This is a genomic window from Kitasatospora sp. NPDC004669 (assembly GCF_040609455.1).
Classification (GTDB): Bacteria; Actinomycetota; Actinomycetes; order Streptomycetales; family Streptomycetaceae; genus Kitasatospora.
This window is the reverse complement of the sequence record NZ_JBEXKB010000026.1, coordinates 56,823-114,493: the sequence shown is the minus strand read 5'-3', so window position 1 is coordinate 114,493 and position 57,671 is coordinate 56,823. Positions and strand designations below refer to the sequence as shown.

Here is a 57,671-nt window from a genome sequence, read left to right as displayed (position 1 = left end):
GGCGACGTCGGCGGCGCGTTCGACGAGGAGGCCCAGGCGCGGGCGCAGGGCGGCGACGATGCCGATCGCGGTGGCGGCCGTGGTGACCACGAGCGCGACGGCCAGGGCGGTGGCGATCAGCGGCGCGCCGCCGTACAGGAGCCGGCTGAGGACGTCGCGGCCGAGCTGGTCGCTGCCGAGCACGGCCGCCTGGTCGGGAGCGCCGTACGGGGCGGTGACCGGCTGGTCGATCGGGTGGGGAGCGACCAACGGGCCCGTGAGCGCGAGCAGGACGAGTACGAGTGCGGGCAGGACACGCACCAGGGCGCGGCGGCGCCGTGGGGACGAGAGGGCGTCGGTGGCGGTCATGGGCGTTCTCCCAGGACGCGTTCGCGGATCAGGTCGGCGCACAGGAGCAGGGTGCTGATGGCGGCTCCGGTGGCGGCGACGACTCCGGCGACGAGCGGGGTGTCGCGGTCGGCGATGGCTCCGGCGAGGACGTTGCCGATGCCGGGGTAGTTGAAGAGGGTCTCGACGACGACGGCGCCGCCGAGGAGCATGCCCGCGCTGGTGGCGGTGGCGATGGCGACGGCCGGGAGCGCGCCGGGGAGCATGTGGTGGGTCAGGATCCGGTACCGGGGCAGGCCGTCCAGGACGGCGGCCCGCACGTGGGGGAGGGCGGCCTGGTCGGCGAGGGCCGCGCGCGCGATGCGGGTGTTCCAGCCGATCTGGGGCAGGGCGAGGGCGAGGGCGGGCAGCGCGAGCATGTCCCAGGAGGCGGGTGCGCCGTCGGCGCCGGTCAGGGTGACCGCGGGCAGCCAGCCGGTCCACAGCGAGAAGACCAGCAACAGGCCGATGGAGAGCACGAATTCGGGCAGCGCGAAAGCGGCGGTGGCGAGCACCGCGATGGTCCGGTCGAGCCGGCCGCCGGGGCGCAGCGCGGCCCAGCCGCCGAGGGCGAGGGCGCCGAGGAGGCTGGCGGCGAGGGCGAGTCCGCCGAGCAGCAAGGTGTTGGGCAGGGGGCCGGCGAGGACGGAGGTGACGGGCTGTCCGTGGGCGGTGGTGCCGAGGTCGCCGGTGGGCAGGCCGGTCATCCAGTCCCAGAACCGCTCGGCGAGCGGCCGGTCGAGGCCGAGGGCGGCGCGGCGGGCGGCCGTGTCGGTGGTGGTCTCGCCGCGTTCGGAGGTGGCGTTGGCGGCGTCGCCGGGCAGCAGGGCGACGGCGGCGAAGGCGGCGGCGAGCAGGGTGACGAGCAGGCCCAGCCGCCGGACGGCGAGCACGCCGGCCCGGCCGAGTGCGGGGAGAAGCCGATGCAGACGGCCGGCCGGGGGAGCGGTGGCACCTCCGGCCGGCGTGGGGGTGGGTGTCACCGTGCCAGCCAGGCCTTTTCGAGCTGGACACGGCCGTAGCCGGGGAGCTTGGGTAGCCCGCGCACGGCGGAGCCGGCGAGGTCGATGCCGTCGGCCATGCCCCAGAGCAGGTAGCCGGACTTGGCGTACTCGATCTCCTGGAGCTGGTGCAGCAGCTTGGCGCGCTCGGTGGTGTCGGAGGTGGCCATGGCCTTGCGGTAGGTCTCGTCGAAGGCGGGTTCGTTCCACCCGGTCTCGTTCATACCGGAGTCGGAGACCATGGTCTTGGAGGAGAGGAAGACGACCGAGTCGTTGGTGCCCCAGTAGCTGGTGTAGAGCGGGGCCTTGAGCCAGGTGGCGTCCCAGAACACCTTGGATTCCTGCTTGACCACGTTGATCTTCACGCCGGCCTCGCGGGCTTGGGTGGCGAAGAGCGTCGCGGACTCGGCGAGTCCGGCGATGTCCTCGGTGGTGATCAGGTCGTAGGTCTTGCCGGTGTCGAACCCGGCGTCGGCGAGCAGTTGCCTGGCCTTGTCGAGGTCGCGCTTACGCTGCGGGATGTCCCTGGCGAAGGCGGGGTCGCCGGTGCCGAGGATGTCGTTGGCGACGCTGCCGTAGCCGGAGAGGACCTGCTTGACCATGGCGTCGCGGTCGACGGCGAGCTTGAGCGCCTCGCGCACCCGGGCGTCGGCGAACGGGCCGTCGGCGGTGCGCATGACGATGGGCATCGCCATGTCGTTGGGGCGGCGCAGGATCTGGACGTCCTTGCGGGCCTCGGCGGTGCGGGCGGCGACGGCGCCGACGTTGGAGGCGAGGTCGATCTGCCCGGCGAGCAGGGCGTTGGCCATCGCCTGGGGGCTCTCGAAGATGCGCACCTCGATGGCGTCCAGCGGCGGCTTGCCGCCGTACCAGTCGTCGTTGCGCACCAGGCGGGCGTTGCCGTCGCGGTACCAGTCGAGCTTGAAGGGGCCGGTGCCGGGGGCACCGGCGATCGCGTCGTCCTTGGTGTCCTTCTTGAGGACGAAGGTGGTGAGGCGTGTGAGCAGCGGCAGTTCGGCGTTGGGGTAGTCGGAGACGAGGACGACGGTCTTCGCGTCCTCGGCCTTGATGCCCTCGGGCTGGATGCCGGGCAGGCGGCTCTTGCCGGCCGGGGTGTTGCGCAGGCGCTTCAGTGACCAGACCACGTCGTCGGCGGTGACGGGGGTGTCGTCGTGGAACTTCGCGCCGTCGGCGAGGGTGAAGCGCCAGGTCTTCAGGTCGTCGGAGGGCTTCCAGGAAGCGGCCAGGCGAGGGGCGGTGTTGGTCTTGTCCCCGGGTATCGCGAGCGTGTCGTAGAGCAGGCTGATGATCAGGTAGTCGCTCTCGTTCGCCTGGGTGCCGTGCGGGTCACGGGTGATCGCGGAGGCCCTGCCGAGCGCGCCGACCTTCAACGTACCGCCGGTGCGGGGCTGTTCACCGGCCGCGCCGGTCGGCGCGGCGTTCCTGGGCTCGCCCGTGCCGCTGCTGCAGGCAGCGAGCGCGCCGGCCGCCCCGATGCCGGCACCGGCCCACAGCAGCTGTCGTCTGGTGACGCCCACGTTCGGTCCTCGATTCAGATTGAGCTCGATCTGCTTAGGGTTACCTATCCTAAGTTTGAGGGTCTTTGCAAGCCGTGCGGCAGGGCGCACTCGTCGGCCGACCGAGACCGGACGGTCGTCAATTCCGCTTCCGGCCAGGGTGGTTGTGGTCGTGCGCCGGGTGTGCGAACGAACGGGACTGCGACTACGTGCATGTAGACAATCGGCAAAGTAAGGCTTGCCTTACCTCGGAGTCGTTGTTACGTTCCTCGGTGTCCGGCAGCCCGAGCCGCGCCGGACCGACAACTTTCGCGTTTCCGTCTCCCCCTCAGCCGGTGCGGCGATGCCGCATGCCCGCGCTCCCCCTGCCCGACACGGAAGGTCCCACCGTGCCCACCTGCCCTGCTCCGGTACGCCGCCTCGACGCCGACGCCGCTGCGGAACTCACCGCCACCGCAGCCAAGTTGCTGGCCTTCCACGGCTCCGCCACCAGCCCCGACCTGCTGGCCGACCTTCCCGTGATGTGTGCCCAGCTCAGCGAACGGCTTCGTCACCAACTGCGTCCGGTCGACACCGCCGACGGCCTGTTCGTGCTCCGCGGCCTCGACGTCGACGACGTGCGTCTGGGGCCGACCCCGGGACACTGGTCGACCGTCGGCGACGCGGGCGAGCTTTGGGACGTGGTGCTGCTGCTGGTCTCCGCGCTGATGGGCACCCCGATCGCCTGGGACGGACAGCAGGACGGCCGGTTCGTCCACAACATCGTCCCCTCGCCCGGCCACGAGAGCGAGCAGACCGGCGCCTCCAGCTCCGTCCTGCTCACCCCGCACACCGAGGACGCCTTCCACCCCGGCCGCGCCCACCTGCTCCTGCTGTGCTGCATGCGCAACCACGACCGCATCGCCACCACGGCGGCCAGCGTGCGCCTGACGGCCCTGTCCGAGGCGGACGCCGAGCGGCTCAAGCGGCCCGTCGCGCCGATCCTGCCCGACGACGCCTACGAGGAGGCCCAGCGGTTCGCCGGCCGGCCCGCGCCGGTGCCCACCCTGTTCGACTCGCCCGACGGCCTGACCATGCGCTACGACCCCGCCTACACGCCCCTGGACGAGGCCGACGAGCAGTGGCGCGAGGCGTACGGGCGCCTCGGCGAAGAACTGGCCCGCGTCTCGGTGGCCGTGGCCCTGGAGCCGGGCGACATCCTGGTCGTCGACAACGACCTCGTCGTCCACGGCCGCGTCCCGTTCCGGGCCCGTTACGACGGCGCCGACCGCTGGCTCAAGCGTGCCTCCGCCCGCGTCGAGGGACGCCCCACCCGGCCGAGCGCCGAACGGGACGAGCACGGCTACGGCCAGGCCGCCCTCACCGCCTGGCCCGCCTGAACCCGCACCAGCCGCACCTCACCTCCCCGAAGGGCACCCCACATGCACCGGGACGACACCACCCTGCGCGTGCTGTCCACCAGCGACCTCGCCGGCCTGGACATCACCCTCGCCGACGTCGTCGACACCGTCGAACAGGCGTACCGCACCCTGGCCGCCGGCCAGTCCGACAACCCGCGCAAACTCACCGTCAAGCCCGCCGACGGCCACTCCGTCTCCTACGCCATGCTCGGCCGCGACGGGGTCCGCAATGTCGTCGCGATCAAGACCTCCTACAAGCACGGCCTGCACGAAAGCCGCGACAACCAGCACTACTACACGATGCTGACCATCTACGACGACGTCACCGGCCTGCCCGTGGCGATGATGGACTGCTCCCGGATCGGCTCCCTGCGCACCCCGGCCGTCTCCGCCCTGCTGGCCCGCGAGTGCGCCACGCCCGACGCCCGCACCGCCCTGGTGATCGGCACCGGCACCCAGGGCCGCCTCGCGCTGCCGTTCCTGCTCACCACCCTGCCCCAGCTGGACCGCCTGCTGCTGTCCGGCACCCACCCCGACGGCATCGCCGCCGTCCGCACCGAACTCGCCCGCCACTTCCCCGACCGCGAGATCGAGCTCGTCGACGACCTCAAGAAGGCCGCCCGCGAAGCCGACGTGATCGTCGCCACCGCCGGCGGCCACACCCCCGCCGCCGTCGAAGCCGACTGGCTCAAGCCCGGCGCGGTCTCCATCTTGGTCGGCCACGGCCTCGCGCCCTCCACACTGCACCGCGCGGACCGGGTGATAGCCACCAGCGAGGCCCAGATGCGCGTCACCGGCACCGACATGGCCGACACCGACGGCAACCTTCCCGCGGTGGACCTGGAGCTGCCCGTGATCATCTCCGGCGTCTCCAAGGCCCGAACCGCCCCCGCGCAGCGGATCTTCGCCTACAACAGCGGACTCGTCGTCACTGACATCGCCCTGGGCCACCGCTTCGCCCAGCTCGCTGCCGACCAGAACCTCGGCACCGAGGTGGCCCTGTGGCGCTGACCCTGGCCGCCCACCCCGACCCGCTCGCCGAGCGCGTCCACGCCAGCGGCCTGCTGCCCGAACTCGCGCACGGCCTCGGTGGCCCCTTCCACTACCTGTTGCCCGAGCGCTTCGACGCCAACCTCGTCGCCTTCCGCGGCGCCCTCGCCGACGCCGGCGTCGAAGGCCGCGTCTACTACGCCAAGAAGGCCAACAAAGCTGCCGTGTTCATCGACCGCTGCGCGGCTGGGGGTGCCGGCGTCGACGTCGCCTCCCTCGGTGAACTGCGCGAGGCGCTCGGCCACGGCGTACGCGGTGAGGACCTGGTCGTCACCGGCCCGGCCAAGTCCGAGCAACTGCTGCGCGTCGCTTTCCAGCAAGGCGCGCTGATTGCCGTCGACGAACTCGACGAACTCGACCGCCTGCTCGCCATCGCCGGTCCCCGCCCGGTCCGCGTACTTCTGCGCCTGTACCCGCCGGCTCAGCCGCGCAGTCGCTTCGGCCTCGACGACGAGCAACTGCACGAGGCGCTGCGCCGCTGCGCCGCCGCAGGGGACCGGGTCCGGATGGAGGGCTTCAGCTTCCACCTGTCCGGCTACGAAGTGGGCCCGCGCGCCGACCTTGCCGGCGAGCTGGTCGAACTCTGCCTCAAGGCACGGGTGTTGGGCCTTCAGGCCGACCGGATCAGTATCGGCGGCGGCTTCCCCGTCGACTACGTTCCCGCCGACGCCTGGAACACCTTCCTGGCCGACCAGGGCCCCGCGCACTACCACGGCGAAAAGGCCTTCACAGCAAGCGACTTCTACCCCTACCACTCGCCGGTCGCCGGAGCCGACGCGCTGCGCGCCATCCTGGCCGCCAGCCCCGGCGGCCAAGGGGCGAACCTGGCGACGCGATTGCGCGAGGCCGGGGTGATGCTCCTGCTGGAGCCCGGCCGTGCGCTGCTGGACGGCGCCGGCTCCTCCGTCTTCCGCGTCCAGGGCGTCAAGGACCGCCCCGGCTACGGCATCGTCACCGTGGACGGCACCAGCCTCAGCCTGTCCGAGCAGTGGTTCAACAGCGAATACCTGCCCGAACCGGTGCTGCTGACCGAGCACGGTGGTGACGCCGGAGCGCCCTACCTGGCCTGCGTGGGCGGCGCCAGCTGCCTCGACTCCGACCTCCTGACGTGGCGCAAAGTCGCCTTCCCCACCCGGCTGCAGGTCGGCGACCTGCTCGTCTACCCCAACACCGCCGGCTACCAGATGGACTCCAACGAGTCGCCCTTCCACGAACTCCCGCTGCCGCCCAAGGTCGTCATCGACCGACTCGACGGCGCCGGCCGGCCCCGCTGGCGCCTCGACCGCTGACCCCCGCTCACCCCGTCCCCACGGAGCCCCACATCATGACCGATGTCCTGAACCGTCCCCCGGTGGTCACCCGAATATCCGACCTCATCGGCTGCACCCCGCTGTTCGAACTCGCCCGCGCCGACAACGGCGCCCGCCTGCTGCTCAAACTGGAGATGTTCAACCCCACCGGCAGCGCCAAGATCCGCATGGCCCGCCAGATGGTCCTCGACGCCGAGGGACGCGGCGAGCTGCGCGAGGGCGGCCACATCATCGAGTCCACCTCCGGTAACACCGGCCTCGGCCTCGCCGTCGTCGCAGCCGAAAGCGGCTACCGCTTCACCGCCGTCGTCGACCACCATGCCGCCGTGGACAAACTTCGCGGCATGAAGGCCATGGGCACCGAGCTCGTCTACGTGGACGAGGACGGCGGCGGCGAGGAACTGCACACCGCCGCCCGTGAGGAACTCGCCGAGGAGATGGCGCGCGGCAGGGACAACACCTTCTTCACCGAGCAGCACAACAACCCCAGCAACGCCGTGGGTTACTACGCGGTCGGCCGCGAGATCGCCCAGGCCCTCGACAACCGGGTCGACGTGCTGATCGGCGCCGTCGGCACCGGCGGTGGACTGTGCGGCACCGCCCGCGAGTTGAAGAAGACCGTGCCGGACCTGACCGTCGTCGGTGTCGAACCCAAGGGTTCGATCGCCTTCGGCCCGCCCGCCCACGACTACTACCAGTCCGGCACCGGCACCCCCGAGGGCGCCACCATCGGCCTGCTCGTCGACTACGACCTCATCGACGAAGGCGTCAAGGTCGGCGACATCGAGGCCTTCGCCACCGCCCGCGCCGTCGCCCGCCGTACCGGCCTGCTCATCGGCGGCTCCGCCGGCGGCGTCGTCCACGAGGCCCTGACCCGCCTCAACCAGCTCCCTCCCGACGCCGTCATGGTCGCCTTCATCAACGACGGCGGCGAGAAGTACATGGACACCGTCTTCAACGACGACTGGATGAACGCCCGCAACCTCCTCGACCCGGCAGCGGAGGCCGGGATCGACGAGACGCTCACCAAACTCCGCAGGAACTGAATACTCACCATGCAGCAACTAGCCGCCCTCGCCCGCGACAGCCGGGCCCTCGCCGCCCGCGCCGTCCCGCTCGCCCTCACCCAGCTCGCCCAGGTCGCCCTCACCACCACCGACACCATCATGATGGGCGCCCTCGGCACCGAGGCCCTGGCGGCCGGCGGCCTCGCCCTGGTCATCTTCAACCAGCTGCGCACCATGGGCGTCGGCCTCGTCACCTCCGTCGGCAACCAGGTCGCGGCCGCCGCCGCCCGCGCCGAGCGGGCCGAGGAGACGGACGGCACCGCGGAACGCACGGACGGTGCCGAGGTGCGCGGCCTGGTCCGGGCGGCGATGGCCGTCGCCACGCTCGCCGGGATCGCCGGCGCCGTCCTGATGGTCCTCATCGGCCAGGCCGCCACCTGGCTCGGCCAGGACGCGGCCGTGGCCCACCACGCCCAGGGCATGCTCGCCGCGCTCTCGCCCGGCCTGCTGCCCTGCCTCTGGTTCCAGGCGATCCGCCAGTTCACCGTCGGCATGCGCCGCCCCCAGGCGCTGCTGCAGATCACCATCGCCTCCGTCGCCGTCAACGCCGCGCTCAACTGGGCCTTCATCCACGGCACCTGGGGTTTCCCCGAACTCGGCCTCACCGGCATCGGCGTCGCCACCAGCAGCGTCTACCTGCTCTCCTTCCTCGCCCTCTACGCCTCCGCCCGCCGCGACGCACAGCTCGCACCGCTGCTGAGCCTGGACTTCTGGCACGCCGACGCACCCACCGTGCGCCGACTGCTCGGTCTCGGCACCCCGATCGCCGCCACCTACGGCTCCGAGGCCGGCTTCTTCTCCGTCACCGCCCTGCTCGCCGGCAGCTTCGGCGCCGCCGCACTCGCCGCCCACACCGCCGTCAACCAACTCATCTACATCGTCTTCCAGGTCGCCGTCGGACTCTCCCACGCCGCCTCGATCAACGTCAGCCGTGAACTCACCCTCGGCGAGTACACCGCCGCCCGCCGGATCAAGAACACCGCGCTCGCCTGCGGCGCCGCCGTTACCACACTCGTCGCCGTGCTCTACCTCACCGTGCCCGAGCTGGTGCTCCGCCCGTACTTCGACCCCTCCTCGGCCGGCGACCGGCAGGGCCTCGACGTCGCCACCGGCCTGCTAGCCGTCGTCGCCGTCCTCCAGTTCTTCGACTGCGCGCAGAACATCGGCGTCGGCCTGCTGCGAGGGCTCGACGACACCAAGAGTGGCTTCCGCATCACACTCGTCGGCTACTGGCTGGTCGGCCTGCCCGCCGCCTGGCTGTTCGCCTACCCTCTCGGCGGCGAGACCCGCGGTCTCTGGCTGGGCCTGCTCATCGGCCTCGCCACCACAGCCGTCCTCCTGCTGCGCCGCTACAGCCTCGCCCTCACCGCGCGGGCTGCCGCCGCCCCGTCAACCGCACCGGTCGGCGCCTGAACCGCTCCACCGTCAAACGCCCCACCAAGCACCAAAGGGGTCTCCCCATGCCCGTTCCCGAACACCGAGCACAGCCCTCGCCCGCCGAACTGTGCCGCTCCATCCTGGCCACCGCCACCACCGCGGCGGTCACCACCGACGGCCGCCGCCCGTACGAGGCCCACCTGGCCTCGGTCGGCGGCGGCGGACACCTCGTCCTCGCCGTCCCGCCCGACGACGCCCTCGCACACGAAGTCACCGGCGCCCCGCGCGGACAGCTCGCCGCCACCGTCGACATCACCGACATCGCCGCCATCGCGGTGCGCGAGCGCGTCAGGGCCCGGCTCAGCCTCGGCGGCTGGCTCAGCCCCGTGACCGAGCCCGACGGCCGCGGCCCCGTCCTCCTGGGCTTCGACCCCGCCATGGTCGCGCTCCAGCACGGCGACCGCACCCACCCGGTCGGCCTGGACCAACTCGTCCTCGCCGAAGCCGACCCGCTGGCCACCAACGAGGCCGAACTCATCACCCACCTCGCCGACCACCACCCCGACCTCGTCGACGCCCTCACCCGCCGGCTCGGCGCCCGCGACCTGCTCGGCGTCGTCCGCGTGCAACCCCTGAGCCTGGACCGCCACGGCATCGTGCTGCGACTGGAACGCGCCCGGAGCCACCACGACGTGCGGCTCGCCTTCCACACCCCGCTCGACAACCCGGATCACGCCGGGCAACGGCTCCACGAACTGCTCGCCGAGGCGCACACCTGCCGCCGCCTCGCCGCCGAACACCAGCGACTGCGGTTCGGGTCGTAGGCCTGAACCCACCCTCGACAGGACGCACCCCCGTAGGCCTGTCATCCAGCTCGACGTCCCGCGCCGCCGGTCTCCCCAGTCGACCGGGACACCATTTCGATCCACCACCTGAGGTTCCCCATGTCCACTGCAACCCTGGCCGCGACCACGGTCCCCTACGCCATGCCCCAGCTCTGGCGCGTCCTCACCAAGGCCGGCTACTTCCTCGGCCTCAGCGGAGCCATCGGCGCCACCTTCACCTACGCCACCACCGTGCGCCCCGCACTGCGCACGACAGACAGCGGAACCGAGAACGGTGCGGTCCTGCGCGGACGGAGCGCTACCTTCCTGGCCTGGGCCGGCGTCGTCCTGCTGGTCACCGGCTACCTCCAGCTCGCCGCCCGCGTCGCGCGTGCCGGCAAGGGCATGCCCTTCTCCGACGCCCTCGCCCCCGCCCAGCTCTGGGACTTCCTGCAGGCACCCGCCGCCAAGGGCGCCTGGATCGCCCAGGGCACCGTCTACCTCGCCCAGAACATCGTCCTGGTCATGACGGCGGCCCTGCTGATGGCGCTGTTCACCCCGGCCGCCCGCCGCCACGCCGACCGTCTGGCACTCACCGCCGTACCGCTCTCGCTCGCCGTGACCCTGATCGGAGCCGTCCCCACCACCGCCCCCACCGACCTCGACCGCTGGCTCGACATCACCTTCGACCAACTCCACGTCATCTCCGGCACCGTCTGGTTCGGCGGCCTCGCCCTCCTGGTCGCCCTCGCCGGCACCCGCAGCCGCCTCGGCACCGACGCCGGGCTGCTGTGGGCCGACCAGTGGCGCCGCTTCGGCTTCCTCGCCATGCTCTGCGTCGCCGTCGTCACCATCTCCAGCCTCTGGCTCAGCTGGAAGCACGTCGGCGCGATCTCCCAGCTCTGGACCACCGGTTACGGCCTCGCCCTGCTCATCAAGATCCTCCTGGTGGCCGGCCTCGTCACCGCGGGCGCCTTCAACCAGTTCTGGCTGATGCCTCGCATCGTCCGCGCCCGCCGCGCCGACGACACCACCTCCCTGCTTCGCCTGACGCTGCGCCACTTCCCGAAGGTGGTCTGGGGCGAGGTCGCCCTGGCCGTCGCCGTCCTGGTGGTGATGCCGTTCATCTCCGGCTCGGCCCGCGCCGAGGCCGGCAGCCCGAAGGCCGTTTCCTCCGGCACCGTCTTCGCCGCCGGCGCCGCCCTCACCCTTGCCCTGGCGGTCTCCCTCTTCGCCACCGCGAGGGCCTCGGACGCCCTCGCCCGCCGTCAGGGCGGCACCGCTGCAGCCTGAGGGGAGCACCTGCCCCGGGTCTCGGAAGCCGAGCCCGGGGCGTTGCTGTCCGGCCTGCCGTGCCCGGGCTCCGTGGGCTCAGCTCCGGCCCACGCGTTCCAGGTGCCGTACCAGAGCGGCCGCGAACGCGTCGGGGTGGCTGAGCTGAGGTGCGTGACCTGCTCCGGCGAGAGCCTCGACGGTCGCGGCCGGCAAGCGGTCTGCGAGCAGTTGTGTACTGCGAAGTACGGTCGCGGGCCCGATGGTGCCCACGGTCATGGTGATCGGGACGCGATCCGTGGCCAGCGCCTCAAGATCGAGCGCGTAGTGGTCGGGGTCGCGGAATTGGTCGAGGAATGTGTGAGCGTTGCCGGCGAGCATCGCGCGCTGCGGCTGCGGGAACAGCTCCCGCCACTGGGGGCCGAAGGCGACCTTTTCGGCGAAGAGAGCCACCGCCTCGTCGCGGCGGCCCGCCTCGATGTGGGCGGCGACCGTGGTGACGTGGGCGCGGGCTTCGGCGCGCAGCTGCTCGCCTTGCGGGTCGCCGGCCAGCAGGGAGAAGGCCGGCGGCTCATGCACCAGGAGGCTGTGGACCAGTTCCGGGTGGCGGGCGGCGGCCATGAGGGCGACCAGTGCGCCGTAGGAGTGCCCGACCACGTGGGCGGCGCCGCCTGCGAGTTCGGTGATCACCGAGACGAGGTCGCCGACGTGGTCGTAGAGGTTGGCCCGGCCCGCGGGGGCGCTGCTGCGGCTGTGGCCGCGCCGGTCGTAGCGGATGGCGGTGATGTTGCTGGGGAGGAGGGAGACGACCTGGTCCCAGCTGGTGTGGTCGTCGAAGGAGCCGTGGACGAAGATCACGGTCGTGGTGGCCTGGTCGGCGCGCCAGTTCAGTTCGGCGCCACCGGTCCTGAGACTGCCCGTGCGGATGGTGCCTGCGGTGATCCGGCCCGTGGCCGGAGTTGCGAGAGCCATGGACCGAAGGCAATCATGGATGCCGACTGACGGTCAATCATTGACCGTCTGGATGGGGAGATGTGATGCTCAGGGTGAGTTCGAGTTCGCGAGTGGAGCAGATCGCCGAGGTCATGCTGGAGGAAATCGCCGGCGGGCGCTGGCGGGTCGGTGACCGCATCCCGCCGGAGCCGAAGCTGTTGGAGATGCTCGGCGTGGCCAGGAACACGATGCGCGAGGCCGTGCGTGCGCTCGCCCACGCCGGGGTGCTGGAGATCCGCCACGGGGACGGCGTCTACGTGCGCGCACGCAATGACACCGAGGGGATCCTGCGGCGACGCTTCGCCCCGGCCGACCTGCGCGACATCCTCCTGGCCCGGCGGGCGCTGGAAGTGGAGGCCGCGAGGGCGGCCGCCGAGCGACGCACGCCCGAGGACCTCGCAAGACTGGCCGCCATCGGGCACGAGCACTGCTACGGCGTGGCGGATGCGGTCGACCAGGTCGAGGCCGGGGTCGCCTTCCACCGTGCGGTGGTGGAAGCCTCACACAACGTCGTGCTGATCGAGCTGTACCACGGCTTGGCGGGGGCGGTCGCCGAGAGCCTCCGGGGCTCGCGGACGACCCCCGGCTCGCCCGCCGCGCCCCTGGACATCCACCGCGAGTTGTACGAGGCGATCAAGGCCGGGGACTCCGCCAGGGCGTCCGCCGAGGCGGCCCGGCACCTTGACGCGCTGATCGCCACGCTTCCTCAGACCTGACCATCGGGTACCGACCTTCTCGCCGGGAGTCCTGTGCGCACCGGCCACGCCGTCGGCGAGCCTGCCGATGGCCCGGTGCACGGACGCTCAGTGTTGTCCTGGACGTGTCGCAGAGTGTGCTGTTCGGCAACGGTGTCTTGGGCAGGTCGGGTTGGGCAGCGAGATCGACACCCCCGGCGCGACCACCTTCAGAACCTGCCTACCCGTACTGGCTGATCAAGCCGGCAGGGACGCCACCTGAGGGATACCGACGGCTTGGCCGAAGCTCGCCGGGCACACCGGTCGGGCGATGGGATCTTGGCGTCTCCGCTAGCGGACTGCTGTCGGTGATGACGCTGAGCATCGCGACCGGGGCCGACAATCTGGCGTCTGTCCTCCGGTGTTCCGCACTGTCGGTGCCGGCCCCGCCCTGGTCGCGTCGCTGTCTTCGCCGCCGGAGTCGCCCTGTGGTGCCTGCTGGCCGGGCTGCAGCCGTGGCCATCACACGGCGCGCCACGTTTCGCCCGGGATCGTTCGGAGGCCGTGGTCGCGCAGTGGGCCGACCTGCCAGCCGTTGGCGGCGCAGTGGTCGAGGAGGGAGGGCAGGGCGCCGAGGGTGGACTGCCAGGCGGCGGGGGCGGAGGTGCAGTCGGAGTCGTGCAGGAGGATCGTGCCGCCACCGTGCAGGTCGGCGGTGACCGTGCGGTGGACCGAGTCGGGGGTGGCGCGGCTCGTCCAGTCCTCGCCCCAGGTGGTCCACAGCACGGGGGTGAGCCCGAGTCGGCGTGCGGACAGGTGGGCGGCGGTGGTCATGATGCCGTACGGGGGCCGGAACCAGTGGGGTGCCCGGCCGGTCAGGTCGGCGATGGTGTCGCGGGCGCGGCGCAGGTCCTGGTATGTGGCGTGGGGTCCGCGCAGCAGCAGCGGGCGGTGGGCCCAGCCGTGCACGGCGATCTCGTGGCCGGCGTCGGCGATCTCCTGCACTAGTACTCCAGCAGGACTTCGACGTTTTGCCTGTTCAGAGGGCTGCGCGGTGGAGTGTAGTGGGCTGGTGCTCTATCAGGGGCGGTCTTCACTGGGCCGCCCCTCGATCGTGTGCAGCCGGCGTTGGTAGTGGCAGCGGCGGGCGACGGCCTGGCGTTCGCGTCGCCAGGTGGACCAGTTCAAGGCATGAGCGCGGGGCGAGCACCGTGGTGGACGCGGGAAGTGGGGGCGGCCAGCTGCCAGGAGCCGCCGGATCTCTGCCACGGTGAGGTCGACCAGGGTGCGGGAACCGTTTCTGCAGCCCCCTTTGATGCCGCGGCTGCCGCCCTGCGACCCCTTGGAGACCAGGGCCTCGACCCCGCCGTCCCGCCACCTGGCATACCAGGCATAGGCAGACTTCCTTGACACCCGCAGACACCGCGCGACCTCCGGCGGCCGCACCCCCTGCTCGAACAACTCCGCGGCCTCGAAACGCACCCGCTCCCGCTTCGCCCGCCCCGCAGCGGTCAATCCGCCGCCATCCGCGTACCTCATACCCATGGAGTAGCGAAAGGATCACCACTTGTCACCCCCTCAAGACAACCTCAGTTGCGGCAGCACTGCCACGTCTGTGGAAGCGGATGCGAGGCTGCGGGGGTCGATCTGGTTGACCAGGTGGCCGAGCATCCGATCCTGAGCGTTCCGTGCTTATCGCCCCGGTTCGGTGCGCCGGCCGATCCTGCTGCCGAGCCAGACCAGCGGGTCGTACTTGCGGTCCACGACCCGTTCCTTGAGCGGGATCAGCGCGTTGTCCGTGATCTTGATGCTCTCGGGGCAGACCTCGGTGCAGCACTTGGTGATGTTGCAGTAGCCCAGCCCGTGCACCTCCTGCGCGTCGGTCTGCCGGTCCACCGTGTCCAGCGGATGCATGTCCAGCTCGGCGATCCGCATCAGATAGCGCGGCCCGGCGAAGGCACCCTTGTTCTCCTCGTGATCACGCACCACGTGGCAGGTGTTCTGGCACAGGTAGCACTCGATGCACTTGCGGAACTCCTGCGAGCGCTCGACGTCCTCCTGCCGCATCCGGTACTCGCCGGCCCGGAGGCCCGGCGGCGGCGCGAAGCTCGGAATCTCGCGCGCCTTGGCGTAGTTGAAGGACACGTCCGTCACCAGGTCCCGGATCACCGGGAAGGCCCGCAGCGGTGTGATGGTCACCGGCTGGTCCGGCGGCAGCGCGGACATCCGGGTCATGCAGAGCAGCCGCGGCCGCCCGTTGATCTCGGCGCTGCACGAGCCGCACTTGCCGGCCTTGCAGTTCCAGCGGACCGCGAGGTCCGGCGCCTGGTCGGCCTGCAGCCGGAGCACCAGATCGAGCACCACCTCGCCCTCGTGGACCTCGATCCGGTACGAGGTGAAGCCGCCGCCGGACACGTCACCCCGCCACACCCGGAACTCAGCGTGGTACGTCATTCCTGCACTCCTTCGGACAGCTCCTCGGCCGTCAGGTACCTCGCCAGCTCCTCGCGCGTGAACAGCGCCAGCAGATCGGGCCGGGCCACCCCGTTCCGCTCGCGGGCCACCTCGATCCCGTCCCCGCCGTACCGGCAGACCAGGTTGACCTTCCGCCACTCCCGGTCCATGCCGGGCCGGTCCTCGCGGGTGTGGCCGCCACGGCTCTCGGTGCGCATGAGCGCGGCGCGAGCCACGCACTCGGAGACCAGCAGCAGGTTGCGCAGGTCCAGGGCCAGGTGCCAGCCGGGGTTGAACTGCCGGTGACCCTCGACCACCGTACGGGCCGCGCGCTCCCTGAGCTCGGCCAGCTTCTCCAGTGCCTGTCGCATCTCGCCCTCGCGGCGAACGATGCCGACCAGGTCGTTCATGGTCTGTTGGAGCTCCCGGTGCAAGGCGTACGGGTTCTCCACCGGCCCGCCCGCGCCCCGCGTCGTGTCGAACGGCGCCACCGCCTCCCGCACGGCCTCCTCCAGCTGCGCCTCGTCGATCGCCGGACGGTCTGCCAGGCCGCGCGCGTACTCGGCGGCGTGCAGCCCGGCCCGGCGGCCGAAGACCAGCAGGTCGGAGAGCGAGTTGCCGCCGAGGCGGTTGGATCCGTGCATTCCGCCGGCCACCTCGCCCGCCGCATACAGGCCAGGGACGGCGCGGCTGGCCGCGGTATCCGGGTCCACCTCGACCCCGCCCATCACGTAGTGGCAGGTCGGCCCGACCTCCATCGGCTCGCGGGTGATGTCGACGTCCGCCAGCTCCCTGAACTGGTGGTACATCGAAGGCAGCTTACGGGTGATCTCCTCGGCCGACAGCCGGGTGGAGACGTCCAGGTAGACCCCGCCGTGCGGGGTGCCGCGGCCTGCCTTGACCTCGGCGTTGATCGCCCGGGACACCTCGTCGCGCGGGAGGAGGTCCGGCGGGCGGCGGTTGTGGTCGGGGTCGGCGAACCAGCGGTCCGCCTCCTGCTCGGTCTCGGCGTACTGCCCCTTGAAGACCTCCGGAACGTAGTCGAACATGAACCGGCGGCCGTCGTTGTTGCGCAGCACCCCGCCGTCTCCACGCACCGACTCGGTGACCAGGATGCCCTTGACGGACGGCGGCCAGACCATGCCGGTCGGGTGGAACTGGACGAACTCCATGTGCAGCAGGCCCGCCCCGGCCAGCAGCGCGAGCGCGTGGCCGTCACCGGTGTACTCCCAGGAGTTGGAGGTCACCTTGAACGACTTCCCGATCCCGCCGGTCGCCAGCACCACCGCCGGTGCCTCGACGACGAAGAACCGCCCGCTCTCCCGGTCGTAGCCGAAGACGCCCGCGACCCGGTCGCGGCCCTTCATGACCCGGGTCACCGTGCGCTCCTGAAGGACCTTCAGTCCTGACTCGTACCGTGTCGGATCCTCTTGGCCTGACGCCCGGTGGTCCTCCTGCTGCAGCGAGACCACCTTCTGCTGCAGCGTGCGGATCAGCTCCAGCCCCGTCCGGTCGCCGACATGGGCCAGGCGCGGGTACTCGTGGCCGCCGAAGTTGCGCTGCGACATCCGACCGTCCTCGGTCCGGTCGAAGAGCGCGCCCCAGGTCTCCAGCTCCCAGACCCGCTCCGGCGCCTCCTTGGCGTGCAGCTCGGCCATACGCCAGTTGTTGAGGAACTTCCCACCGCGCATGGTGTCGCGGAAGTGCACCTGCCAGTTGTCGTTGCTGTTGACGTTGCCCATCGCGGCGGCGATCCCGCCCTCGGCCATCACCGTGTGCGCCTTGCCGAGCAGCGATTTGCAGATCACCACCACGCGCAGCCCCTGCTCGCGCACCGCGATCGCGGCCCGCAGACCCGCTCCGCCGGCGCCCACCACGACCACGTCGCAGTCGTGCCGCTCGAGATCAGCCATGCGCATGTCCTCTCAGCTCACCAGAGGGTCGGGTCGGCGAAGGCCCCGGACGCCACCAGGTACACGTACAGGTCGGCCATGGCGACGGAGGCGAGCGAGCACCACGCGAGCTGCATGTGGCGAGCGTTCAGACGACTGGCGGTCCGCCACATCCGGTAGCGCATCGGATGCTTGGAGAAGTGCTTGAGCCGTCCGCCGAGGATGTGCCGGCAGGAGTGGCAGGACAGTGTGTACGCCCAGATCAGGGCGACGTTCGCCAGCAGTACGAAGCTGCCGAGCCCTGCGTGTCCCCAAGCCCCGGTGGCGTCGCGGAAGCCCAGGGCGACGTCGTAGGTGAGGATCGCGGCGAACGGGACGGCCACGTAGAAGAAGTACCGGTGGATGTTCTGCAGGATCAGCGGCAGCCGGGTCTCGCCGCTGTAGCGGGCGTGCGGCTCGGCCACCGCGCAGGCCGGCGGCGAGGACCAGAAGGCACGGTAGTAGGCCTTGCGGTAGTAGTAGCAGGTGACCCGGAATCCCAGTGGGAAGACCAGCACCAGCAGCGCAGGCGACAGCCTCCACCAGCTTCCGAACAGCGCCCAGTCGGCCCCGCCTCGCACACTCACGCAGTTCGCGGCCAGGCAGGGCGAGTAGAACGGGGAGACGTACGGCGCCGCGTAGTAGTGCGTCCCGTCGAAGGCTCGCCAGGTCGCGTAGCCCACGAAGGCGAGCAGGCCGACGACCGTGGCCAGTCGCGGGAGCCACCAGCGGTCGGTGCGCAGGTGCCCCTGCGGAATGCCGGCCCGGCCCGGCCCGTGGACGCCCGTGCCGGTGGGCCGATCGGTTCCGGCGCTCACATCCGGCCCTCCTCGCCGCGGCGGGCTCCTCGCCCTGGATCGCCACGAGTGTGGCGCAGGTCACCCTACGGGCAACTCCAGCGCCAGGACCGGCTCGTCACGCCCGCGTCGGGGTGATGTCCACCAGCCGGGCGAATCGCCCATGGGATTGGGCAGCCGAACCGGTGATTCCGGCTGGTACGAGACCACGGCCCGCCGCGCAGTCGCCCGCGCCGCGGGCAACGGCAGCCTCCCGGCCGCCTTCCCCGACGCCGAGCGGCTCGCGGACACAGCCGCCTGCTACCCCGATCTGCTCGATGACGACACGTTCGCCTGGCTTACCAAGGCCATCTTCGAGGAAGAGTTCCTGCGGCGTGACGCCCTGCTGCCGGTCTCCGCGGCGGGCACTTTTCCGGACTGGGCAGCGCAGGACCTCCTCGACGTCCTCCAGCCGGACACGGACGAAGAGGAACCCGAGTGCACTCACGTCGGTGACCCGGCAACGGCCGAGCAGCAGCCGGGCACGAAGGCCTGACAGGAGAAGCACTAGCTGGCTCACGCCGCCTGTCCGAAGCCGTGACCGACAGTGGAACCGGCCTGGCCAGCCACCTCGGCGTCCGCCCGGTCGAGCGCGGAGGCGAGTGCCGTGACCGCTTCGTCGGCGGAGTCCTTGAGGAGGTGGCCGTACAGGTCGGCGGTGATGGCAAGGTGGGAGTGGCGCAGGGTCTTGGACACGACGGCAAGGGGGATGCCTTCGGCGATCATGATGCTGGCTGCAGTGTGGCGCAGGTCGTGCAGGCCGATCTTGGGGAGATCGAGTTCGGCGGTGCGTTTGCGGAGCTGGTCGAGGACCCACTGGGGGCGCAGTGGGTCGCCGTCCGGGCGGGCGAAGACCAGGCCTTCCAGCAGACCGTCTGGGTGGGTGGCCATCTGGAGGGCGGCTTGGCGGTGGAGGGCGGCCATGGCTCTGGAGGACAGGCTGATCCAGGCGCGGCTGGCCTCGGTCTTGGGCTCGCCGAGGTGGATCTTCCCGTTGTTCACGGCCGTCAGCGTCCAGCGGACGTAGAGCTTGCGGTCCATGAGGTGGACATCGGACCAGTGCAGGGCGAGAACCTCGCCGCGCCGCATGCCAGTGCCGAGCATGACCTCGAACAGGTCGGCGAGCCGGTCGGCGTAGTGCTCCGCGTTGTGCCGCAGGAACGCCGCGGCCTCATCCGGGGTCCAGCAGGTGCGTACGGCGGCACGGGGCTTGGGCGGCACGGAGTGCTTGGCCGGGTTGTAGCGCAGCCGCCACGTCCGCACCGCGTGGTTCAGGGCATTGCGCAGCATGGCCACCGCATGGTGGACGGTGGTGCGCCCGCGGCCGACGGCGAGCTGCGTGCTCACCCAGGCGTCGATGTGCTTGGGCCGCAGGTCGACGAGCAGCATGCCGCCGAACGCGGGGACCAGGTCGCGCTCGATGCACGCTCGGTAGCCCGCCCAGGTGTTGGGCGCCAGCGCCGGCCGCTTCGACTCCAGCCGCTCGTACAGGAACAGCCCAACGCGCAGCGTCCGGTCCTCGTAAACACCCCGGTACTCGTCACTGCCATGAGGCGGTCCGTTGTCAGAACAGCGCGTCCTGCCGAGGGGCGGTGAGGGTGACGACCGTGGGATTGAACAGTCCCAGGAGCATGAACGTCTTCGGGCGGGCGGCGATGTTGCCGACGAAGAAGTGGGTGGCCCGCTCCGGGGTGATCATCTGGGTCCACCAGCGGTCGTGCAGTACGCCGGCCAGTCGGTGGGCCGGGTAGCGGCGGCGGAACTTGCGCCAGGACTGGCCTGCCTCCCAGTCCTGGAGGCCCATGTCGTGACCCCGGCAGGCGTCGTCGTCGCAGTGAAAGCGGTAGCGGAACTCGTAGGGCACCCATTCGAGGGGCCGGTGGTCGGGGTGCAGGACGTCGGTCTGGTTGACGATGCCGTCCTGCTCGGGAGTCCAAGGGCGAGCGTCGGCGAGTCGAAAGGAGTCGATGCGGGCGGGGCGGAAGAGGCCGAGCGAGGTGCCGTCGGCCTCCTGGCGGCGTTTGATCGCGCACAGGGACGGGGCGATCAGGGGTCTGACGATGTCGAGGCGATCCGCCCAGCCGCTGCGGTTGCTGACCGTGCCAACGACTTGGAGTGTGTCCAGGTTGGGGCGCAGGCTCTCCGGGCGCCGGTCGACGTGGTGGTGTCGGACGTCGACCTCGACGATCGTGTACTTGGCGAACTGCTTCTCCTCATCCAGGAGCCGGTGCGGGACCGGGAACAGACGCACGTGTTGGACCGGGTCCGTGTCCAGGCGGATGCCGGCCACGCAGCAGGTCTCCAGATACTTGTGGGAAACCTCGGGATACGTCTTCACCGTGATCAGGATGCGCGCTCGTTCCCAGCCCGATGCCACCATGCCAGCCCCCTGGTTCGGCTCCTGTCACCATTGGGCGGGCACCGTGCCGGCAGCGCAAGAGCGCCTTCCCGGACAGCAGTCGATGGGCTGCTCAGGCCAGGGCGGAGACGGGCAGTGCGGTGCGCCGGTGCAGTTCAGCGAGGACCGCCTGACGGTGGCAGCGGCGCTCGTCCTGCTCAAAGCACAACACCGCCACCGAACGTTCGACGGCCAGTTCCACGAGATCGTCCAGCTCCCGGCGGGCAGGCTCGGCCGCCATGACATCGGCGAACGTGGCCAGGCCCTCACCGATGCGCCCCTCCCAGAACGGCGCCCGGTTGTCCTTCGGATTCCCCAGCGAACGCAGGTGCAGATAGGCGATATCGGCATCAGCCAGCGCCGCGCTCAGCCGGGACTTGCTGAACCCCGGCTTGCGACTGATCGGAGTGAGCCGAACATCCGCCACCGCGTCCACACCTACCTCGATCAGCGCGGCGACGAACGAGTCGATCGTCCGGCCCTCGTACCCGGTGGACCACAGACCAGGCACCGGACCCGCAGCCGCCACCAGCGCGTCGACCGCAACCTCCAGCGCGTCCGCCAGCGCCGCCACGGTGAAGAACCCAGGCTGCGCCGCGGGGCTGGTCTCCAGGCGGGTCAGTGTGCGAAGCGGTACACCGGATGCATCGGCCAGTTGTGACCGGCTCCAGCCGCGTGTCTCGCGCAGCGCTCGCAACTGGCAGCCCAGGCGGCGGGCGCGCGCGTGCTCGGGAGTATCGGCGTGGGAACGACTGGACATGGGTCCCGATCCTAACGACCAGTCAGCTCGGACTTGCGGTCGCATCCCCCGAACGGGTAAGGCCCGAACAGCTGGCGGCGGCTGTCCGCGGCGGACGGTGTTCTATGCCGCTGCCGGAAGCGCGCCCGCATCGGAGCCAGCGAGGACGGTGAGGCCGCGATGGTTGGTGTCGGCGTGGTCGAGGGCGGTGGCGAGGGTGGAGTGGCGCAGGGTCTTGGGGACGACGGCAAGGGGGCGGCGATCATGATGGTGGCGGCGGTGTGTCTGAGGCCGTGGGTGCGCCGTGATGCGCGACCGTCGCCTGCTCGGTGCGCGTGGAGCTGGCGGCAGCGTGTCAGCGGCTGCCGTGATCCGGGGCTCTGAGGCCCGTGCCGCTCCCCAGAGATCCAGGCCCGGGCGCTCGGCGCCGCCCGGGCCGACTACGCCGGCTCAGGCCTCGTCATCGAAGTGCGCCGTGACCGGCGCGTGGTCCGACCAGCGCTCGGCGTGGGAGGCGGGCCGCTCCACGTATGCCTTCGTGGCTCGGCGTGCGATACCCTCCGTTGTACAAATCATGTCGATTCGCCAGCGGATCGGCCTGATCCTGGAACCCGACGATGTGGATGCCTTCGACACGGCGACCTGCGCCCGGTTTCTGCGCAATCTCGTGACGCAGCTCGGCCAGCCGAACCTCGCCGACTACGTCCAGGTCGGCGACGGCGCCGCTGCATGCGACGAGGTCCGAGCCGACTACCCGGCCACGCAGCTGCGGTGGCCGCACGGAGGCCCGGTCCGCACCTATCCGGGGCTCGGCTGGACGAGGTGGAAGCCGCCTGCCGCTGGTGGGACGACCGGGGCTGCCCCGGCTTCGACCGCTTCGGCCTTATCATGATTCCTGACAGCCACACCCTGTGGCTGGACGACCCGGCCAATCCCGTTCCCACGAGGGGCTGACCCCCAAGACCCCGCCGCTGGCGGTCACGCGGCCCGGACTGCGGCGAGCGGGCTGAGCGCCGCGTACTCCAACGGCGCGGACGGGTCGATGGAGAGGTTCATCGGGGAGGGCTCGGCGCCCGAGCGCACCAGCAGGTCCCCGATCGCCGCGATCATCGCCCCGTTGTCGGTGCACAGCCGCAGCGGTGGCACTCGAAGGGTGATGCCGGCGGCGGCGCAGCGCTCCTCGGTGAGGGCACGGATACGGGAGTTCGCGGCGACACCGCCGACCACGACCAGGGTGTCGATGCCGTGGTCGGTGCAGGCCCGGACGGCTTTGCGGGTGAGCGTGTCGGCGATCGCTTCCTGCAGTGCCGCAGCCGCGTCCGGGACGTGCGGCTCGGCGCCGACGGCCCGCCGGGCCTCGACCCAACGGGCGGCGGCGGTCTTGAGGCCGGAGAACGAGAAGGCGTGCGGCGGATCGCTCGGGCCGCTGAGCGGACGGGGTAGCCGCACCGCCTTCGGATCGCCGTCGCGGGCGATGCGGTCGATCGCGGGGCCGCCGGGATAGGGCAGGCCGAGGATCCGGGCGACCTTGTCGAAGCACTCGCCGGCTGCGTCGTCCAGGGTGCCACCGAGGTGGACGATCGGGTCGCGGGCCAGGTCGCGCACCAGCAGCAGCGAGGTGTGCCCGCCCGAGACGATCAGTACCACGCACGGGTTCGGCAGCGGCCCGCCGTCCAGCGTCGCGGCGGCGACGTGCCCGGCGAGGTGGTGCACCCCGTACAGCGGGACACCGAGCGAGAAGGCGTAGCTCTTCGCCGCCGCGACCCCCACCTGCAGCGCGCCGGACAGACCGGGGCCGGCGGTGACCGCGACAGCGCCGATGTCGGCAAGGGTGAGTCCGGCACGGTCGAGCGCCTCGCCCACCACCGGCGCCATGGCGTGGACGTGCGCGCGGGCGGCTATCTCCGGCACCACCCCGCCGAAGCGGGCGTGCTCGTCCATGCTGGACGCCACCGCCTGCCCGAGCAGGACTCCGTCCCTGACCAGGCCCGCGCCGGTCTCGTCACACGAGGACTCGATTCCCAGTACTACCGGCGACCCCGTCATGTCACCACTCCTTCTTGCATAATGATTGCATCTGCATCCTATATGCAACATATCCCCGGATCGGCTCGTCCGGGGTCCTGGGTGCCTGCGTCGATCGTCGTTGTCGCGGAGCTGTTGTCCGGCGCGCCGAGCCGGGCCGCCGCACCCGCTCGGTGTGCTCCTCGGGCGTGGTCGCAGAGGGGAGTTGGACCTCCTTGTCGGCCAGGCCCACGCCGGGTACCTCGTCGTGGGCCCGTCAGACGCTGCCGAATCCGCCGGCCCCACCCGCCGCGCCAGCCGGAACCGCCCGCCGACCAGCCGACCCGCCGAGGTGGTGTACGCGCTGCCGTCGGCGCTGCCTCCGCTCTCCGGTGCTGTTCTGTTCCGCCGTCCTACCGGACGGTCGAGGACCGCAACTTCACGCACATCGTCAGCTCGCGCCGGCCCGGGCTGGGCTCGCCCACAGTGCACCCGGCCTACCGGCCACAGAGCAACGGCAAGGTCGAACGCTTCAACCACACCCTGCTCGACGAGTGGGCCTATGCCAGGCCCTGCCACGCCGAGCAGGAACGCCGAGACGCCTACCCCGCACGGCTCCACGCCTGCAATCGCCACCGCGGACACACCGCACTCGCAGGCAAACCACCCGCCAGCCGCGTCTCCAGCCTCACGGGTCAGAACATCTGGACATCCTGACGATGTGTCAGCCATTGACTGCGGCTCTTCAGGGTGACGGCGCTGGAAGATCGAGTGTGAGGCCGGCACCCATCACGATGGTGGGGTGCCACCAGGGGTCGATGCCGTCGAGCATCAGGTTGGCCTCTCGGGAGTCACCGGCGCCGTGTCCCAGACCGGGTCGAGCAGGGCTGCGGAGTCGGCCATTGTCCGCAGGCTCACTGACCGGGAAGGTCGGCGGCGGCAGCGGATCGTGCGGGAATGGCTTGGCCTGGACGTGCGGATCCGCTGCGCGCCTCGATTCGCTGGGCCATTCGACTGGAAGGCACGGGTCGGTCACCTGGCGGCCGTGGACGGAGGCCCACAGTGGGGTGGCCGCCCCCGACGGGGGACAGGTCTGTCTCCTGAGGGAGTGTCATGCGTGCTGTCTCCACGTCCAGACCGCTGCTCGTGGCAGCCTTGGTGTTCACGAGCCTGATCGCCGGTCACACGACCGCGCAGGCCCGCCCGGGCGCAGCCGGCGCGGCTCCTCCACAGCCGACCTACCAGCACGTGTGCCGGCCACCCGAAGCCGGTCGGGCGTCCTGCGCGGCCGAGCTGCGCACCGACCTGCCGCGGATCGAGCATCTGGACCCGCGCGCCACCCCGCCCGGCTACGGCCCCGCCGACATCCGCCGCGCCTACAACCTGTTCGGCGCCCGCTCCGACGGCAGGACCGTGGCGATCGTCGTCGCGTTCCACAATCCCAATCTCGAGAGCGACCTGGCCGTCTACCGCAAGCAGTTCCACCTGCCGCCGTGCACCAAGGCCAACGGATGCCTCAGCCAGATCTATGGGTCGGGCACCCGACCTCCGGTGGACAGTGAGTGGTCCCTGGAGGAGTCGCTGGACGTCGACGCGGTCAGTGCGGCCTGCCCGGACTGCAAAATCACCGTCGTCGAAGCGGCCGCCGACACCTACAACGACCTCTTCATCGCCGAGGATGTGGCCACTGGGATCGGATCACGCTACGTATCCAACAGCTGGTTCTCGCCCGAGTTCCCCGAGGAGCACATTTTCGACGATCACTTCTCCCCGGGGGTCGTCTACACCTTCGCCGGGGGCGACAGCGGCTACGGGACGGTCTACCCCGCGGCTTCCCCCTACGTCACCGCGGTGGGCGGCACCTCCCTGCGCCGGGCGCACAACCGCCGCGGCTGGGCCGAGAGCGCCTGGTCCGGCACCGGCTCCGGGTGTTCCATCTTCGAGCCCAAGCCGTCCTTCCAGCACGACCCGCTGTGCGCCAACCGCACCGAGAACGACGTCTCCGCGGATGCCGACCCGGGCACCGGCCTGGCGGTCTACGACACGGTTCCCACCCCCTCCGGTGCCACCGGCTGGCTCGTCGAAGGAGGCACCAGCCTGTCCACCCCGCTGATCGCGGCCATGTACGCACTGGCCGGCACACCGGCTCCCAACAGCCGCCCCAACTCCTACCCCTACGCGCACCGCAAGGCATTCAACGACATCGTCACCGGCGCCAACGGATCATGCGGCGGCACCTACCTCTGCACCGCCGTCAAGGGATACGACGGACCGACCGGTATCGGCACCCCTCATGGTGTTCGCGGCCTCGCCGCCGACGGCATGAGTTGAGCGGCTACCGCGAGCCTCGACAGTCGCCCGCCGCCCGCGCCGCCCGGTGAGCCTTCCGGGTCACAGCGCCGGCGGGCGGCACCGACGGTTCCTCCGGTCGAGCGGGGGAGATGACGTTCACCATTGGCGCGTGTCTGTGACCGGCGCTGGTGGCGGTCAGGTCGGCCTCCTGGGCGTCAGCCGCCGCCGGCCATGGCGTGTCAGGAACCTCAGTGATCGCCTCAGTAACGAGAGTCCGCTGCTCGCCGTAATCTCGCTGGGGCGTCCGGGGCCGGCGAGTTCGCCGATTCGGACGGTGGCATCGCCCACCCGGGCCGTGCGAGAGGTGGTACCCGGGCCCGCGACCACACCGACCGCCACGATCGCCGGCATCGCCGGGCGGGCCCGCCGGCCAGGTACGACTCCACCGCGGCCTTGGAGGTCGGGAACATCGGGCTGGGCAGGACGGCCGCTGCGGGGTGCCAGCGCACCTCCAGGTGCTTGTCCGGCTCGACGTTGACCAACTCGCCCGTGAACTCGCTGGTGGCGAAGGCGAACAGCACGAACCCGCCGCGCCCGTCCCAGCCCTCCTTGGCCTGGATCGTGTGGACCAGGCGAAGGTGGGCCGGTCGGACGATGAGTCCGGCCTCCTCGAGCAGCTCGCGGGCGGCGGCGTCCGGGACTTCCTCTCCGGGGTCGACCTTCCCTCCGGGGATCGTCCACGCGGGGCCTGGGGTCCAACTGCGCTTGGCGTAGTGGACGGTGGCGATCCGGTCGGTGATCAGATCGTGGGCGATGACGCAGACCGCCAGCCGGCTCGTCTCGTGCATCAGGGGGCTCCTTGTCGTGTCGGGAGGGGCGGGACGCCACGGTCAATTGGCCCACCCGGGGGAGGTGGAGCGCAGCGCCATGAAACCGTCGACGGGCTCGAATCCGAGGCTGCGGTAGAGCGGGGCGCCGGCGTCGGTGGCGCGGAGCTCGATGGAGCAGCCGCGTTGCTTGATCGCGGTGACCAGGGCGCTGGTGACGGCGCGGGCCAGGCCCTGGCGGCGGTGGCCGGGGTCGGTGACGACCGTGTGGATCCGGGCCCACCGGCCGGTCGGGTAGGTGGGGCCGCAGTAGCCGCGGTAGACGATGCCGATCGCGCAGGCGGCGAGGCCGCCGCCGGGGGCGTCGGCGACGTAGGCGAGCAGGTTGGGATCGGTGCCGAGGCGCTGGTGCATGTCGTCGCGGAAGGTTGATCGCCACTGGTCGGTGACCGGTTCGCCGGTCAGCACGGCGACGCGAAGGCGAAGCAACTCGTCGGCGTCCTGTGGCGTGGCGGCGCGAACACACGGATCGGGTGCGGACACTAAGGTTCTCCTCGTGGACGGGTGGGGCCGGTCAATGGCGAACGCGACGCTCGATCGGCGGCCTTAGCTGTCGTGTGCGGGTAGTTCCGAGAGCGCGGTCTCTCGCATGATGCGGTCGACCGTGTCGTGGAGGGTGCTGTCGCTGCCGATGACGGTCTCGATGCCGCCGGGCAGAACGTCGTGCTCGCGGTACCAGTCGCGCAGTTCCCGCTCGGTGACGGCGGCCAGGTACTCGCGATCGGCCTTTGAGGCGTGCCGGACCAGCGTCTCGTCGATCGGGATGTCGAGGTAGTAACAGCGCGTGACACCGCGATGGTCGCTCACCAGGCGTGCGAGCATCTCGCCGTAGTGGTCGGCGTACAGGATGCCCTCGATGACGACGTGGTAGCCGACGCCCAGTGCGTACCGTGCCACGGTGTCGATCAGGCCGATGTTCGCACCGCCGGGCCGGTCCCGCTCACGCAGCACGATGCGGCGGAGATTGTCCTGCGCGACCACGGCCAGGCCCCGACCGAACCGGTCCCGAAGCCCTGCCGCCACCGACGACTTGCCCGACGCCGAGTTCCCCCGGACGACAACGAGCCTGGTCGCCTCGCTTCCTGCGGGCAAGCCGGCACCTGGAAGCCCCAGGTGGCTTGCGGTTTTCATGACGGCCAGCCGACGACGGACAGCGGGCGACCGGCGGTGATCTGCGCGAGCGCGTCCGCGGTGTAGCCGACGATCGGCTCCGGAAGACCGTCCAGCGGCCAGAAGCGGAGGGCGGCGCACTTGTCCGGTTCACGGTTGGCGATCTTCCCGGCGTACGACCGAGGGGCGAAGAACAACTGCAGCCGCCCGTCGCCGTCGTCGGCGTCGAGGTGGTGCAGGGTGTGGACGAGATCGAGGTCCTCTTCGCGGATCTCGATGCCGAGTTCCTCCTCGGCCTCCCGGGCCATGCCGCGCAGGACGGACTCGCCCTCTTCGAGGTGGCCGGCCGGGACGTGCCAGTAGCCGTCGGCGTAGGCGGCGTTGGCGCGCTGCCCCAGCAGCACCCGGCCGTCCTCGATCAGGACGAGGTGCACTCCCACAACCAGCTTGTGGACCATCGGACTTCTTCCCTTCGGAACAGTGGCACGCGGACCTGGACGGCGGCCCGGCCGGCTCAGGGCATGACGAAGCCGCGACCGGACAGGTGATCGCTTGTCGCACGTCGGACGTCAGGGCGTCCACACCAGAGCGGCGCGCACCGCAGCCCTGATCACCCTCGCCACCGACCTGCCCGCACGAGTGCTGGCCGACCTCCTCGACGTCCACGTCCACACCGCACTGAAGTGGGTCCGTCGGGCTCAACGCGACTGGACCACCTACCTCACCGCGCGCGCCGCCAGCCTCGCCGACACTGCGGAACCAGGTCGGCCATGAACGTCAACCGCCTTTGGCGGCTGGGCCGTTCAGTCCGGGAAGGGGGCGGCTTGACGCGATGCACTTGAGCGCTTCGATCGGGAACCGTCGCGGCTGCTCATTGATCGCCGGCGGGAAGCTGACATTCCGATCTCCGACTACTCGGGCCTCTCCGTTGCCGTGGCGCCGGCACAGACGGGGTGGGTGCGGGCGGCGTAGGAGCGGGCGGCCACAACGAGGCCGATACCCAGACCGGCGAATGCCAGGCCGCCGAACTCGGCAAACCAGGTGATCCCCGAGCTGGTGGTGAACGGCGGGGACGGCTTGATCTTGGGCAGCACACCGGCAGCCATGAGCGGGGCCATGACGATGAGGAAGGCCCCGTATATCGTCAGGGGGATGCCGGTCAGCCAGGCCGGAATCAAGGGCAGCAGGCGCGGGACCCGTCGTCCGGACAGGAACAGCGTCCAGCGGGGGAACACCTGCCCCCACACGTACAGCAGCCCCAGCAGCAGGAAGATCCCGACCATCGCGGCCAGCACGGTCACGTCGATCCCCGCCGACGCGGTTGCCTTCGACGGCCCCGACGCGCCGACGCTCGTCGTCCTCTGCCAGTCATCGCCCGCGACACCGAGCGCGTTGCCGCCCAGCGTCCAGATGGTCTTGGCTCCCGCCCACGGAAGGAGTCCGCACATGAGCAGGTACACCGCGACGCGGGTCCGCCTCGGGGCTCGGGAGGCGGCCGGGTGGGCAAGCGGGCCGTCGCCGGCGCCGGCGTGCGGCCGCCCACATCGCGGGCAGTCTCCGCGCAGCCGTCGGCGGTACGACCAACCGACGAGGAACAGAAGGGCGGATCCGGCCGTGTTCAACAGCACCTGGGCCAGCCCGGTGGCGCTCTCGATCCCCGAGAGCGTCGCCAGCGCCACGAAGTAGATCGGCAGGCCAACCGTCCCCACGACGAACACCGGGAGCGCGGTGATCAGTGCCGTCGCCACCGCAACCCGGCCAGGCCTGGCGAGAGTTCGGGTGCTGGCCAGGCAGGCGCCGCCGGCCAGGAGCGCGAGGGCCGCCAGGAGAAGCTGGACCGCCGGCGCGTACGCGGAGTGCTCCTTCCACAGCACGGTGATGCCCGCCGCCGCCCACGTGACCTCGACAGCGGCGTACGACACGCCCCACACAACAGCGGCCGTGGGTACCCACACGGGCCACCGCCGCCACCACAAGTTCCACCCCGGGCTTGTGGTCGGTGGCCTGGGAACGCCGCCTACCTCCGAGTTCGCAGGAATAGCCATTGTGCCCCCCCGTATATCCGGACTGCCGACACTCCAAGACTTCCCGTCACCCGCGCTGAGCAGATCCATCCCACGGATCATCGGCCTCCCCCGCGCGGGGGAGACCGGATCGTGAGCGTCAACCCAACAGGTAGCCGTGAGAGAGGAACCGACCCGAACACTGAGGAATACTCCGCAGATCGAAGAACCCCACAGCACCAGTCGAACAGCGGTTGCGAGCTGAGCCGACCCAGGACGACTTCGTCCTCGCCGGACCGGAGGCGTGACATGACAGCCACCGGGCCGACAGCCCGCAGACGAAACACCCTGCGGGCTCGGTGAATAGCCGGTCGATCCGATCGCCGTTCCTACCCAGGGCCCTGACGTCCATGGCGCGTCCTGGTCCTGGTGTGGGCGATTTTCGCCGTTCCACCGGCCCTGAAGCCCGCGACCTGCGACAACACTCTCATCCGCGCCCAGGACCCACCATCAGCTGCGGAAGCCAGGATTACCCGCTGGAGGTTTGCGGCGGAGGCGCGGCCGGCAGCCGCACCGTGACGTGGAGGCCGCCTCCGGGGCGCGGGACGACGGTGAGGGTTCCGTCGTGCGCTTCGGTGATGCTCTTGACGATGGCCAGGCCCAGGCCGACGCCCGCGTGGTCTTGGCGGATGCGTTCGGTGCCGCGCCGGAAGGGCTCGGTGAGGGTCGAGACCAGCTGTGCCGGAAGGACCTCGCCGGTGTTCTCGACGCTGAGCGTCACGCATTCGGGATGGATGCCGGTTGTCACCCGAACGATGCCCCGACCGGGCAGGTTGTGGACGATCGCATTATGGATGAGATTGACCGTCAGCTGCAGCAGGAGCGCTCGGGAGCCGATGGTCGGGGTGATGTCGACCGCGGCCTCGATGTCGACGCCGTGCTTCTCCGCCAAGGGAAGCAGTGTCTCGACGGCCTCCTCGACGTACAGGGACAGGTCGACGGACTCCCGGGTGAAGGATCGCTGGTCGGCACGGCTGAGCAGGAGCAATGCCTCGGTGAGGTCGATCGCCCTGGCATTGACGTCGTGGAGGCGTCCGACAAGCTGGCCCAGGTCTCGCGCCGGGTCGTTGAGCGTCACTTCGAGTAGGGCCTTCGTGATCGCCAGCGGGGTGCGCAGCTCGTGGGAGGCGGTGGCCGCGAACCTCCGCTGCTCGGCGACGTGCGCTTCGAGGCGCGCGAGCATGGTGTCGAAGGCGTCGGCCAGCTCGCGGAACTCGTCCTTGCGGCCTTCCAGTTCGATCCGGTGGGAGAGCGACCCGTTCGCGGCCGTGCGGGTGGCGTCGGTGATCCGGGTCAGTGGGGCGAGCATTCGGCCGGCGAGCAGCCACCCTCCCAGCAGGCCGAACACCAGCAGAAGCGTCAGCACGACGGCCGTCGCCGGAGCGTACGCGTGCAGCACGATGGTGCGGACGGGCACGAGCCCCTTGGGGCTGCTCGCTGCATCGGGCAGGCCGCGCAGCAGATACACCCACACAGTGGCCAGCATCAGTGTGCCTGCGAGCATGACGAAGCCCGCGTAGCTGAGGGTGAATTTGAGGCGGACGCTCATGCCCGGTGTTCTATGCACCCGCATCGCCCTCACGCCTGATGTCCGCCTGGGCGGCGATTCGGTATCCGACGCCGGGCACGGTGGCGATGATCTGAGGTTCACCGAGGCGTTTGCGCAGAGCCGAGACCGTGATGCGTACAGCATTGGTGAACGAGTCGGCGTTCTCGTCCCAGGCCCGCTCCAGCAGTTCCTCGGCGCTGACGACGCCGCCTTCTGCGGCGACGAGCACCTCGAGCACGGCGAATTGTTTGCGAGTGAGTCCGACGTAGCGGTCGTCGCGGAAGACCTCACGGCGGAAGGGGTCCAGCCGCAGGCCCGCGATCTCCCGCACGGGCGGTCTCATGTGCGCGCGCCTGCGGTCGAGTGCCCTGATCCTGAGGACGAGTTCACGCAGCTCGAACGGCTTGGTGAGGTAGTCGTCGGCACCGAGCTCGAACCCGGAGGCCTTGTCGTCGAGCCGGTCGGCGGCGGTGAGCATGAGGATGGGCATACCTGATCCCGCTGCGACGATCCATGCGGCGATCTCGTCACCGGAGGGGCCGGGGATGTCGCGGTCGAGAATGGCGATGTCGTAGGCGTTGACGCTCAGCAACTCCAAGGCGGTGTCGCCGTCACCGGCGATGTCCGCCGCGATGGCCTCCAGACGCAGCCCGTCGCGGATGGCCTCTGCCATGTACAGCTCGTCCTCGACGATCAAGACACGCATATGCCGATGCTACGGCCTGGGACCTATCATGAGCATATTGAAAACGCATACGCCCCGGTGGGTAACTGTCGTGGCCTCCACGGCCACCGCGCTTCTTGAGTAGGGTCGGGGACCGGCGCGGTGGCCGTTGCTCCGTTTCCGGTCCCCGACCCTACTGAAACGTCGTCACAACGTTCGTGATCGCGGGGCGTGGCGGTACGAGCTGTTCCACTCAGGTCGAACTCGCGCTGTTGGGTCCGGTCGTGACAGATCGTGATCGTCGTGCAAGCTCCTCGGCCGGCCCGGCGACCATCGCCCGCAGTTCACCTTCCGGCTGCACACCTGGCGTCTGCGCTTTCCTGATCGCACTGCACCAGTCAGGGCCGCTGCGGCGGGGCGTTCGGCAGCCTCTTCCTGAGCCCGGGGTGGTGGCACTGATCGTGGGAGTCGTCGGCGTCGCCACCACCGTGACCATCCCGGTGTCGGAGCGGCGCTCGGACGACCGGTGCGCTCGCCGGCCTGACTCCGGCGGTCCGGGCGTCCCGGATGCCGCCTCCGTAGCCCCCAGGGCCACGTCCAAGTGTCGGAATTGCTCGCTTGGACGACACTCGTGGACATCGAGTCCGATCGGCAGCATGGACCTCCTGACTTCGGCGTAGTGGAAGAGGGGATGTCCGCATGGTGCTGATGCCGTCCACCGGGGGGGCGCTGAGGGCCGGCGGAGGTGCTGATCCCGAGCCGTCCAGGATCAGCCCTGGCACGTCCCGCAGAGTGCTCTCCTACCTTCGCCCGTACACCGGAAAGATCACCCTCTTCGCCATCGTCGCTGTCCTGGAGTCGCTCATCGTGGTGGCGACTCCGCTGCTGCTCAAGCAGATCGTCGACGACGGGATCCTCAAGCACGACTCCGGATCCATCACGCTGCTGGCCTGCTGCACCGCCGGCCTCGCCGTCCTCGACGCGTTACTGCAGCTGGCGCTCGCCCACATCGCCGGGTGGATCGGGCAGGGGGTCACCTACGAACTCCGGGTCCAGGCGCTCGGTCACGTCCAGCGGCTGCCGGTCGCGTTCTTCACCCGCACCCAGACCGGGGTGCTGGTCGGACGGCTCCACATGGATCTGATCATGATGCAGCAGGCTTTCAGCCAGCTGCTGATGACGGTCACCAGCGCGGTCGCGGTCGTCATGGTGGTAGCCGAGCTGTTCTACCTGTCGTGGCTCCTCGCCGTCGTCACGCTGGTGCTGATCCCGCTGTTTCTCCTTCCCTGGATGTACGTGGGCCGGGTGATGGAGCGGTACACCAGGCAGTCGATGGAGGCGAACGCCGGCCTGGCCGGCATCCTCCAGGAGCGGTTCAACGTGCAGGGGGCGATGCTCTCCAAGCTCTTCGGCCGTCCGGAGCAGGAGATGACCGAGTACGAGGACCGGTTGGAGAAGCTCCGCAGGGTCGGCGTGAGCGTCGTCGTCTACAGCCGGATGGCCTTCATCATCATGGCGCTGATGGCCTCGCTCACCACGGCGCTCACCTACGGGGTCGGCGGCGGACTCGTGCTGTCCGGGACCTTTCAGCTCGGCACGCTGATCGCTCTCGCCACCCTGCTCGGGCGGCTGTTCGGGCCGATCACCCAGCTGTCCGGGATGCAGGCGAACGCGCTGATCGTCCTGGTGAGCTGCGAGCGGGTCTTCGAGATCCTCGACCTGAAGCCGCTGATCGAGGAACGCCCCGACGCCGTGAGGCTCACGGTGAGCACAGCCCCGGAGATCGAGTTCGAGGACGTGTCGTTCCGCTACCCCGGCGCGGACGAGGTCTCGCTGGCGTCGCTGGAGCAGAACGTGCGCGGCGGACGGGAGCGGGGGGAGACGGCGTCGGAGGTCCTGCGCCACCTCAGCCTGCAAGCGCCGGCCGGAACCCTCACCGCACTCGTCGGCCCGTCCGGCGCGGGGAAGACCACTCTCACCCACCTGGTGTCCCGGCTGTACGACCCGACCTCCGGCACCGTCCGTATCGGCGGACACGATCTCCGGGACCTCTCCTTCGACTCGCTCCGCGAGACGGTGGGCGTGGTCAGCCAGGACACCTACCTCTTTCACGACACCATCCGGGAGAACCTCGCCTACGCCCGTCCGGCCGCCACCGAGGACGAGCTGATCGAGGCGTGCAAGGGGGCTCAGATCTGGGACCTGATCGAATCCCTCCCGAGGGGGCTCGACACCGTCGTGGGAGACCGCGGCTTCCGGCTGTCGGGCGGGGAGAAGCAGCGACTGGCCATCGCCAGGCTGCTGCTGAAGGCGCCCTCGGTCGTCGTGCTCGACGAGGCCACCGCCCACCTGGACTCCGAGTCGGAGGCCGCCGTCCAGCGGGCGCTCAGGACCGCGCTGCGCGACCGCACCTCGCTGGTGATCGCCCACCGGTTGTCCACGATCCGCGAGGCCGACCAGATCGTCGTGATCGACGACGGAGGCGTCTGTGAGCGCGGGACGCACGAGGAGCTGCTGGCCGCGGGTGGACTCTACGCGGAGCTCTACCACACGCAGTTCGCCAAGTCGGGCGGCGGCGCTGCCGAGCCCGAACGCAACGGGGCCGGACCGGTCCCCCAGATGGCTTCCGAATGGGGACGATGAATTCCGCAGCGCTGGCCACGCCGACGGTGCCGGAGCTGTTCGCCCGCCAGGCGGAGCGGACGCCCGACGCGGTGGCCGTGGTCGATGGAGACCGGGTTCTGACCTACCGACGGCTGGACGAGCTCGCGGGCCGGCTGGCCGGGCGGCTGATCGGTCGGGGTGTCCGCCGCGGCGACCGAGTGGCGGTCCTGATGGAACGCTCGGCGGACCTGGTGGTGACGCTGCTCGCCGTGTGGAAGGCGGGAGCGGCGTATGTGCCGGCGGACCCCGGCCATCCCGCGCGGCGGGTGGCGTTCATGGTCGCGGACTCAGGGGCGTCCTTGATGGCATGTTCGGCCGCGACGGTCGACGGCGTGCCGGAGGGGGTCGAGTCGATCGTCGTCACGGAGGGAGGGCAGGGCGAAGCGCCGGCGGTCCCGGTGCGTCCGGGGGACCTGGCGTATGTGATGTACACCTCCGGGTCGACCGGGATCCCGAAGGGAGTGGCCGTCCCGCACCGGAGCGTCGCGGAGCTGGCGGGGAACCCCGGCTGGACGGTGCAACCCGGTGACGCGATCCTCATGCATGCGCCTCACGCCTTCGACGCGTCCCTCTTCGAGATGTGGGTCCCGCTCCTCTCGGGTGCCCGTGTGGTGATCGCCGAGCCAGGCGCGGTGGACGCCCGACGTCTGCGGGAGGCCATCGCCGGCGGCGTGACGAAGGTGCATCTGACCGCAGGAAGCTTCCGCGCGCTGGCGGAGGAGTCGCCGGAATCCTTCGCCGGCCTCCAGGAGGTGCTGACGGGCGGCGACGTGGTGCCCGCACACGCGGTGGAGAAAGTGCGAAGGGCGGTCCCCCGAGCACGGATCCGGCACCTGTACGGTCCGACGGAGACGACGCTGTGCGCGACGTGGCACCTGCTCCAGCCGGGCGACGTGCTGGGTCCCGTGCTGCCGATCGGCCGTCCGCTTCCGGGCCGCCGGGCCCAGGTGCTCGACGCGTCGCTGCAGCCCCTGCCGCCGGGCACGGTCGGCGAACTCTACCTTTCGGGCGCCGGCCTTGCGGACGGCTACCTGGACCGGGCGGCGCTGACGGCGGAGCGGTTCGTGGCGGATCCGTCCGTACCCGGCGGACGGATGTACCGGACCGGGGATCTCGCCCAGTGGACCGCCGACGGTGAGCTGCTGTTCACGGGCAGAGCCGACGACCAGGTGAAGATCCGCGGGTTCCGGATCGAGCCGGGCGAGATCGAGGCCGCGCTGACCGCCCAGCCGGATGTCCACGAGGCCGTCGTGGTGGTGATCGATGGACGCCTGATCGGTTACGCGGTGACGGACGCGGATCCCGACGTCCTCCGTGAGCGTCTCGGGGCGATCCTGCCGGAGTACATGGTCCCGGCTGTCGTGATCACGCTGGACGGGCTTCCGCTGACCCGCAACGGCAAGGTGGACCGGGCGGCGCTGCCCGCGCCCGTCTTCGGGGCGAACGCCGCGGGTCGCGAACCCGCCACCGAGGCGGAGCGCGTCCTGAGCGGACTCTTCGCCGACCTGCTCGGCCTGGATCGGGTCGGTGTCGACGAGAGCTTCTTCACCCTGGGCGGCGACTCGATCGTCGCGATGCGGCTGGCGGCGCGCGCGGCCAGGGCCGGTCTGCTGGTGACGCCCTCGCAGGTCTTCAGCGAGAGGACCCCCGCACGGCTGGCGGCCGCAGCGCGTCCCGTGCCCGCCGATGACCCCGACGCCCCCGTCGGCCGCCCTCTGATCGCCCTCACCGCGGAGGAGGAGGCCGAGCTGGCGACGGCCGTACCCGGTGCCGTGGAGGCCTGGCCGCTCGCCCCGCTCCAGGAAGGGCTGCTCTTCCAGTCGACCCTTGAACGAGAGGGCCTCGACATCTACCAGGCGCAGTGGATCCTGGAGCTGGCCGGGCCGCTGGACGCGGCCCGGCTCCGGGCCGCCTGGGAAGCGGTCTTCGCGCGGCGCGCCGAACTCCGGGTGAGCTTCGTCCGGCTCGCGTCGGGGAGGACGCTCCAGGCCGTCGCCGGGCACGTCGTGCTGCCCTGGCGGGAGGTCGATCTCACCGGCGTGGGCGACGCCGAGGCGGCCGTCGAGGCCCTCGCCCGGCAGGAACAGGAGCAGCGGTTCGACCTGGCCGCGGGCCCGCTGTTCCGGCTACTGCTGGCCCGAATCAGCGAGGACCGGCACCGCCTGCTGGTCGTCCACCACCACATCCTGACCGACGGCTGGTCGGTGGCGGCCATCCTCAACGAGGTGGCCGAGGCGTACGAGGCCGACGGCCGGCACCCGGAGCGGATCGGCGCGGCATCCTACCGGGACTACCTGGCCTGGCTGGACCGGCAGGACAAGGGCGCGGCACGCGCTGCCTGGCAGGCGGAGCTGTCCGGCCTCGACGGGTACGCGTCGATCGCCAGGACGGCCGCCGGGACGGGGTACGAGTACCGCATCGCCCACCTCACGCCGGAGCTCTCCACCAGGCTGCGGGAGGTGGCTCGTGACCACGGGCTGACGCTGAACACGGTGGTGCAGGGTGCGTGGGCGATGGTGCTGGCCCGGCTCGCGCGGCGCACCGAAGTGGTGTTCGGCACCACGGTCGCCTGCCGTCCCGCAGAGCTCCCCGGGGTGGAGTCGATGACCGGGCTCATGATGAACACCGTGCCGGTCCGGGTATCGCTCGACGGCGGACAGTCGGTCGCCGACCTGCTCACCGGTCTGCAGCGGCGGCAGGCGGCTCTGATCCCGCATCAGCACCTGGGACTGCCGGAGATCCAGAAGGTCGCCGGGCCGGGCGCGAAGTTCGACACGCTGCTGGTGTTCGAGAACTATCCGCGGGACTTCGCCGACCGGTTCACCTACCTGGGCACGGTCGAGGGGACCCACTATCCACTGACCCTCGGCATCATCCCGGGGGACCGTCTCAGGATCCAGCTCGCCTACCGGCACGGGCAGATCGAGGAAACCGTCGCGGAGTCCGTGCTGGGGTGGTTCGTCGGCGCCCTCGGCGCGGTGGGCGCCGACCCATACGGGTTGGTGGGGCGGGCCGGTGTGGGTGGGGGCCGGGTGAGCGGCCCGGATGCGGCGCCGGCGGTGGGGGAGACCTTGCCGGTGCTGGTGGCGCGGGTCGTGGAGGAGCGGCCCCATGAGACGGCGGTGGCGGACGGTGACGGCGAGCTGACCTTCGAGGAGCTCTGGGAACGGGCGTCGGCGCTCGCCGCTGTGCTGAGGGCCCGTGGGGTCGGACCGGAGTCCCGGGTGGGCCTCGTCGTGGGGCGGTCGGCGTGGTGGGTGGTCGGGATGCTGGGGGTGTCGCTGGCCGGAGGCGCGTTCGTTCCGGTGGATCCCGCGTATCCGGCCGAGCGCGTGGGACTGCTGCTGGGGGACGCGGATCCCGTGCTGGTCGTGTGCGACGGGAAGGCGCGGAACGCGGTGCCCGAGGAGCTCGCCGACCGGTCGGTGGTGATCGACGAAGTGGACCTCTCGGCGGGCCCGGACGCGGTGCCGCCGCCGGTGGGGCCCGGCGACGCGGCGTACGTGATCTACACGTCGGGGTCGACGGGGATTCCGAAGGGGGTCGTCGTCACCCACGCGGGCCTGGGGAATCTGGCGGCGGCGCAGATCGACCGGTTCGCTGTGTCGCCGTCGTCGAGGGTCCTGAAGTTCGCGGCGCTGGGCTTCGACGCCACGGTCTCCGAGGTGCTGATGGCGCTGCTTTCGGGGGCGACGCTGGTGATGGCGCCGGAGCAGGACCTGCCGCCGCGGGTGTCGCTGGCCGAGGCACTGGAGCGGTGGGACGCCACCCATGTGACGGTTCCGCCGTCGGTGCTCGCCACGGCCGACGTGCTGCCGGCGAGGCTGGAGACGGTGGTGGTGGCGGGGGAGGCATGCCCGCCGGGCCTCGCGGACCGCTGGTCGGAGGGACGGCGGCTGATCAACGCCTACGGGCCGACCGAGGCCACGGTGTGTGCTGCGATGAGCATGCCGTTGACGGCGGGCCAGGACGTGGTCCCGATCGGGAAGCCGATCGTGGGAAGCCGCTGCCACGTACTGGACGCCTTCCTTCGGCCATTGCCGCCGGGGATCACCGGTGAGTTGTATGTGACGGGGATCGGGCTGGCCCGTGGCTACCTGGGCCGTGCGGCGCTGACGGCGGAGCGGTTCGTCGCCGATCCCTTCGCTGCCGGTGAGCGGATGTACAGGACAGGAGACCTGGCCTGTCTCACGAGCGGCGGTGAGCTGGTGTTCGCCGGGCGGGCCGATGACCAGGTGAAGCTCCGCGGGTTCCGGATCGAGCCCGGCGAGATCGAGTCCGTCCTGTCCGGCCACCCGGGGGTCGCCCAGGCGGCTGTGGCCGTCCGGGACGACCGCCTCCTGGCCTATGTGTCGCCGGCTGGGGTCGATCCGCAGGCGATACGGGAGTACCTGGCCTCCCGGGTGCCCCAGCACATGGTGCCCGCTGTGGTGGTGCTGGAGGCGCTGCCCACCACCCCGAACGGAAAGATCGACCGCAGCGCGCTGCCCAGCCCTGGTCCCACTGCCGGGACCGTCGGTCGAGAGCCGGTGACGGAGCCCGAACAGGTGCTGTGCCGGCTGTTCGCCGAGGTGCTCGGCCTTGAGCGGGTCAGCGTGGACGACGGCTTCTTCGAGCTGGGCGGGGACTCGATCACCTCGATGCAGCTGGTGGCGCGGGCGCGGCGGGAAGGACTGGCCCTCGCCGCGCAGGACGTCTTCGAGCTGAGGACGCCGGAGGGACTCGCGCGGCTGGCGGCGGAATCGCCTCTGCCGGAACGCCTCCAGCCCGGGACGGCCGACGGTGCGGGCGAGGTGCCGTGGACGCCGGTGATGAGAATGCTCGGCGACGGGATCACCGGTGCGGGATTCGCACAGTGGGTGGTTGTGGGCGCACCCGCGGATCTGGGCGAGGGGATCCTGGCCGCCGCGCTGGCAGCCGTGGTGGATACGCACGACATGCTGCGAGCCCGCGTGGAGCAGGGACGCCTGATCGTCGGTGAACGCGGCTCCGTGGACACGGCCGGTCAGGTCCAGAGGGTGGGGCTTGCCGGAGGCTCGTTGGACCAGGCCGTGGAAGGCGCGGTTCGGGACGCGGTGGGCCGGCTGGACCCGGAGACGGGCGTGATGGTGCAGGCGGTGTGGGTGGACGCCGGGCCGGGACGGGTGGGCCGACTGGTGGTGGCGGTGCACCATCTGGCTGTCGACGGCGTTTCCTGGCGGATCCTGGTACCGGATCTGCGGGCAGCGTGCGAGGCGACTGCGGCGGGGCGGACGCCTTCGCTGGAGCCGGTGGCGGTGTCGTTCCGGCGGTGGGCGGGCCTGCTGGAGGAATGGGCGGCCTCCGCGGACCGGGTCGGTGAACTGCCGGCCTGGCAGGCGGTCCTGGGCCAGGCGGAGCGGCCGGTCGGCGGGCGGGACGTGAGCGCGGGGAGAGTGTGCTCACGGTCGTGGGCGATGTCGGGAGCCGAGGCGTCGGCGCTGCTGGGAAGGATTCCCGGGCTGTTCTTCTGCGGGGTCCACGAGGTGCTGCTCGCAGGGCTGGCGGGGGCGGTGGTGCGCTGGTGCGGCGATCACGCGGTGCTGGTGGACGTGGAGAGTCACGGCCGTCATGCGGTCGGCGGGCTGGATCTGTCCCGGACGGTCGGCTGGTTCACCAGCGTGCATCCGGTGCGACTGGACGTCTCGGGGATCCACTTGGCGTCCGGGGACCTGCTCAAGGCGGTGAAGGAGCAGTCGCGGGCCGTGCCCGGCGACGGGCTCGGCTACGGGCTGCTGCGTCATCTGAACGCCGGGACCGGACCGGTACTGGAGGCCGTGCCGTCACCCTGGATCGGGTTCAACTACATGGGCCGGTTCGCCGTGGGTGAGCAGAACGACGTGGCGGCATGGCAGCAGGCCGGTGACATCGGCGGTTCTCTGGATCCGGCCACGGCGGCGCCGCACGCGCTGCAGGTCGACGCGGTCGTCCGGGACCTGCCGGGGGGCCCGGAACTGACGCTGACGGTGAGCTGGACGGCCGGCCGCTTCGAAGAGGCCGAGATCGAACGGTTCGGTCGGATGTGGCGGGACGCGCTGTGCGGCCTGGCCCGCCTGGCGGACGATTCCTCGGCCGGGGGACACACCGCGTCCGACTTCGACCTCCTCGACCTCGATCAGGACGAGATCGAGGGTTTTGAAGCAATAGCGAAGCACTTCGGCGGAGGCGGGAAATCGTGACCCCTGGATCGGCGCTCGCCGAGATCTGGCCGCTGTCACCCATGCAGGAGGGAATGCTCTACCACTCCTCCTTCGACGACACGGCCCCCGACATCTACGTCATCCAGCAGACCCAGATCATCGACGGGCCGCTGGACGCGGAGCGGCTCCGGACCTCCTGGCAGGCCCTCCTCGACCGGCACGCGGCGCTCAGGACGTCCTTCCACCGGCGGAAGTCCGGCGAGACGGTCCAGCTCATCGCCCGGGAGGTGGAACTCCCCTGGACCGAATGCGACGTGTCCGGCCTGGACGAGGACGACGCGATGGCCGAGGTGACCGTGATCGCGCAGAAGGAGCGCGCCAGGGGGTTCGACCTGACGCGACCTCCGCTGCTGCGGCTGACGCTGGTCCGGCTCGGTCCGGAGCGGCACTGTCTCGTGACGACCAGCCATCACCTGCTCATGGACGGGTGGTCGCGGGCGATCCTCGAATCAGAACTCCTCGACATCTACGCGGCCGGCGGCGTCGCGTCGGGTCTGCGGTCAGCGGCCTCCTACCGGAACCATCTGGCATGGCTGGGGCGGCAGGACAAGGAGGCCGCCCGGGCGGCATGGCGCGCGGAGCTGGCCGGCACCGACGGATCATCGGCGCTCGGCATCCCCGAAAGGCCCGGCCGGGCTCCGGAACTGCCGGTCCGGGAGGTGATCCGCCATTCCCCGGCCTTCACCTCCGCCCTGATGGAGTTCGCCCGCAGCCATGGGCTGACACTGAACACGGTGGTGCAGGGCGCGTGGGCGCTGGTGCTGGCCCGACTGGGGCGCCGCCGGGACGTGGTGTTCGGCGCGACGGTCTCCGGGCGTCCGGCTGACCTGCCGGGCGTGGAGGGCATGGTGGGGCTGTTCATCAACACCGTGCCGGTGCGCGTGCGGCTGGACGGCGGGAGAACGGTCCTGGAGACGTTGACGGAGCTGCAGGAGCGGCAGTCCGCACTGATCGCGCACCAGCACCTCGGGCTCCCGGAGATCCAGAGGCTCGCAGGGGCGGGCTTGGACACACTCGTGGTGTTCGAGAACTACGTCGATCCCTCGGCGGACCCGACGTCCCCGCGCGCTCTCGGACTGACCCTGCGGGAGTTCCACCAGGCGTCCCCCTACGCGATCACTCTGGGCGTCATGCCGGGCGAGAGCATCGAGACCGAAGTGCAGTACCAGCCGGGGATGGTCGACGCCGAAGTCGCCGGGACCGCTCTCCACGGGCTGGTCCGCGTCCTGGAACGGATGATCGCGGATCCGGCTGCGCCGCTGGGCCGCCTGGACCTGGTGAGTGACGCCGAACGTGAGCGGGTGGTCGAGCGGTGGAACGAGACGGGCGACCCGATCGTCGCGCCATCGGCGGTGGAGCTCTTCCTCCGGCAGGTGGAGAAGGCTCCGGACGCGACGGCGATGACGGCCGGGGGACGGGCCTGGTCGTTCGCGGAGCTCGACGCATGGTCGGGCCGGCTGGCGCGGGTACTGGTGGACCGGGGCGTGCGACGTGGCGACCGCGTCGGTGTCCTGCTGGAGCGTTCGCCGGAGGTGCCGGCGGCATGGCTCGGAGTGTGGAAGGCGGGAGCGGCGTTCGTTCCCGTCGATCCGGACTACCCGGCGGACCGGGTCGCGTACATGCTGTCCGACGCCGCGGTGGCCGCGGTGGTGTGCTGTGCGGGGACTGCGGCCGCCGTGCCCTCGGGCCACGGGCTCATCATGATGGACGACATCGTCGACGGTGAGACCTCGCTGGTCCCGATCGGGGCGGACGACCTGGCGTACGTGATGTACACCTCGGGATCGACCGGGACACCGAAGGGCGTTGCCGTCCCGCACGGCGGCGTCGCGGCCCTGGCGGGAGACCCGGGGTGGGGCGTCGGAGCGGGCGACGCGGTGCTGATGCACGCGCCGCACACCTTCGACGCGTCCCTGTACGACCTCTGGGTGCCGCTCGTGTCGGGTGCGCGGGTGATGCTCACCGAGCCGGGCGTGGTCGACGCGGCGCGCCTCGCTGCCCACGTCGCACAGGGCCTCACCTCGGTGAACTTCACGGCGGGCCAGTTCCGGGCGCTGGCGCAGGAGGCGCCGGAGTCGTTCTCGGGGTTGCGCGAAGTGCTGGCGGGCGGCGACGTGGTGCCGCTCGGTGAGGTGGAGCGGGTCCGGCGGGCCTGCCCCGAGCTGGTCGTCTGGCACACGTACGGTCCGACGGAGACCACCCTGTGTGCGACCTGGAAGGCGATCGGGCCCGGCGAGCGGCTGGGGCCGGTCCTGCCGATCGGCCGCCCGATGCCGGGTCGGCGGCTGTATGTGCTGGATGTCTTCCTGCGTCCGTTGCCGCCGGGCGTCGCGGGCGATCTCTACATCGCGGGCGCGGGGGTGGCGCACGGCTATCTGGACCGTCCGGGGCTGACGGCGGAGCGGTTCGTCGCAGACCCGTTCACCTCCGGTCAGCGCATGTACCGGACGGGCGACGTCGCGTACTGGACCGATGAGGGCGATCTGGTCTTCGCCGGGCGCGCCGACGAGCAGGTGAAGATCCGCGGCTACCGTGTGGAGCCGGGCGAGGTCGAGGCGGTGCTGGCTGCGCGGCCGGGCGTTGACCAGGCTGTGGTGGTGGCACGTGAAGGACGCCTGATCGGCTATGTCGTGTCCGGCGGCGACATCGATCCGGAACGGCTGCGCGAGGACGTCGCCAGGGCGCTGCCGGACTACATGGTGCCGGCGGCGGTGCTGGTCCTGGACGTACTGCCGGTGACGGCCAACGGCAAGGTGGACCGGGCAGCGCTGCCCGCCCCCGACTTCAGCGGACGCGTCACCGGCCGGGAACCGGCCACCGACGCCGAGCGGGCGCTGTGCGCGCTGTTCGGCGAGGTTCTCGACCTGGAACGGGTCGGCGCGGATGACAGCTTCTTCGAGCTGGGCGGGGACTCGATCACCTCGATGCAGCTGGCGGCGCGGGCCCGCCGCGCCGGAATGGCCTTCGGCGCGCGCGAGGTGTTCGAGCACAGGACCCCGGCGGGAATCGCCGGGATCCTCGACCCGGACGGCGGGCCGGCCGGGCCGCCCGATCCGGCCGAGGGCACAGGAGACGTCGCCCGGACGCCGATGATGACGGCATGGGGGCCGGGATCCGCGCAGTGGGCGACCGTCGGCGCGCCCGGCGGCCTGTCGGTGGACGCGCTGGCGGCTGGGCTGAGCGTGCTGATCGACGCCCACGACATGCTGCGGAGCCGGATCGTCGAGGCCGGGAAGCCCCGGCTGGTCGTGTCCCGCCGGGGCGCGGTGGACGCCGCGGCACTGATCGAGCGGGTCGAGGCGGACACCGGTGACCTCGACGACGTCGCGCAGCGGTGCGCTCGGGAGGCGGCCGTTCGGCTGGATCCTGCCGCGGGTGTGATGGTCCGTGCGGTGTGGGTGGACGCCGGACCCGGTCGGGTCGGGCGGCTCGTGCTGGTGGCGCATCCTCTGGTGGTCGACGCGATGTCGTGGGAGATCCTGCTGACGGACCTGAAGGCTGCTCATGAGGCTGCCGCCGCAGGCAGGGAGCCGTCCCTCGACCCGGTGGACGTCTCGTTCCGGCGATGGGCGGCCGCCATGGCGGAACAGGCGACCTCCGAGGAACGCGTCGCGGAGCTGACCGCGTGGACGGCGCTCCTCGACGGGGAGGAGCCACGGCTGGGCGCGCCCGGCACCGGCTCGGCCGCGGGACGCCGATCGTGGACCTTGCCGAAGGACCGCGCGCAAGCGCTCGCCGAGCAGGTCCCCTCGGCCTTCCACTGCGGTGTCCACGAGGTGCTGCTGACGGGCCTGGCAGGCGCGGTGGCGCGGTGGCGCGGAGGCCACGTGGTGCTGGTGGACGTGGAGAACCACGGCCGTCACCCGGTCGGCGGGATGGATCCGTCCCGGACGGTGGGCCGGTTCACGAGCGTGCATCCGGTGCGGCTGGACGTGGGCGGGATCGATCCGGCGTCCGGGTCGTTGCTGAAGGCGGTGAAGGAGCAGTCGAGGGCGGTGCCCGGCGACACGCTCGGCTACGGCTTGCTGCGCCGTCTGAACGCCGAGACGGGACCTGTCCTGGAAGCCTTGCCGTCCCCCCAGATCGGGTTCGCCTACCGGGGCCGGTCCGCCACGGGCGACGTGCGGGAGTGGCAGCGCTCCGGAGCACTCGGCGGTTCATCGGACCCGGACATCAGGCCGTCGCACGCGCTGGAAGCCGAGGCGGCCATCCGGGAATTGCCGGACGGCCTGGAACTGACGCTCACGGTGAGCTGGCCGGCCGGTCTCTTCCCGGAGGCCGAGATCGAACGGTTCGGCCGACTGTGGTCGGACGAGTTGTCCGCCCTGGCCGGCCTGGTGGGTGATTCCTCCGCCGGGGGGCACACCGCGTCCGATTTTGACCTCCTCGACCTGAACCAGGACGAGATCGAGGAACTCGAAGCCGAGTTCAACGACGACCTTTAAGCCTTTTCGCTGGATCGAGGGAGACACCGATGGCTCAGTCGCGGATCGAGGACATCTGGCCGATGTCGCCGCTGCAGGAAGGGCTGCTGTTCCACACGGTCTACGACGACGATGGGCCCGACATCTACGTCGGCCACTGGATACTGGAGCTGCAGGGTCCGGTGGACCCGGCCAGGTTACGCGCGGCTTGGGAGGCGCTGCTCACCCGGCACGCCGCGCTCAGGGCCTGCTTCCGGCAGCGTGCGTCGGGTGAGACGGTGCAGGTCATCGCGGACCGGGTGGACCTGCCGTGGCGTGTGGTCGACCTTTCCCACCTCGACGATCCCGATGAGGCAGTGCGGGAGCTGGCCGAGGAGGACCGGCTCCGGAGATTCGACCTCGCCAAGCCCCCACTGCTGCGCCTCACCTTGATCCGTCTCGACGACTCCGGTCACCGGCTGGTGGTGACCTGCCATCACGCGGTCATGGACGGCTGGTCGTTGCCCATCGTGTTCGATGAACTGCTGGCCCTGTACGCGGCCGGTACCGGTCGGCCGGATCTGCCGGAAGCGGCGTCCTATCGGGACTACCTCGCCTGGCTGAACCGGCAGGACCAGGAGCGGGCGCTGGCGGCGTGGACGGCGGAGCTGCGCGGCGCGCAGGACCCGACCCTGGTGGCGCCGGCCGACCCGGGCCGAGCGCCCGGCATGCCGGAGAGCGTCACGGCCGAGCTCCCCGAGCAGCTCACCCGCTCGCTGGAAGACCTGGCCCGCAGCCATGGGCTGACGCTGAACACGGTGGTGCAGGGCGCGTGGGCGCTGGTGCTGGCGCAGCTGTCGGGCCGGACGGACGTGGTGTTCGGGGCGGTGGTGTCGGCACGCCCGGCGGACCTGCCCGGCGTGGAGGCAATGGTGGGGCTCTTCCTCAACACCGTGCCCGTGCGCGTACAGCTGAACGGTGCTGCGCCGATCATCGGACTGCTGACGGAGCTGCAGAAGCGGCAGTCGGCGCTCATCCCGGACCAGTACGTGGGGTTGGTGGACATCCAGAAGGCGGCCGGCCCCGGCGCGATCTTCGACACCCTGCTCGTCTTCGAGAACTTTCCCCGCGACCTCGGCGAACCGGACTCCGCCGAGACCTTCTCCGTCCGGGTGAACCAGGGTAGGGAGGCCGCCCACTATCCGCTGACGCTGGTCGCCGTCCCCGGCGACACGATGCTCCTCAAGCTCGACCATCTGACCGACCTCTTCGACACGGGCGCGGCTCTCTCTGTCATCGAGCGGCTCCAGGGGGTTCTGCGCCGGCTGACGGCCGACCCCGGGATCACCGTGGCCGACGTCGCTGTGACGACCGCCGCCGAGCGCAACCTGGTGGTGAACGCCTGGGGCATGGCACCCGACGCCGAGCCAGCCTGCCTGCCGCTGGTCCTGTTCGATCGCCAGGCGGAGCGTCGCGGAAACGAGACGGCGATCATCGACGGAGATCGGACGACGTCGTTCCGAGACCTGGCCGGGCATGCGGACAGGCTCGCGGGTTACCTGACCAGCCGCGGCATCCGGCGCGGGGATCGGGTCGCCGTGGTGATGGAACGGTCATCCGACCTGATCGCGACACTGCTCGCGGTGTGGAAGGCGGGGGCGGCGTTCGTGCCGGTGGACCCCGCCTACCCGGTGGAACGCGTGAAGCTCATGCTGGCGGACGCGGATCCGGCGGCGGTGGTGTGCCGGGCCGCGAGCCGGGTAGCCGTGTCGGACAGCGGGCTCGATCCGATCGTCCTGGACGACCCGGAGACGCGGCGGGCCGTGGCGGAGTGCGCCCGCCCCTCGGTGGAGGTCGGAGCCGACGACCTCGCCTACGTGATGTACACCTCGGGGTCGACGGGCACGCCCAAGGGCGTCGCGGTGTCGCATGGCAACGTGGCGGCGCTGGTCGGGGAGCCGCGGTGGGAGATCGGGCCCGGCGACGCCGTGCTGACGCACGCCTCGCACGCCTTCGACATCTCCCTGTTCGAGATATGGGTGCCACTCCTGTCAGGTGCCCGAATAGTGATCGCCGAACCGGGCGCGGTGGACGGGGAGGCTCTGGCCCGATACGTGGCGAGTGGCGTCACGGCCGCCCACCTGACCGCAGGGGCCTTCCGGGTGCTGGCCGAGGAGTCACCGGAGTCGATCGCCGGGCTTCGCGAGGTGTTGACCGGCGGGGACGAGGTGCCGCCGACGGCGGTGGAGCGCGCACGGCGGGCGTGCCCGGACGTCCGGGTGCGGCATCTCTACGGCCCGACGGAGGCGACCCTGTGCGCGACCTGGTGGCTGCTCGAACCCGGCGATGAGACCGGACCGGTGTTGCCGATCGGACGTCCCCTCGCGGGCCGGCACGTCTACGTCCTTGACGCGTTCCTGCGCCCCGTTCCTCCGGGCGTGAAGGGCGAACTGTACGTCGCCGGGGCCGGTGTCGCGTGCGGCTACCTGGGTCGTGCGGCATTGACGGCCGAGCGGTTCATCGCCGATCCCTTCGTCCCCGGCGAGCGGATGTACCGGACCGGTGACCTGGCCCACTGGACGGACCAGGGCACGCTCGTGTTCGGCGGACGGGCCGACGATCAGGTGAAGATTCGCGGCTATCGCGTGGAGCCGGGAGAGACCGAGGCGGTCCTCGCCGGGCTTCCGGGCGTCGGCCAGGCCGTGGTCTGTGCCCGGGACGGGCATTTGATCGGCTATGTGGTCGCCGAAGCGGGGCGGGACCTCGACCTGGTATGGCTGCGGGAGCGGCTCGCCGAGACGATGCCCGAGTTCATGGTCCCGGCGGCGTTGATCGCGCTGGACGAGCTGCCGTTGACGGTCAACGGGAAGGTGGATCGACAGGCCCTGCCCGAACCGGACTTCGCGTCGAAGCCGGTGGGCCGGGACCCGGCCACCGAGGCCGAGCGGATCCTGTGCCGGGTGTTCGCCGAGGTTCTCGGCCTGGAACGGGTCGGGGTCGGGGACGGCTTCTTCGAGCTGGGCGGGGACTCGATCTCGTCGATGCAGGTGGCCGCCCGCGCCCGTCGCGAGGGAATCGCCCTCACCCCACGTCAGGTGTTCGAGCAGCGGACGCCCGAACGGCTGGCCGCGCTGGCGCAGGCGGCCGGAACGACGCGGCCGGGCCGCTCCGAGGCGGACACGGGCATCGGGGAGATCCCCTGGACGCCGGTGATGCGCGCCCTTGGAGCCGACGCGCTACGCCCCGGCTTCGCCCAGGCGCGAGTCATCGTCGCTCCGCCCGGCCTCGACCGGGACGCGCTGGTGGCCGCCCTGGGAGCGATGCTGGACGTCCATGACCAGTTGCGCGGCCGGGTGGAGTCCGACGGACGGCTGATCGTGCCCGATCGGGGCACGGTGGACGCGGCCGGACTGGTGACACGGGTGGAGGCCGGGACCGGGAACCTCGATGAGATCGCCGGACGCGAGGCCGGGACGGCCGCAGGCGGCCTGGACCCGTCGACGGGAACCATGGTGCGGGCCGTGTGGATCGATGCCGGAGACGCCGAGCCGGGCCGGTTGGCGCTGGTGGCGCATCACCTGGTGGTCGACGCGGTCTCGTGGGGCATCCTGCTGCCGGATCTGCGAACAGCCTATGAAGAGGTGATCTCCGGAGGGACCCCGTCTCTCGAACCTGCGACGACGTCGTACCGGCAGTGGTCGCGGCGGCTGACCGAGCAGGCGTTCAGCGAGCGCACCGTCGCCGAGATCGATCACTGGGTCGAGGTCCTGGACGGCGTGGACCCGTTCCCCGGGCAGCACGCGGGGCGGCCGCACTCATGGTCCTGGACACTGTCCGGGCCCACGGCGCGGAGCCTGGTGGGCCAAGCCCCGGGAGCCTTCCACTGCGGGATCCACGAGGTCCTGCTGGCGGGTCTGGCGGGCGCGGTGGCGCGCCGGCGCGGCGGTGACGCCGGGGTGCTGGTGGACCTGGAGGGCCACGGCCGCCACGCGGCCGACGGCGAGGACCTGCTGCGCACCGTGGGCTGGTTCACCAGCGTCCACCCGGTCCGCCTCGACGTCTCCGGCCTCGACCTGGCAGCCGCGGCGGCCGGGAACGCGGCGGCCGGGGACCTGCTGAAGGCCGTGAAGGAGCAAGTCCGCGCCGTGCCGGGCGACGGGTCCGGCTACGGGCTGCTGCGCCATCTCAACCCCGACACGGGGGCCAGGCTGGCCGAACTGCCGTCCCCGAAGATCGGATTCAACTATCTCGGCCGGTCAGCCGCCACCTCCCCGGACACTCCGTGGCAGGTCAGCGAAGGGCCGCTCGGCGTGGGAGCCGCCGGCCCTGACCTGGTCCTCGCCCATGCCCTGGAGGTCGGCGCGGACGTTCAGGACACGCCGGCCGGTCCCCTGCTGAGGCTGACCATGGACGGCCGGGATCTCGACCCCGCCACGGTGGAGCGGCTGGGGGAGGCCTGGCTGGAGATGCTCACCGGCCTCGCCGCCCACGCTGCCGCCCCCGGCGCCGGAGGCCACACGCCGTCCGATTTCGACCTCGTCGACATGTCGCAGCGGGACGTGGCGGAGCTGGAGGCCGCCGCGCCCGGGCTGACCGACATCTGGCCCCTGTCGCCCCTGCAGGAGGGCATGCTCTTCGAACGGGCCCTCGACGAGGAGGGAGTGGACGTCTACCAGAGCCAGCGGATCCTGGACCTCGACGGGCCGCTCGACCCGGAACGGCTGCTCGCGGCGTGGCAGCCGCTCGTCGCCCGGCACGAGTCGCTCCGGACGAGCTTCCACCAGCTCGGCTCGGGTCAGACGGTGCAGGTCGTCGTGGGCGAGGCCGACATCCCTTGGCGTGAGGCGGACGTGTCGCATCTCGGCGAGGCCGACGCGGCCGCCGAGGTCGAACGTCTTCTCGCGGAGGACCAGGCGGAGCGGTTCGACATGACCCGCCCGCCGCTGCTCCGGCTGCTGCTGATCCGTCTCGGCGAGAACAGGCACCGGCTCGTCCTGACGTCGCACCATGTCCTCCTGGACGGCTGGTCGACGCCGATCATCCTGGGCGAGATGTCGTCCGGCTACGCGGGCGGACCGAACCCGTCGACGTCACCCTCCTACCGTGAATACCTGGCGTGGCTGAGCCGTCAGGACCAGGACGCGACGCGATCGGCGTGGCGGTCGGAGCTGGCCGGGACGGACGAGCCGACCGTGGTGGACGCCGACGCGGGCAAGGCGATGGTGATGCCGGACGAGCATTGCGCATGGCTGTCCACTGAGACGACCCGGACACTCACCGACTTCGCCCGCGGCCACGGGCTGACGTTGAGCACGATCGTGCAGGGCGCGTGGGCCCTGGTGCTGGCCCGGCTCGCGGGCCGGACGGACGTGGTGTTCGGGACGGTGGTGTCGGGCCGCCCGGCGGACGTACCGGATGTGGAACGGATGGTGGGGATGTTCATCAACACCGTTCCGGTCCGGGTGCGCCTCGACGGCGGCCTGCCGATGCTGGAGCTGCTCCAGGACCTGCAACGACGCCAGTCGGCGTTGACGGAACACCAGTACATGGGTCTGTCGGAGATCCAGAAGGCGGTGGGGCCGGGCGCGATCTTCGACACCATCATGATGGTCGAGAACTACCCGCGTGACGCAGCCGGCCTCGGCGACGACGGCGGTGTCACGATCAGCTCGGCCCTCACCCGGACCGGTACCGGCTACCCGCTGACCATGAGCGCCAGTCCCGGAGAGCGCTTGCAGATCCGCGTGTCCTTCCGGCCCGACCGGATCGACGGGAAGACCGCCGCCGAGGTCGCCGGGCAGGTCGTGCGTGTCATCGAACGGATGATGGCCGCGCCCTCGCTTCCCGTGGGCCGCCTGGGCGTGACAAGTGACGCGACACGCACGTCCGTGGTGGAGCACTGGAACGCGACCGGCGAGGTCGCCGACGGTTCGTCGGTGGTGGAACTGTTCCGGCGGCGCTCGGCGAGCGCGCCGGACGCGGTGGCCGTCATCGATGGCGACCGCACCCTGTCCTACGGCGACCTCGACCGGGAATCGGACCGCCTGGCAGGGCATCTGGCCGGGATGGGCGTGCGACGCGGCGACCACGTCGGCGTGGTGATGGAGCGCGGCGCGGACCTGTTCGTCGCATTCCTCGCGGTCTGGAAGGCCGGGGCCGCGTACGTCCCGGTGAATGTGGACCACCCGCCGGTGCGGATCGAGCGGATGCTGGCCGACGCCGGCGTGGCGGTGGCGGTCTGCGCCGAGGCGACCCGGAACGCGGTGCCGGACGGGGTCGAGCCCGTGCCCGTGGACGCGCCGTGGCCCAGGGGAACGAGGCACGAGACGCCGACGGTCACGGCGCGCGACGTCGCCTACGTGATGTACACGTCGGGATCGACCGGGGAGCCCAAGGGCGTCGCGGTGCCGCACGGAAGCGTCGCGGCTCTGGCCGGCGACCCCGGCTGGTCACTCGATGCCGATGACTGCGTACTGATGCACGCCTCGCACGCGTTCGACGCGTCGCTGCTCGAGATCTGGGCGCCGCTGGTCCGCGGTGCCCGCGTCATGGTCGCCGAACCGGGCGCAGTCGACACCCAGCGCCTGCGGGAGGCGATCGCACGCGGCGTGACCACCGTCCATCTGACGGCCGGGAGCTTCCGGGTGCTGGCCGAGGAGTCGCCGGGCTCCTTCAACGGGCTGCGCGAGATCCTCACCGGCGGGGACACGGTGCCCCTCGCCTCCGTCGCACAGCTGCGCCGGGTCTGCCCGGACGTCCGAGTCCGGCACCTGTACGGCCCGACCGAGACCACACTGTGCGCCACGTGGCATCTCCTTGAGCCGGGGGACGAGACAGGCGACGTCCTGCCGATCGGCCGCCCTCTGGCCGGGCGGCGGGCGTATGTGCTCGACGCCTTCCTCCAGCCGGTCGCTCCGAACGTGACCGGCGAGCTCTACCTCGCGGGCGCCGGTCTGGCGCTCGGCTATCCCGAGGCCCGCGGCGCGACCTCGGAGCGGTTCGTCGCCGCCCCGTTCGCCCCCGGCGAGCGGATGTACCGCACCGGCGACCTGGCACGCTGGACCGACCGGGGCGAGCTGCTGTTCGCCGGACGGGCCGACTCCCAGGTGAAGATCCGGGGCTACCGGGTCGAGCCGGCGGAGATCGAGACGGCGCTCGCCGAGGCTCCCCAGGTCGCGCAGGCGGTCGTCGTCGCGAGGGAGGACCGTCCAGGTGAGAAGCGGCTGATCGCCTATGCGATCGTGGAACCGGACCAGGCCCCGGACCCCGATGCGCTCCGCGAACACCTCGCGGCGCGGCTGCCGGAGTTCATGGTCCCGGCCGCGGTGGTGGTCCTGGACGACTTCCCGCTGACGATCAACGGGAAGATCGATCGCGAGGCCCTGCCTGCTCCCGAGTTCTCCGGGAAGGTCGCCGGCCGCGAGCCGCGCACCGAGGCGGAGCGGGTGCTGTGCGCACTGTTCGCCGAGATCCTCGGGCTGGACCGGGTCGGAGCCGATGACAGCTTCTTCGAGCTGGGCGGCGACTCGATCCTCTCCATGCAACTGGCCGCCCGAGCCCGCCGCGCCGATGTCGTCTTCGGCGCGAAGGACGTCTTCGAGCAGGAGACACCGGCGGGGATCGCGGCGGTCGCCGAGCGCGGCGGCGCGACGCGGGCAGACCTCGCCGACGGTGTCGGCGAGGTCGTGTGGACGCCGGTGATGCGGGCGCTCATCGAACGCGACCCCGGCGCGTTGACCGGAGGGGCCCTGACCCAGTGGGTGACCGTGGGCGCCCCGGGCGAGCTGTCGGTGGACGCGCTGGCGGCCGGACTGGGCGCGGTGGTCGACACCCACGATCTGCTGCGGAGCCGGATCGTCACGGCCGGGGGCGAAGAGCCGAGCCTGGTCGTGTCCGGTCGGGGCGCGGTGGACGCGGCGGGTCTGGTCGAGCGGGTCGAGGCGGACACCGGTGACATCGATGAGGTCGCGGACCGGTGTGCCAGGGAGGCGGCGGCGCGGTTGGATCCCGCCGCCGGTGTGATGATCCGGGCGGTGTGGATAGACGCCGGACCCGGTCGTGTGGGACGGCTCGTGCTGGTGGCCCATCATCTGGTGGCCGACGCGGTGTCGTGGCGGATCCTGCTGCTGGACCTGCGTGCGGCATGTGAGGCCGTGATCACGGGCGGGGAGCCCGCTCTCGACCCGGTGGAGGTCCCGTTCCGGCGATGGGCGCGGACACTGGTCGATCAAGCCGCGATCCGGGCCGCGGAACTCGAGACCTGGACGGAGATCCTCGACCACGCGGAACCGCGGCTGGCCTCCCTCGACCCCACGCGCGACACCATCGCGACTGCGGGACGCAGGTCATGGACCCTGCCGCGAGACCGCGCGCGTGTGCTCGTGGAGAAGGCCGCCCCGGCCTTCCACTGCGGTGTCCACGAGGTGCTCCTGGCCACCCTGGCGGGCGCGGTCGCTCGATGGCGCGGCGGCGACTCCGTTGTGGTGGACGTCGAAGGCCACGGCCGCCGACCCATCGGAGAGCTGGATCTCTCGCGGACGGTCGGCTGGTTCACCGACGTCCACCCGCTCCGGCTGGATGTGACCGGGATCGACACCGACGAGGCGATCGCCGGTGGTGAGGCGGCCGGCCGCCTGCTGAAGAAGGTCAAGGAGAACGTGCGAACCGTGCCCGACGGCGGCCTCGGCTACGGGATGCTGCGCCACCTCAACGCCGAGACGGCACCGGCCCTGGCGGCGTTGCCGAAGGCGGAGATCGGGTTCAACTACCTGGGCCGCTTCTCCTCGCGCCCTGACGGTGATCCGGAGCCCTGGCAGATGACGGGGACCATCGGCGGCGCGGCGGAGCAGCACACGCCGTTGCGCCACGCCGTGGAGATCGACGCCGTCGTCCTCGACTCCCCGGACGGACCCGAGCTCCATCTGACCGTGACCTGGGCCGGACGGATTCTCGGCGAAGCCGAGGCGGAGTCGCTCGGCCAGGCCTGGCTGGACCTGCTGTCCGGCCTCGCCGCGCACGCCGCCCCCGGAGCCGGCGGGCATACCCCCAGCGACTTCCCGCTCACCGCGCTGACGCAGCGGGACGTGGAGGAGATCCAGACCGCCGTTCCGGGCCTCGCCGACATCTGGCCGCTCTCTCCGCTCCAGGAGGGCCTGCTGTTCCACGCCGCTGACCAGCGAGGCCCGGATGTCTACGCGGGCATCCGCACCCTCGCCCTCGACGGCCCGCTGAACGCCGCTCGCTTCCGCGCGTCCTGGCAGACCCTCCTCGACAGGCACGCCGCGCTACGGGCGAGTTTCCACCAGCTCGGGTCCGGCCGGGCCGTGCAGGCGATCGCACGTGAGGTGACGCTGCCCTGGACGGAGACCGACCTGTCCCATCTGCCCGAGGACGAGGCGCTGGCGGAGTTCGAGCGACTCACGGAGGAGCTGCACGCCGACCGGTTCGACCTGAATCGGGCCCCGCTGCTGCGCCTGCACCTGGTGCGCATCAGCGAACGCAGCCACCGGCTGGCCCTCGCCTCCCACCACATCTCCTGCGACGGATGGTCTCTCCCGATCCTCTCCACCGACGTGATGGCGGCCTACGAATCGGGCGGTGACGGCCTGTCCCTGTCCGCCCCGACGTCGTACCGCGACTATCTCGCCTGGCTCTCCCGCCAGGACAAGGAAGCCGCCCGGCAGGCGTGGCGGACCGAGCTCGCCGGGCTCGACGAGGCGACCCACGTCGTGCCGCCGGACGCCCACACCGCGCCCGTCGAGCCCGAACGCGTCCGGTTCGAACTCGACGACGATCTGAGTCGTCGGCTGGTGGAGTTCACGCGCCGGCACGGCGTCACGATGAACACCCTCTTCCAGGGGATCTGGGCGCTGCTCCTGGCCCGGCTGACGGGCCGGGACGACGTGGTCTTCGGCTCTGCGGTGGCCGGGCGTCCGCCCGAGATCCCCGGAGTCGAGTCCGTGGTCGGCCTGTTCATGAACACGCTGCCGGTCCGGGCCCGCCTCGCGGGTGCTGAACCGTTCCTCGACATGCTGACGCACCTGCAGGAGCGTCAGGTCGCGATGATGGCGCATCAGCACGTCGGGCTGTCGGAGATCAGCCAACTCGCCGGGCAGAGCGCTGCGTTCGACACGATCGTGGTGTTCGAGAACTACCCCCGCCCGCCGCTCCCGTCCGAAGACCCCGATGCGCTCATCATGCGCCCCGCGGGGATCCCGAACGACAGCGGGCACTATCCGATATCCATGCGCGCCTCCCACGACGGCGGCGTCCACGGCGAGTTCATCTATCGTCCGGATGCCTTCGACCGGACCCGGGCAGAGGAGATGCTGGCGGCGGTCGTCCGGGCGCTGGAGCAGGTGGCGGCCGATCCGTGGACTCCGGTGGGCCGGGTCGGCCTGATCGGCACGGCGCAGCGCCGCCTGGTGGTCGAGGAGTGGAACGCCACCGATGCGCGGTTCGTGCCGGAGCCGTTGCCGGTACTGTTCCGCCGCCGGGCGGAACTCACGCGGGACGCGATCGCGGTGGAGGACGCGGCGCGGAACCTGTCGTACGGCGGGCTGCTGGCAGAGGCGGAGGATCTCGCGCGGCTGCTGGCGGGGCTGGGCGTCCGACGTGAGACGCGCGTGGCCGTGCTGGTCGGACGGTCGGTGGAGCTGGTGGTGGCCCTGGTCGGCGTGTCGCTGTCGGGCGGGGTGTTCGTACCGGTCGACCCGGACTATCCTGCCGGTCGGATCGAGCTGATGCTGGCGGATTCCGCGCCCGAGGTGCTGCTGTGCACGGGGGCGACCCGGACAGCTGTGCCGGACGGGTTCGCGGGCGTGGTGGTCGCACTGGACGAACGGCCCGCCGCCGACCCGGCAGTGGCGCTGCCGGCCGTGGCTGCGGGCGACGCAGCGTATGTGATCTACACCTCCGGGTCGGCGGGGACGCCCAAGGGCGTCCAGGTCACCCACGCCGGGCTCGGCAACCTGGCCGCCGCGCAGATCGAGCGCTTCGGCGTGACATCCTCCTCACGGATCCTGCAGTTCGCGGCCCTCGGGTTCGACGCCGCGATCTCCGAGCTGTGCATGGCCCTGCTGTCAGGCGGGACCGTGGTGCTGGCCGACCCCGACAGCATGCCGCCGCGAGCGTCGCTGGGTGAGGCGGTGCGCCGGTGGCGCATCACCCACGTCACCGTGCCGCCGAGCGTGCTGGCCGTCGAGGACGACCTGCCGGACGGCCTCGAGACCCTGATCGTCGCCGGTGAGGCGTGCCCGCCCGCCCTGGTCGACCGCTGGTCGCGGGACCGGCGGATGATCAACGGTTACGGTCCCACCGAGACGACCGTGTGCGCGACGATGAGCTCGCCGCTGTCTCCGGGACGCGACGTGGTCCCCATCGGCCGCCCGATCACCAACATGCGGGCGTATGTGCTCGACGCCTTCCTGCAGCCGGTGCCGCCCGGCGTGGCCGGTGAGCTCTACGTCACCGGGGCAGGGCTCGCGCGTGGATACCTCGCAAGGCCGGGCCTGACCGCGGAACGGTTCATCGCCGACCCGTTCTCCTCCGGGGGCCGCATGTACCGCACCGGCGACCGGGTCCGCTGGACCCGCGAGGGAGAGCTGGTCTTCGTCGGCCGGGCCGACGCGCAGGTCAAGGTGCGCGGTTACCGGATCGAGCCGGGTGAGATCGAGGCCGTGCTGGCGGACCATCCGGGGGCCGCCCAGGTGGTGGTCGTCGCTCGTGAGGACGGGCCCGGCGAGAAGCGGCTGGTGGCGTACGTCGTCCCGGCGGCCGCGCAGTCGGCCGACGCGCTGATCGCCGCCCTCCGCGAGACAGCGGCCGAACGCCTGCCCGAGCACATGAGGCCGGTGGCGTTCGTACCGCTGGACGCGATGCCCCTGACCCCGAACGGAAAGGTCGATCATCGGGCGCTACAGGCCCCCGACTTCGCCGGGAACTCCTCCGGACGGGATCCGCGCACGGCCGTCGAAGAGCTGCTGTGCGCACTGTTCGCCGAGATCCTCGGGGTGGAACGGGTCGGGGCCGACGACAGCTTCTTCGAGCTCGGCGGCGACTCGATCAGCTCGATGCAGCTGTCGGCCCGGCTCCGCCGCGAAGGGCTGGAACTGACCCCGTGGCAAGTGTTCGAGGAGAAGACGCCCGAACGGCTGGCGGTGCTCGCCAAGGAGCTCCCGGCCGAGGGCGAGGAGAGCGAGGAGCCGGAGTCCCACGACGGCATGCTCGTGGCTCTCTCGCCCGACCAGATGGACCAACTCCTGGCCGGGCCGGCCGATGAATAACCTCCACAAGGAGCAGAACATGACCGTTGACGAAACCCGTGCAAAGCCGCGCTCCGGCGTGGAAGACGTCTGGCCCCTGTCTCCACTGCAGGAGGGAATGCTCTACCACACCGCTCTCGACAAGGACGGCCCGGACACCTACACCGTGCAGTCCGTCTACGGCATCGAGGGCCCGCTGGACTCCGAGCGTCTGAGGAAGTCCTGGCAGGCGCTCCTGGACCGGCATGCCGCGCTGCGGGTCTGCTTCCGGTACGTCAGCGGCGCGCAGATGGTCCAGGTCGTCCTACGGGACGTCAAGATCCCGTGGCGTGAGACGGACCTCTC

Annotated in this window: 35 protein-coding genes and 3 pseudogenes (2 of these 38 cut by a window edge); 17 read left to right on the top strand and 21 right to left on the bottom strand. The window is 71.2% G+C overall.

The window, feature by feature from the left end:
• From ABZW30_RS22425 to ABZW30_RS22415, 3 genes and pseudogenes are all read right to left on the bottom strand, one after another.
• A pseudogene (locus ABZW30_RS22425) lies at positions 1 to 348 on the bottom strand (ABC transporter permease) (its annotated part extends 147 nt beyond the left edge of the window); the annotation flags it as partial.
• On the bottom strand, positions 345 to 1,295 hold the full coding sequence (locus tag ABZW30_RS22420; RefSeq protein WP_355672920.1) for an ABC transporter permease: 951 nt from the start codon (positions 1,293 to 1,295) through the stop codon (positions 345 to 347). The pseudogene ABZW30_RS22425 and the gene ABZW30_RS22420, both read right to left, overlap by 4 nt.
• Positions 1,296 to 1,345: 50 nt before the next feature.
• Positions 1,346 to 2,905 carry an ABC transporter substrate-binding protein gene (locus ABZW30_RS22415; protein WP_355672913.1) on the bottom strand — a complete coding sequence of 520 codons (1,560 nt, stop codon included), beginning with the start codon at positions 2,903 to 2,905 and terminating at the stop codon, positions 1,346 to 1,348.
• Positions 2,906 to 3,273: 368 nt separating this feature from the next.
• On the opposite strand from ABZW30_RS22415, the gene ABZW30_RS22410 reads away from it, so the two are divergent.
• The 7 genes from ABZW30_RS22410 to ABZW30_RS22380 all read left to right on the top strand — a co-directional run bounded on the left by ABZW30_RS22410 (position 3,274) and on the right by ABZW30_RS22380 (position 11,205).
• Positions 3,274 to 4,263 (top strand): TauD/TfdA family dioxygenase, encoded by a 990-nt coding sequence (locus ABZW30_RS22410; protein WP_355672912.1) that lies wholly within the window; start codon positions 3,274 to 3,276, stop codon positions 4,261 to 4,263.
• 42 nt (positions 4,264 to 4,305) lie between these two features.
• Positions 4,306 to 5,295, top strand: coding sequence for an ornithine cyclodeaminase family protein (locus tag ABZW30_RS22405; RefSeq protein ID WP_355672911.1), 990 nt, complete (start codon positions 4,306 to 4,308; stop codon positions 5,293 to 5,295).
• Complete coding sequence (locus ABZW30_RS22400) at positions 5,286 to 6,623, top strand: Y4yA family PLP-dependent enzyme (protein ID WP_355672910.1); 1,338 nt, start codon at positions 5,286 to 5,288, stop codon at positions 6,621 to 6,623. Before ABZW30_RS22405 ends, ABZW30_RS22400 begins: the two co-directional genes overlap by 10 nt.
• Before the next feature lie 35 nt (positions 6,624 to 6,658).
• Positions 6,659 to 7,690, top strand: a complete 1,032-nt coding sequence (locus tag ABZW30_RS22395; RefSeq protein WP_355672909.1) for a cysteine synthase family protein — start codon at positions 6,659 to 6,661, stop codon at positions 7,688 to 7,690.
• A gap of 9 nt (positions 7,691 to 7,699) precedes the next feature.
• Positions 7,700 to 9,124: an MATE family efflux transporter gene (locus tag ABZW30_RS22390; protein ID WP_355672908.1), complete on the top strand. Its 1,425-nt coding sequence runs from the start codon at positions 7,700 to 7,702 to the stop codon at positions 9,122 to 9,124.
• A gap of 47 nt (positions 9,125 to 9,171) precedes the next feature.
• The gene (locus ABZW30_RS22385) at positions 9,172 to 9,912 is read left to right on the top strand and encodes a DUF2470 domain-containing protein (RefSeq protein ID WP_355672907.1); all 741 of its coding nucleotides are present in this window, start codon (positions 9,172 to 9,174) and stop codon (positions 9,910 to 9,912) included.
• A 120-nt stretch (positions 9,913 to 10,032) separates the two neighbouring features.
• Positions 10,033 to 11,205: a CopD family protein gene (locus ABZW30_RS22380; RefSeq protein ID WP_355672906.1), complete on the top strand. Its 1,173-nt coding sequence runs from the start codon at positions 10,033 to 10,035 to the stop codon at positions 11,203 to 11,205.
• A 78-nt stretch (positions 11,206 to 11,283) separates the two neighbouring features.
• Here the strand turns inward: ABZW30_RS22380 and ABZW30_RS22375 are convergent, their stop codons facing one another.
• Positions 11,284 to 12,156 carry an alpha/beta fold hydrolase gene (locus tag ABZW30_RS22375; protein ID WP_355672905.1) on the bottom strand — a complete coding sequence of 291 codons (873 nt, stop codon included), beginning with the start codon at positions 12,154 to 12,156 and terminating at the stop codon, positions 11,284 to 11,286.
• A gap of 92 nt (positions 12,157 to 12,248) precedes the next feature.
• Between ABZW30_RS22375 and ABZW30_RS22370 the strand changes: the two genes are divergently transcribed.
• Entirely contained in the window at positions 12,249 to 12,893 is a 645-nt protein-coding gene (locus ABZW30_RS22370) for an FCD domain-containing protein (RefSeq protein WP_355672904.1), read from the top strand.
• A gap of 480 nt (positions 12,894 to 13,373) precedes the next feature.
• On the opposite strand, the gene ABZW30_RS22365 is transcribed toward ABZW30_RS22370, so the two are convergent.
• From ABZW30_RS22365 to ABZW30_RS22345, 5 genes are all read right to left on the bottom strand, one after another.
• Positions 13,374 to 13,856, bottom strand: coding sequence for a polysaccharide deacetylase family protein (locus tag ABZW30_RS22365; protein ID WP_355672903.1), 483 nt, complete (start codon positions 13,854 to 13,856; stop codon positions 13,374 to 13,376).
• 75 nt (positions 13,857 to 13,931) lie between these two features.
• Positions 13,932 to 14,390 (bottom strand): helix-turn-helix domain-containing protein, encoded by a 459-nt coding sequence (locus ABZW30_RS22360; protein ID WP_355672902.1) that lies wholly within the window; start codon positions 14,388 to 14,390, stop codon positions 13,932 to 13,934.
• A gap of 153 nt (positions 14,391 to 14,543) precedes the next feature.
• Positions 14,544 to 15,305, bottom strand: a complete 762-nt coding sequence (locus ABZW30_RS22355; RefSeq protein ID WP_355672901.1) for a succinate dehydrogenase/fumarate reductase iron-sulfur subunit — start codon at positions 15,303 to 15,305, stop codon at positions 14,544 to 14,546.
• The gene (locus tag ABZW30_RS22350) at positions 15,302 to 17,218 is read right to left on the bottom strand and encodes a fumarate reductase/succinate dehydrogenase flavoprotein subunit (RefSeq protein ID WP_355672900.1); all 1,917 of its coding nucleotides are present in this window, start codon (positions 17,216 to 17,218) and stop codon (positions 15,302 to 15,304) included. Before ABZW30_RS22350 ends, ABZW30_RS22355 begins: the two co-directional genes overlap by 4 nt.
• A 17-nt stretch (positions 17,219 to 17,235) precedes the next feature.
• Complete coding sequence (locus ABZW30_RS22345) at positions 17,236 to 18,054, bottom strand: hypothetical protein (RefSeq protein ID WP_355672899.1); 819 nt, start codon at positions 18,052 to 18,054, stop codon at positions 17,236 to 17,238.
• A gap of 142 nt (positions 18,055 to 18,196) precedes the next feature.
• Between ABZW30_RS22345 and ABZW30_RS22340 the strand changes: the two genes are divergently transcribed.
• Positions 18,197 to 18,568, top strand: a complete 372-nt coding sequence (locus ABZW30_RS22340) for a hypothetical protein (protein WP_355672898.1) — start codon at positions 18,197 to 18,199, stop codon at positions 18,566 to 18,568.
• Positions 18,569 to 18,588: 20 nt separating this feature from the next.
• Here ABZW30_RS22340 and ABZW30_RS22335 read toward each other — a convergent pair whose 3' ends face one another.
• The 5 genes and pseudogenes from ABZW30_RS22335 to tsaD all read right to left on the bottom strand — a co-directional run bounded on the left by ABZW30_RS22335 (position 18,589) and on the right by tsaD (position 23,255).
• Complete coding sequence (locus tag ABZW30_RS22335) at positions 18,589 to 19,551, bottom strand: tyrosine-type recombinase/integrase (RefSeq protein ID WP_355672919.1); 963 nt, start codon at positions 19,549 to 19,551, stop codon at positions 18,589 to 18,591.
• 85 nt (positions 19,552 to 19,636) lie between these two features.
• On the bottom strand, positions 19,637 to 20,410 hold the full coding sequence (locus ABZW30_RS22330) for a hypothetical protein (RefSeq protein ID WP_355672897.1): 774 nt from the start codon (positions 20,408 to 20,410) through the stop codon (positions 19,637 to 19,639).
• Between the two features lie 133 nt (positions 20,411 to 20,543).
• Entirely contained in the window at positions 20,544 to 21,230 is a 687-nt protein-coding gene (locus ABZW30_RS22325) for a DUF488 family protein (protein WP_355672896.1), read from the bottom strand.
• 429 nt (positions 21,231 to 21,659) lie between these two features.
• A pseudogene (locus ABZW30_RS22320) lies at positions 21,660 to 21,797 on the bottom strand (exodeoxyribonuclease III); the annotation flags it as partial.
• Between the two features lie 390 nt (positions 21,798 to 22,187).
• Positions 22,188 to 23,255, bottom strand: a complete 1,068-nt coding sequence (gene tsaD, locus ABZW30_RS22315) for a tRNA (adenosine(37)-N6)-threonylcarbamoyltransferase complex transferase subunit TsaD (protein WP_355672895.1) — start codon at positions 23,253 to 23,255, stop codon at positions 22,188 to 22,190.
• 450 nt (positions 23,256 to 23,705) lie between these two features.
• On the opposite strand from tsaD, the pseudogene ABZW30_RS22310 reads away from it, so the two are divergent.
• Together ABZW30_RS22310 and ABZW30_RS22305 are read left to right on the top strand one after the other, a co-directional pair.
• A pseudogene (locus ABZW30_RS22310) lies at positions 23,706 to 23,930 on the top strand (integrase core domain-containing protein); the annotation flags it as partial.
• A 396-nt stretch (positions 23,931 to 24,326) separates the two neighbouring features.
• On the top strand, positions 24,327 to 25,544 hold the full coding sequence (locus tag ABZW30_RS22305; RefSeq protein WP_355672894.1) for a S53 family peptidase: 1,218 nt from the start codon (positions 24,327 to 24,329) through the stop codon (positions 25,542 to 25,544).
• 221 nt (positions 25,545 to 25,765) lie between these two features.
• On the opposite strand, the gene ABZW30_RS22300 is transcribed toward ABZW30_RS22305, so the two are convergent.
• The 4 genes from ABZW30_RS22300 to ABZW30_RS22285 form a co-directional block, all read right to left on the bottom strand.
• On the bottom strand, positions 25,766 to 26,353 hold the full coding sequence (locus tag ABZW30_RS22300) for an NUDIX domain-containing protein (protein WP_355672893.1): 588 nt from the start codon (positions 26,351 to 26,353) through the stop codon (positions 25,766 to 25,768).
• 42 nt (positions 26,354 to 26,395) lie between these two features.
• The gene (locus ABZW30_RS22295) at positions 26,396 to 26,875 is read right to left on the bottom strand and encodes an N-acetyltransferase (protein WP_355672892.1); all 480 of its coding nucleotides are present in this window, start codon (positions 26,873 to 26,875) and stop codon (positions 26,396 to 26,398) included.
• Positions 26,876 to 26,938: 63 nt separating this feature from the next.
• Positions 26,939 to 27,484, bottom strand: coding sequence for an AAA family ATPase (locus ABZW30_RS22290; protein WP_355672891.1), 546 nt, complete (start codon positions 27,482 to 27,484; stop codon positions 26,939 to 26,941).
• A gap of 35 nt (positions 27,485 to 27,519) precedes the next feature.
• Positions 27,520 to 27,960 (bottom strand): NUDIX domain-containing protein, encoded by a 441-nt coding sequence (locus tag ABZW30_RS22285; RefSeq protein ID WP_355672890.1) that lies wholly within the window; start codon positions 27,958 to 27,960, stop codon positions 27,520 to 27,522.
• Between the two features lie 94 nt (positions 27,961 to 28,054).
• On the opposite strand from ABZW30_RS22285, the gene ABZW30_RS22280 reads away from it, so the two are divergent.
• Positions 28,055 to 28,276 carry a hypothetical protein gene (locus ABZW30_RS22280; RefSeq protein ID WP_355672889.1) on the top strand — a complete coding sequence of 74 codons (222 nt, stop codon included), beginning with the start codon at positions 28,055 to 28,057 and terminating at the stop codon, positions 28,274 to 28,276.
• A 137-nt stretch (positions 28,277 to 28,413) separates the two neighbouring features.
• On the opposite strand, the gene ABZW30_RS22275 is transcribed toward ABZW30_RS22280, so the two are convergent.
• The 3 genes from ABZW30_RS22275 to ABZW30_RS22265 form a co-directional block, all read right to left on the bottom strand.
• Complete coding sequence (locus tag ABZW30_RS22275; protein ID WP_355672888.1) at positions 28,414 to 29,424, bottom strand: hypothetical protein; 1,011 nt, start codon at positions 29,422 to 29,424, stop codon at positions 28,414 to 28,416.
• A 610-nt stretch (positions 29,425 to 30,034) separates the two neighbouring features.
• A complete protein-coding gene (locus tag ABZW30_RS22270; RefSeq protein WP_355672887.1) occupies positions 30,035 to 31,114 on the bottom strand; it encodes a HAMP domain-containing sensor histidine kinase in 1,080 nt (359 codons plus the stop codon).
• A 10-nt stretch (positions 31,115 to 31,124) separates the two neighbouring features.
• On the bottom strand, positions 31,125 to 31,820 hold the full coding sequence (locus tag ABZW30_RS22265) for a response regulator transcription factor (RefSeq protein WP_355672886.1): 696 nt from the start codon (positions 31,818 to 31,820) through the stop codon (positions 31,125 to 31,127).
• A gap of 750 nt (positions 31,821 to 32,570) precedes the next feature.
• On the opposite strand from ABZW30_RS22265, the gene ABZW30_RS22260 reads away from it, so the two are divergent.
• The 5 genes in view from ABZW30_RS22260 to ABZW30_RS22240 are tightly spaced (at most 29 nt apart) and all read left to right on the top strand, a layout consistent with a single transcriptional unit that may run on beyond the window.
• Entirely contained in the window at positions 32,571 to 34,421 is a 1,851-nt protein-coding gene (locus tag ABZW30_RS22260) for an ABC transporter ATP-binding protein (RefSeq protein WP_355672885.1), read from the top strand.
• Complete coding sequence (locus ABZW30_RS22255; RefSeq protein ID WP_355672884.1) at positions 34,418 to 40,639, top strand: amino acid adenylation domain-containing protein; 6,222 nt, start codon at positions 34,418 to 34,420, stop codon at positions 40,637 to 40,639. Before ABZW30_RS22260 ends, ABZW30_RS22255 begins: the two co-directional genes overlap by 4 nt.
• The gene (locus ABZW30_RS22250) at positions 40,636 to 45,105 is read left to right on the top strand and encodes an amino acid adenylation domain-containing protein (protein ID WP_355672883.1); all 4,470 of its coding nucleotides are present in this window, start codon (positions 40,636 to 40,638) and stop codon (positions 45,103 to 45,105) included. The genes ABZW30_RS22255 and ABZW30_RS22250 overlap by 4 nt, the downstream gene beginning before the upstream one ends.
• Positions 45,106 to 45,134: 29 nt before the next feature.
• Positions 45,135 to 57,347 (top strand): amino acid adenylation domain-containing protein, encoded by a 12,213-nt coding sequence (locus tag ABZW30_RS22245; RefSeq protein ID WP_355672882.1) that lies wholly within the window; start codon positions 45,135 to 45,137, stop codon positions 57,345 to 57,347.
• 19 nt (positions 57,348 to 57,366) lie between these two features.
• A protein-coding gene (locus tag ABZW30_RS22240) for an amino acid adenylation domain-containing protein (protein ID WP_355672881.1) crosses the window boundary here: on the top strand, positions 57,367 to 57,671 show its 5' end (the start). 5,260 nt of this gene lie beyond the right edge of the window; only the first 305 of its 5,565 coding nucleotides appear in the window; the start codon lies at positions 57,367 to 57,369; its stop codon lies off the right edge, out of view.

Excerpts from the sequence above, each read along its gene's own strand:
- ABZW30_RS22265 (WP_355672886.1), bottom strand. The coding sequence starts at position 31,820 with ATGCGTGTCTTGATCGTCGAGGACGAGCTGTACATGGCAGAGGCCATC.
- ABZW30_RS22325 (WP_355672896.1), bottom strand. The coding sequence starts at position 21,230 with ATGTCCAGTCGTTCCCACGCCGATACTCCCGAGCACGCGCGCGCCCGC.
- ABZW30_RS22380 (WP_355672906.1), top strand. The coding sequence starts at position 10,033 with ATGTCCACTGCAACCCTGGCCGCGACCACGGTCCCCTACGCCATGCCC.
- ABZW30_RS22255 (WP_355672884.1), top strand. The coding sequence starts at position 34,418 with ATGAATTCCGCAGCGCTGGCCACGCCGACGGTGCCGGAGCTGTTCGCC.
- ABZW30_RS22285 (WP_355672890.1), bottom strand. The coding sequence starts at position 27,960 with ATGGTCCACAAGCTGGTTGTGGGAGTGCACCTCGTCCTGATCGAGGAC.
- ABZW30_RS22245 (WP_355672882.1), top strand. The coding sequence starts at position 45,135 with ATGGCTCAGTCGCGGATCGAGGACATCTGGCCGATGTCGCCGCTGCAG.
- ABZW30_RS22395 (WP_355672909.1), top strand. The coding sequence starts at position 6,659 with ATGACCGATGTCCTGAACCGTCCCCCGGTGGTCACCCGAATATCCGAC.
- ABZW30_RS22270 (WP_355672887.1), bottom strand. The coding sequence starts at position 31,114 with ATGAGCGTCCGCCTCAAATTCACCCTCAGCTACGCGGGCTTCGTCATG.
- ABZW30_RS22405 (WP_355672911.1), top strand. The coding sequence starts at position 4,306 with ATGCACCGGGACGACACCACCCTGCGCGTGCTGTCCACCAGCGACCTC.
- tsaD (WP_355672895.1), bottom strand. The coding sequence starts at position 23,255 with ATGACGGGGTCGCCGGTAGTACTGGGAATCGAGTCCTCGTGTGACGAG.
- ABZW30_RS22350 (WP_355672900.1), bottom strand. The coding sequence starts at position 17,218 with ATGGCTGATCTCGAGCGGCACGACTGCGACGTGGTCGTGGTGGGCGCC.
- ABZW30_RS22385 (WP_355672907.1), top strand. The coding sequence starts at position 9,172 with ATGCCCGTTCCCGAACACCGAGCACAGCCCTCGCCCGCCGAACTGTGC.
- ABZW30_RS22355 (WP_355672901.1), bottom strand. The coding sequence starts at position 15,305 with ATGACGTACCACGCTGAGTTCCGGGTGTGGCGGGGTGACGTGTCCGGC.
- ABZW30_RS22305 (WP_355672894.1), top strand. The coding sequence starts at position 24,327 with ATGCGTGCTGTCTCCACGTCCAGACCGCTGCTCGTGGCAGCCTTGGTG.
- ABZW30_RS22360 (WP_355672902.1), bottom strand. The coding sequence starts at position 14,390 with ATGAGGTACGCGGATGGCGGCGGATTGACCGCTGCGGGGCGGGCGAAG.
- ABZW30_RS22340 (WP_355672898.1), top strand. The coding sequence starts at position 18,197 with ATGGGATTGGGCAGCCGAACCGGTGATTCCGGCTGGTACGAGACCACG.
- ABZW30_RS22390 (WP_355672908.1), top strand. The coding sequence starts at position 7,700 with ATGCAGCAACTAGCCGCCCTCGCCCGCGACAGCCGGGCCCTCGCCGCC.
- ABZW30_RS22300 (WP_355672893.1), bottom strand. The coding sequence starts at position 26,353 with ATGCACGAGACGAGCCGGCTGGCGGTCTGCGTCATCGCCCACGATCTG.
- ABZW30_RS22375 (WP_355672905.1), bottom strand. The coding sequence starts at position 12,156 with ATGGCTCTCGCAACTCCGGCCACGGGCCGGATCACCGCAGGCACCATC.